Source organism: Microbacterium sp. Leaf203 (assembly GCF_001421275.1).
Classification (GTDB): Bacteria; Actinomycetota; Actinomycetes; order Actinomycetales; family Microbacteriaceae; genus Microbacterium; species Microbacterium testaceum_A.
On the sequence record NZ_LMKF01000031.1, the window covers coordinates 163,167 to 218,622 of the forward strand.

The 55,456-nt window shown below is 65.7% G+C and carries 61 protein-coding genes and 3 tRNA genes (2 of these 64 only partly in view); 54 read left to right on the forward strand and 10 right to left on the reverse strand.

What is annotated here, in order from left to right; all coding sequences use genetic code 11:
• From gltX to ASE56_RS13430, 5 genes are all read left to right on the forward strand, one after another.
• Positions 1-1,200, forward strand: the 3' portion of a protein-coding gene (gltX, locus tag ASE56_RS13410) for a glutamate--tRNA ligase (protein WP_056230665.1). The gene continues 309 nt to the left of window position 1, outside the view; only the last 1,200 of its 1,509 coding nucleotides appear in the window; its start codon lies off the left edge, out of view; the stop codon is at positions 1,198-1,200.
• A 237-nt stretch (positions 1,201-1,437) separates the two neighbouring features.
• A tRNA-Gln gene (locus ASE56_RS13415) sits at positions 1,438-1,509 on the forward strand.
• 107 nt (positions 1,510-1,616) lie between these two features.
• Positions 1,617-2,540 (forward strand): PHB depolymerase family esterase, encoded by a 924-nt coding sequence (locus ASE56_RS13420; protein WP_056230667.1) that lies wholly within the window; start codon positions 1,617-1,619, stop codon positions 2,538-2,540.
• 27 nt (positions 2,541-2,567) lie between these two features.
• The gene (locus ASE56_RS13425) at positions 2,568-2,750 is read left to right on the forward strand and encodes a hypothetical protein (RefSeq protein WP_056230670.1); all 183 of its coding nucleotides are present in this window, start codon (positions 2,568-2,570) and stop codon (positions 2,748-2,750) included.
• Between the two features lie 92 nt (positions 2,751-2,842).
• Positions 2,843-3,265, forward strand: a complete 423-nt coding sequence (locus ASE56_RS13430; protein WP_156371727.1) for a hypothetical protein — start codon at positions 2,843-2,845, stop codon at positions 3,263-3,265.
• Between the two features lie 18 nt (positions 3,266-3,283).
• Here the strand turns inward: ASE56_RS13430 and ASE56_RS13435 are convergent, their stop codons facing one another.
• The 3 genes from ASE56_RS13435 to ASE56_RS13445 are packed head-to-tail and all read right to left on the reverse strand — an operon-like array spanning position 3,284 to position 6,152.
• Entirely contained in the window at positions 3,284-4,057 is a 774-nt protein-coding gene (locus tag ASE56_RS13435; RefSeq protein ID WP_056230673.1) for an ABC transporter ATP-binding protein, read from the reverse strand.
• On the reverse strand, positions 4,054-5,052 hold the full coding sequence (locus ASE56_RS13440; RefSeq protein ID WP_235557023.1) for an iron ABC transporter permease: 999 nt from the start codon (positions 5,050-5,052) through the stop codon (positions 4,054-4,056). The genes ASE56_RS13435 and ASE56_RS13440 overlap by 4 nt, the downstream gene beginning before the upstream one ends.
• A 53-nt stretch (positions 5,053-5,105) precedes the next feature.
• Positions 5,106-6,152 carry an ABC transporter substrate-binding protein gene (locus tag ASE56_RS13445; protein ID WP_056230678.1) on the reverse strand — a complete coding sequence of 349 codons (1,047 nt, stop codon included), beginning with the start codon at positions 6,150-6,152 and terminating at the stop codon, positions 5,106-5,108.
• A 203-nt stretch (positions 6,153-6,355) separates the two neighbouring features.
• On the opposite strand from ASE56_RS13445, the gene ASE56_RS13450 reads away from it, so the two are divergent.
• The 4 genes from ASE56_RS13450 to ASE56_RS13465 are packed head-to-tail and all read left to right on the forward strand — an operon-like array spanning position 6,356 to position 10,479.
• Positions 6,356-7,141: a DeoR/GlpR family DNA-binding transcription regulator gene (locus ASE56_RS13450; protein WP_056230679.1), complete on the forward strand. Its 786-nt coding sequence runs from the start codon at positions 6,356-6,358 to the stop codon at positions 7,139-7,141.
• Positions 7,138-8,103 carry a 1-phosphofructokinase family hexose kinase gene (locus tag ASE56_RS13455; protein WP_056230681.1) on the forward strand — a complete coding sequence of 322 codons (966 nt, stop codon included), beginning with the start codon at positions 7,138-7,140 and terminating at the stop codon, positions 8,101-8,103. Before ASE56_RS13450 ends, ASE56_RS13455 begins: the two co-directional genes overlap by 4 nt.
• An 18-nt stretch (positions 8,104-8,121) precedes the next feature.
• Entirely contained in the window at positions 8,122-10,182 is a 2,061-nt protein-coding gene (locus tag ASE56_RS13460; RefSeq protein WP_056230683.1) for a fructose-specific PTS transporter subunit EIIC, read from the forward strand.
• 27 nt (positions 10,183-10,209) lie between these two features.
• Positions 10,210-10,479 carry an HPr family phosphocarrier protein gene (locus ASE56_RS13465; RefSeq protein WP_056230686.1) on the forward strand — a complete coding sequence of 90 codons (270 nt, stop codon included), beginning with the start codon at positions 10,210-10,212 and terminating at the stop codon, positions 10,477-10,479.
• Positions 10,480-10,647: 168 nt separating this feature from the next.
• Here ASE56_RS13465 and ASE56_RS13470 read toward each other — a convergent pair whose 3' ends face one another.
• Positions 10,648-11,286: an MBL fold metallo-hydrolase gene (locus ASE56_RS13470; protein WP_056230688.1), complete on the reverse strand. Its 639-nt coding sequence runs from the start codon at positions 11,284-11,286 to the stop codon at positions 10,648-10,650.
• 186 nt (positions 11,287-11,472) lie between these two features.
• Here ASE56_RS13470 and ASE56_RS13475 point away from each other — a divergent pair.
• The 9 genes from ASE56_RS13475 to ASE56_RS13515 all read left to right on the forward strand — a co-directional run bounded on the left by ASE56_RS13475 (position 11,473) and on the right by ASE56_RS13515 (position 19,743).
• A tRNA-Glu gene (locus ASE56_RS13475) sits at positions 11,473-11,545 on the forward strand.
• A 198-nt stretch (positions 11,546-11,743) separates the two neighbouring features.
• Positions 11,744-13,447, forward strand: a complete 1,704-nt coding sequence (locus ASE56_RS13480; protein ID WP_082450688.1) for a tyrosine-type recombinase/integrase — start codon at positions 11,744-11,746, stop codon at positions 13,445-13,447.
• A complete protein-coding gene (locus ASE56_RS16690; RefSeq protein WP_082450822.1) occupies positions 13,447-14,406 on the forward strand; it encodes a DUF4238 domain-containing protein in 960 nt (319 codons plus the stop codon). The genes ASE56_RS13480 and ASE56_RS16690 overlap by 1 nt, the downstream gene beginning before the upstream one ends.
• Entirely contained in the window at positions 14,399-15,445 is a 1,047-nt protein-coding gene (locus tag ASE56_RS13490; protein WP_200914201.1) for a DUF4238 domain-containing protein, read from the forward strand. Before ASE56_RS16690 ends, ASE56_RS13490 begins: the two co-directional genes overlap by 8 nt.
• A gap of 168 nt (positions 15,446-15,613) precedes the next feature.
• Entirely contained in the window at positions 15,614-16,180 is a 567-nt protein-coding gene (locus tag ASE56_RS13495) for a GIY-YIG nuclease family protein (RefSeq protein ID WP_156371728.1), read from the forward strand.
• Between the two features lie 36 nt (positions 16,181-16,216).
• Complete coding sequence (locus tag ASE56_RS13500; protein WP_056230695.1) at positions 16,217-17,662, forward strand: Eco57I restriction-modification methylase domain-containing protein; 1,446 nt, start codon at positions 16,217-16,219, stop codon at positions 17,660-17,662.
• On the forward strand, positions 17,659-18,594 hold the full coding sequence (locus tag ASE56_RS13505; protein ID WP_082450699.1) for a BsuBI/PstI family type II restriction endonuclease: 936 nt from the start codon (positions 17,659-17,661) through the stop codon (positions 18,592-18,594). The genes ASE56_RS13500 and ASE56_RS13505 overlap by 4 nt, the downstream gene beginning before the upstream one ends.
• Positions 18,595-18,704: 110 nt before the next feature.
• Positions 18,705-19,340 (forward strand): hypothetical protein, encoded by a 636-nt coding sequence (locus tag ASE56_RS17065; protein WP_162234519.1) that lies wholly within the window; start codon positions 18,705-18,707, stop codon positions 19,338-19,340.
• A 31-nt stretch (positions 19,341-19,371) separates the two neighbouring features.
• Positions 19,372-19,743 (forward strand): hypothetical protein, encoded by a 372-nt coding sequence (locus tag ASE56_RS13515; protein WP_056230702.1) that lies wholly within the window; start codon positions 19,372-19,374, stop codon positions 19,741-19,743.
• Here the strand turns inward: ASE56_RS13515 and ASE56_RS13520 are convergent, their stop codons facing one another.
• Both ASE56_RS13520 and ASE56_RS13525 read right to left on the reverse strand, forming a co-directional pair.
• A complete protein-coding gene (locus ASE56_RS13520; RefSeq protein ID WP_156371730.1) occupies positions 19,744-20,499 on the reverse strand; it encodes a hypothetical protein in 756 nt (251 codons plus the stop codon).
• Positions 20,496-21,185 carry a hypothetical protein gene (locus ASE56_RS13525; RefSeq protein ID WP_056230706.1) on the reverse strand — a complete coding sequence of 230 codons (690 nt, stop codon included), beginning with the start codon at positions 21,183-21,185 and terminating at the stop codon, positions 20,496-20,498. The genes ASE56_RS13520 and ASE56_RS13525 overlap by 4 nt, the downstream gene beginning before the upstream one ends.
• A gap of 184 nt (positions 21,186-21,369) precedes the next feature.
• Here ASE56_RS13525 and ASE56_RS13530 point away from each other — a divergent pair, with 184 nt between their 5' ends.
• The 4 genes from ASE56_RS13530 (at position 21,370) to ASE56_RS13545 (ending at position 24,192) form a co-directional block, all read left to right on the forward strand.
• A complete protein-coding gene (locus ASE56_RS13530) occupies positions 21,370-22,197 on the forward strand; it encodes a hypothetical protein (RefSeq protein ID WP_156371731.1) in 828 nt (275 codons plus the stop codon).
• A gap of 150 nt (positions 22,198-22,347) precedes the next feature.
• Positions 22,348-22,758 carry a hypothetical protein gene (locus ASE56_RS13535; protein ID WP_156371732.1) on the forward strand — a complete coding sequence of 137 codons (411 nt, stop codon included), beginning with the start codon at positions 22,348-22,350 and terminating at the stop codon, positions 22,756-22,758.
• Between the two features lie 172 nt (positions 22,759-22,930).
• Positions 22,931-23,983: a hypothetical protein gene (locus ASE56_RS13540; protein WP_056230714.1), complete on the forward strand. Its 1,053-nt coding sequence runs from the start codon at positions 22,931-22,933 to the stop codon at positions 23,981-23,983.
• Positions 23,983-24,192, forward strand: coding sequence for a hypothetical protein (locus tag ASE56_RS13545; protein ID WP_156371733.1), 210 nt, complete (start codon positions 23,983-23,985; stop codon positions 24,190-24,192). The genes ASE56_RS13540 and ASE56_RS13545 overlap by 1 nt, the downstream gene beginning before the upstream one ends.
• A 38-nt stretch (positions 24,193-24,230) precedes the next feature.
• Here ASE56_RS13545 and ASE56_RS13550 read toward each other — a convergent pair whose 3' ends face one another.
• A complete protein-coding gene (locus ASE56_RS13550; protein WP_156371734.1) occupies positions 24,231-24,689 on the reverse strand; it encodes a hypothetical protein in 459 nt (152 codons plus the stop codon).
• 233 nt (positions 24,690-24,922) lie between these two features.
• On the opposite strand from ASE56_RS13550, the gene ASE56_RS13555 reads away from it, so the two are divergent.
• The 5 genes from ASE56_RS13555 to ASE56_RS13575 are packed head-to-tail and all read left to right on the forward strand — an operon-like array spanning position 24,923 to position 27,310.
• The gene (locus ASE56_RS13555) at positions 24,923-25,540 is read left to right on the forward strand and encodes a recombinase family protein (RefSeq protein WP_056230720.1); all 618 of its coding nucleotides are present in this window, start codon (positions 24,923-24,925) and stop codon (positions 25,538-25,540) included.
• Positions 25,537-25,905, forward strand: coding sequence for a hypothetical protein (locus ASE56_RS13560; RefSeq protein ID WP_056230723.1), 369 nt, complete (start codon positions 25,537-25,539; stop codon positions 25,903-25,905). The genes ASE56_RS13555 and ASE56_RS13560 overlap by 4 nt, the downstream gene beginning before the upstream one ends.
• Complete coding sequence (locus ASE56_RS13565; protein WP_056230724.1) at positions 25,902-26,279, forward strand: hypothetical protein; 378 nt, start codon at positions 25,902-25,904, stop codon at positions 26,277-26,279. The genes ASE56_RS13560 and ASE56_RS13565 overlap by 4 nt, the downstream gene beginning before the upstream one ends.
• Entirely contained in the window at positions 26,280-26,732 is a 453-nt protein-coding gene (locus ASE56_RS13570; RefSeq protein ID WP_056230727.1) for a hypothetical protein, read from the forward strand. It abuts the gene before it with no gap.
• Positions 26,729-27,310, forward strand: coding sequence for a hypothetical protein (locus tag ASE56_RS13575; protein WP_056230729.1), 582 nt, complete (start codon positions 26,729-26,731; stop codon positions 27,308-27,310). The genes ASE56_RS13570 and ASE56_RS13575 overlap by 4 nt, the downstream gene beginning before the upstream one ends.
• A 99-nt stretch (positions 27,311-27,409) precedes the next feature.
• Here the strand turns inward: ASE56_RS13575 and ASE56_RS13580 are convergent, their stop codons facing one another.
• Positions 27,410-28,120, reverse strand: a complete 711-nt coding sequence (locus ASE56_RS13580) for a hypothetical protein (RefSeq protein WP_156371735.1) — start codon at positions 28,118-28,120, stop codon at positions 27,410-27,412.
• A 1,175-nt stretch (positions 28,121-29,295) separates the two neighbouring features.
• Positions 29,296-29,481, reverse strand: coding sequence for a hypothetical protein (locus ASE56_RS13585; RefSeq protein ID WP_056230733.1), 186 nt, complete (start codon positions 29,479-29,481; stop codon positions 29,296-29,298).
• 309 nt (positions 29,482-29,790) lie between these two features.
• Here ASE56_RS13585 and ASE56_RS18070 point away from each other — a divergent pair, with 309 nt between their 5' ends.
• From ASE56_RS18070 to ASE56_RS13685, 22 genes are all read left to right on the forward strand, one after another.
• Complete coding sequence (locus tag ASE56_RS18070; protein ID WP_082450702.1) at positions 29,791-30,024, forward strand: helix-turn-helix transcriptional regulator; 234 nt, start codon at positions 29,791-29,793, stop codon at positions 30,022-30,024.
• A gap of 99 nt (positions 30,025-30,123) precedes the next feature.
• Positions 30,124-30,732: a hypothetical protein gene (locus ASE56_RS13590; protein ID WP_056230735.1), complete on the forward strand. Its 609-nt coding sequence runs from the start codon at positions 30,124-30,126 to the stop codon at positions 30,730-30,732.
• Between the two features lie 246 nt (positions 30,733-30,978).
• Entirely contained in the window at positions 30,979-32,346 is a 1,368-nt protein-coding gene (locus tag ASE56_RS13595) for a hypothetical protein (RefSeq protein ID WP_056230738.1), read from the forward strand.
• Positions 32,343-33,470, forward strand: a complete 1,128-nt coding sequence (locus tag ASE56_RS13600; protein ID WP_056230740.1) for a hypothetical protein — start codon at positions 32,343-32,345, stop codon at positions 33,468-33,470. The genes ASE56_RS13595 and ASE56_RS13600 overlap by 4 nt, the downstream gene beginning before the upstream one ends.
• Positions 33,467-35,431 (forward strand): hypothetical protein, encoded by a 1,965-nt coding sequence (locus ASE56_RS13605; RefSeq protein WP_156371736.1) that lies wholly within the window; start codon positions 33,467-33,469, stop codon positions 35,429-35,431. Before ASE56_RS13600 ends, ASE56_RS13605 begins: the two co-directional genes overlap by 4 nt.
• Before the next feature lie 407 nt (positions 35,432-35,838).
• Positions 35,839-37,173: an RES domain-containing protein gene (locus ASE56_RS13610; RefSeq protein ID WP_056230745.1), complete on the forward strand. Its 1,335-nt coding sequence runs from the start codon at positions 35,839-35,841 to the stop codon at positions 37,171-37,173.
• Positions 37,174-37,371: 198 nt separating this feature from the next.
• The gene (locus ASE56_RS13615; protein ID WP_156371737.1) at positions 37,372-38,424 is read left to right on the forward strand and encodes a hypothetical protein; all 1,053 of its coding nucleotides are present in this window, start codon (positions 37,372-37,374) and stop codon (positions 38,422-38,424) included.
• Between the two features lie 62 nt (positions 38,425-38,486).
• A complete protein-coding gene (locus ASE56_RS13620; protein WP_056230750.1) occupies positions 38,487-38,771 on the forward strand; it encodes a hypothetical protein in 285 nt (94 codons plus the stop codon).
• Positions 38,772-38,797: 26 nt separating this feature from the next.
• A tRNA-Arg gene (locus ASE56_RS13625) sits at positions 38,798-38,869 on the forward strand.
• Between the two features lie 57 nt (positions 38,870-38,926).
• Positions 38,927-39,157: a DUF3039 domain-containing protein gene (locus tag ASE56_RS13630; RefSeq protein WP_056230753.1), complete on the forward strand. Its 231-nt coding sequence runs from the start codon at positions 38,927-38,929 to the stop codon at positions 39,155-39,157.
• Positions 39,158-39,881: 724 nt separating this feature from the next.
• Positions 39,882-41,309 carry a hypothetical protein gene (locus ASE56_RS13635; RefSeq protein ID WP_156371738.1) on the forward strand — a complete coding sequence of 476 codons (1,428 nt, stop codon included), beginning with the start codon at positions 39,882-39,884 and terminating at the stop codon, positions 41,307-41,309.
• The gene (locus tag ASE56_RS13640) at positions 41,309-41,791 is read left to right on the forward strand and encodes a hypothetical protein (RefSeq protein ID WP_056230759.1); all 483 of its coding nucleotides are present in this window, start codon (positions 41,309-41,311) and stop codon (positions 41,789-41,791) included. The genes ASE56_RS13635 and ASE56_RS13640 overlap by 1 nt, the downstream gene beginning before the upstream one ends.
• A gap of 72 nt (positions 41,792-41,863) precedes the next feature.
• Positions 41,864-44,569, forward strand: coding sequence for an FtsK/SpoIIIE domain-containing protein (locus ASE56_RS13645; RefSeq protein ID WP_156371739.1), 2,706 nt, complete (start codon positions 41,864-41,866; stop codon positions 44,567-44,569).
• Positions 44,570-44,763: 194 nt separating this feature from the next.
• Positions 44,764-45,270: a hypothetical protein gene (locus ASE56_RS13650; RefSeq protein ID WP_056230764.1), complete on the forward strand. Its 507-nt coding sequence runs from the start codon at positions 44,764-44,766 to the stop codon at positions 45,268-45,270.
• A 233-nt stretch (positions 45,271-45,503) separates the two neighbouring features.
• Positions 45,504-45,629: a hypothetical protein gene (locus ASE56_RS17840; protein ID WP_268768239.1), complete on the forward strand. Its 126-nt coding sequence runs from the start codon at positions 45,504-45,506 to the stop codon at positions 45,627-45,629.
• Positions 45,622-45,819, forward strand: a complete 198-nt coding sequence (locus tag ASE56_RS13655) for a hypothetical protein (protein ID WP_056230767.1) — start codon at positions 45,622-45,624, stop codon at positions 45,817-45,819. Before ASE56_RS17840 ends, ASE56_RS13655 begins: the two co-directional genes overlap by 8 nt.
• Positions 45,820-46,051: 232 nt before the next feature.
• Positions 46,052-46,312, forward strand: a complete 261-nt coding sequence (locus ASE56_RS13660; RefSeq protein ID WP_056230771.1) for a hypothetical protein — start codon at positions 46,052-46,054, stop codon at positions 46,310-46,312.
• 50 nt (positions 46,313-46,362) lie between these two features.
• Positions 46,363-46,908 (forward strand): hypothetical protein, encoded by a 546-nt coding sequence (locus tag ASE56_RS13665; protein ID WP_056230773.1) that lies wholly within the window; start codon positions 46,363-46,365, stop codon positions 46,906-46,908.
• A 78-nt stretch (positions 46,909-46,986) separates the two neighbouring features.
• The gene (locus ASE56_RS13670; protein ID WP_056230775.1) at positions 46,987-47,892 is read left to right on the forward strand and encodes a hypothetical protein; all 906 of its coding nucleotides are present in this window, start codon (positions 46,987-46,989) and stop codon (positions 47,890-47,892) included.
• 468 nt (positions 47,893-48,360) lie between these two features.
• Positions 48,361-48,633, forward strand: coding sequence for a hypothetical protein (locus tag ASE56_RS13675; protein WP_056230778.1), 273 nt, complete (start codon positions 48,361-48,363; stop codon positions 48,631-48,633).
• 299 nt (positions 48,634-48,932) lie between these two features.
• On the forward strand, positions 48,933-49,691 hold the full coding sequence (locus tag ASE56_RS13680; RefSeq protein WP_056230781.1) for a hypothetical protein: 759 nt from the start codon (positions 48,933-48,935) through the stop codon (positions 49,689-49,691).
• Positions 49,666-50,139, forward strand: coding sequence for a hypothetical protein (locus ASE56_RS13685; RefSeq protein ID WP_156371740.1), 474 nt, complete (start codon positions 49,666-49,668; stop codon positions 50,137-50,139). Before ASE56_RS13680 ends, ASE56_RS13685 begins: the two co-directional genes overlap by 26 nt.
• Before the next feature lies 1 nt (position 50,140).
• Here the strand turns inward: ASE56_RS13685 and ASE56_RS13690 are convergent, their stop codons facing one another.
• Positions 50,141-50,740 (reverse strand): hypothetical protein, encoded by a 600-nt coding sequence (locus ASE56_RS13690; protein WP_056230783.1) that lies wholly within the window; start codon positions 50,738-50,740, stop codon positions 50,141-50,143.
• Between the two features lie 236 nt (positions 50,741-50,976).
• Here ASE56_RS13690 and ASE56_RS13695 point away from each other — a divergent pair, with 236 nt between their 5' ends.
• The 5 genes from ASE56_RS13695 to ASE56_RS13710 all read left to right on the forward strand — a co-directional run.
• Entirely contained in the window at positions 50,977-52,911 is a 1,935-nt protein-coding gene (locus ASE56_RS13695; protein ID WP_056230785.1) for a hypothetical protein, read from the forward strand.
• A gap of 68 nt (positions 52,912-52,979) precedes the next feature.
• On the forward strand, positions 52,980-53,444 hold the full coding sequence (locus tag ASE56_RS13700; RefSeq protein WP_056230788.1) for a hypothetical protein: 465 nt from the start codon (positions 52,980-52,982) through the stop codon (positions 53,442-53,444).
• Positions 53,445-53,506: 62 nt separating this feature from the next.
• Complete coding sequence (locus ASE56_RS17070) at positions 53,507-54,088, forward strand: hypothetical protein (RefSeq protein WP_156371741.1); 582 nt, start codon at positions 53,507-53,509, stop codon at positions 54,086-54,088.
• Positions 54,085-55,008 carry a hypothetical protein gene (locus ASE56_RS13705; RefSeq protein WP_156371742.1) on the forward strand — a complete coding sequence of 308 codons (924 nt, stop codon included), beginning with the start codon at positions 54,085-54,087 and terminating at the stop codon, positions 55,006-55,008. Before ASE56_RS17070 ends, ASE56_RS13705 begins: the two co-directional genes overlap by 4 nt.
• 314 nt (positions 55,009-55,322) lie before the next feature.
• Positions 55,323-55,456, forward strand: partial view of a hypothetical protein gene (locus tag ASE56_RS13710; RefSeq protein ID WP_056230793.1) — the 5' portion only. Its footprint extends 148 nt past the window's final position; only the first 134 of its 282 coding nucleotides appear in the window; it begins with the start codon at positions 55,323-55,325; the stop codon falls past the right edge of the window.

The window sequence follows — 55,456 nt, forward strand, 5'->3', positions numbered from 1 at the left end:
TACCGCGAGGTGCTCGACAAGCTCATCGCCGCGGGGGCGGTGTACGAGAGCTACTCGACCGCCGAAGAGATCGACGCGCGCAACGAAGCCAACGGCCGCGCGAAACAGCTCGGCTACGACAACTTCGACCGCGACCTCACGGACGAGCAGAAGGCCGCCTTCCGCGCCGAGGGTCGCGAGCCCGCGTGGCGCGTGCGCGTGCCCGACGAGGACCTCACCTTCGTCGACCTCATCCGCGGCGAGGTCACCTTCCCGGCCGGGTCGTTCCCCGACTTCGTGATCGTGCGCGCGGGCGGCATCCCGCTCTACACGTTCGTGAACCCCGTCGACGACGCGCTCATGGGAATCACCCACGTCATCCGCGGCGAAGACCTCATGCCCTCGACCGCTCGTCAGCTCGCGCTGTACCGCGCGCTGCTCGACGCCGGCGTCACCGACTTCCTGCCGCGCTTCGGCCACATGCCGCTCGTGCTGGGCGAGACCGGCAACAAGAAGCTCTCCAAGCGCGACCCGCAGGCCGACCTGTTCCTGCAGCGCGAGAAGGGCTTCATCCACGAGGGCCTGCTCAACTACCTCTCGCTGCTCGGCTGGTCGCTCGCGAGCGACCGCGACGTGTTCTCGCTCGACGAGATGATCGCCGCCTTCGACATCGCCGACGTGAACCCGAACCCGGCGCGCTTCGACCAGAAGAAGGCCGAGGCCATCAACGGCGATCACATCCGCATGCTGGATGCCGATGACTTCGCGACCCGGATCGTCCCCTACCTCGCGGGGGCGGGCTTCATCGCGGAGCAGCCCAGCGAGGAGCACCGCGCGATCATCGCCCAGGCGGCTCCGCTCGTGCAGGAGCGCGTGCAGCTGCTGGGCGAGGTCCCCGGCATGCTCGGCTTCCTCTTCGTGTCCGAGGTCGACTACGCCGAGGATGCGCTCAAGGGTCTGCCCGCGAATGCGGCGGAGGTGCTCGCGGCATCCGTTCGTGCCCTCGAGGGTGTCGACGACTTCACTGCCGCCGCCGTGCAGGAGGCCCTGTCGACGGCCCTCGTCGAAGAGCTCGAGCTTAAGCCACGCGTCGCCTACGGCCCGCCGCGCGTCGCGCTGACCGGCCGCCGCATCTCGCCGCCGCTGTTCGAGTCGATGGAGCTGCTCGGCAAGGCCGAGTCGATCCGCCGCCTCGAGGCGCTGGTCTCGCACCTGGGCTGAGACGCCCCCCCCGATCCCCGTGGCCTTCCGGTCGCGGGGATCGCGCGTTCTCGAGCGCGCGGCGGCGCCCGACGCAGAGGATGCGACGCGGATCGGTGAGCGGACCTCCGTCGTCGGCGCGGCTGGCGACGAGTCACCCGGGACGCGCCCGGGACGCGCCGAGCGAGGCGCCGGTTTGGCGCAGGGCTCCGCGTCACGTAAGCTTGATCCTCGGCACGAGTTACGGCTCGAAGCCATTGGGGTATGGTGTAATTGGCAACACGGCGGTTTCTGGTTCCGTTGTTCTTGGTTCGAGTCCAGGTACCCCAGCTCTGTGAAAAGGCCCGGTGATCAGAAGATCCCGGGCCTTTCGCGTACCTCGCGCCGCGGCGGTGAGCGGCTCCGGGCCATCGAGGTGCGAACCGTAGGATGACCGGATGCGCCCCCGCGTCCCTTTTCTCGTGGTCGTCTCGCTCGTGGCCGTGCTGATGGCGGGCTGCAGCGCCTCGCCCGCGGCTCCGCGAGAGGCCAGCCCCACATCGACGTCGGCGTGCGCCGCGGCTTCGAGTCTCCCCTCGGGCGAGACGACACGGCTGTCGTTGACCGTCGCGGGCGAGGACCGCCTCTTCGACGTCCACGTGCCCGCCGGCCACGACGGCACCACACCGTCGCCGCTCATCCTGGGGTTCGCCGGGTATCGCGCGCCGGTCGGCGAACTCGAGCGCGAGGTCGGATTGAACGACAGCGGTGCGGTGGTCGTCTACCCTCAGCCCGCCAGTTCCGCCGTCGGCACGGGCTGGCAAGGAGCGCCGTACTCGTCCGGCGCCGATGACGTGGCCTTCACCACGGCGGTGCTCGACGACGTGGAGTCGCGTCTGTGCATCGACACCGCGCGCGTGTTCGCGGCGGGAATGTCCAATGGCGGAGGGTTCGTCTCGCTGCTCTCGTGCGCTCTGCCCGAGCGCATCGCCGCGTTCGCGGTGGTCTCGGGAGCCGTGTACCCCGCGACCAACCCACCGTGCCCGGATGCCCGGCCGGTCCCCGTCATCGAGTTCCACGGCACCGCGGACGACGTCATCCCCTACGACGGCGGCACCCGCCACGACGCCGGGGTCGTTCCGGTGACGCTGTGGCTGTCGCAGCTCGTGGCCCGCAACGGGTGCACCCCCGAGCCACGGTCGGAGACGGTCTCCACGGGGGTCGAGAAGCAGAGCTGGACGGGATGCCGGGACCATGGCGCCCTCGTGCACTACCGGATCGACGGGGGAGGGCACGTGTGGCCCGGCGCCCCGGGGTCGGGCGAACACGTTGACGCGACGACCCTGATCGAAACCTTCTTCACAGCTCACCCTCTGCCGTGAACGGCGGATCGGCGAGAGGATGGCTCCATGGGACTCTTCGTACAGCGACCCGAGGAACCGAGCGAGTGGGCCGGGCTCCCCGGCGAACCCGCGCGGCCGAAGACCCGGGCCGAACTCCTGCCCGACGATGAGCACCCCGCGGCCGTTCCCGGGCTGCTCGACCTCGGCGGTTCTTCGGTGACCTCGGTCGAGATCCCTCTCGGCGACTGAACCCGGCGCGCGCTCGGCGCGATCAAAGACTTCGCGGGTTAGCATCCGAGCGGGGACGCAGGATGTCTCCCTCCTCGCGGAAGAAGGTCCTCGTGAAGCGCTCCCTCGCTCTTCGGCTCGCCCTGGTCGTCACGGCCGGCGTCCTGCTCGCGGGCTGCGCGCCCGCGGCATCCGACACTCCCGTCGCGCCCGCGGCGGACGCTCCGAGTCCCGCCGCGTCGGTGGACGACCAGGCCTTCGCCCCCACGGTCGTCTCTCCCGAGGACCTCGACGGCAAGGACGCGACCGTGAAGATCGGCACCTCGCTCGTGCTCGCGGTCCCCGACGGCACCGAGGCCGAATGGACCGGGTCGACGGCCGACGTGGCGATCGCCGACTTCTCCCCGGGAGGGCCTTCCGAGGGTTCGGTGTTCCGCCCCGGCTTCCTGCCGCACGAGATCGGTCAGACGGCGGCCACCCTCACGGGCCCGGACGGCAAGACCCTCCGCTTCACCCTCTCCGTCATCGCCCCCTGAGAGGGTGGACGGAAGGGATCAGGATGCCAGCGGCCCGTCGAACAGGATCGTGGAGCGCCCGGTCTCGGCATCCGGGATCACTCTCGCCCTCACCTCGTACACCTCGGCGATGAGCGCCGGCGTGAGCACTTCGGCGGGGGCTCCCGCGGCGACGACGGCGCCCTCGCGCAAGACGAGCACGCTGTCGCAATAGGTCGCCGCGAGGTTGAGGTCGTGCAGGGCGATGATGCTCGTCACCGGCAGGGCAGCGACCAATGCCAGCACGTCGAGCTGGTGACGGATGTCGAGGTGGTTCGTCGGCTCGTCGAGCAGCAGCTCGCGGGGCTCCTGCGCCAGGGCGCGGGCGATCTGCGCACGCTGACGCTCTCCACCGGACAGGGTGTGCCAGAGGCGGTCGGCCTTGTCCGTCAGGGCGACCCGCTCGAGCGCCGCGGCGATCGCCTCCTCGTCGCCGCTGGTCGACCCGCCCCAGATCGGGCGGTGCGGAGTGCGACCGAGGCGCACGACATCGCGGACCATGATGTCGGCGTCGGTCTCGGCGTGCTGCGTGACCACCGCGACCGTGCGGGCGAGATCGCGGCGGCGCCACTGCGTCAGGGGCCGCTCGTCGAGCAGGACGTCGCCGGAGTCCGGCCGCGCCGCGCCCTGCAGCAGGCGCAGCAGTGAAGACTTGCCCGAGCCGTTGGGCCCGAGCAGACCCACGGTGGTCCCGGGGTCGGGATGCAGCGAGACGCCGTCGACGACGAGGGTTCCCCCGCGCGTCCAGCGCACCTCGCGGGTTTCGAGCGTCATGCGCGTCCCCTCCGTCGAACGAGCAGAGCGACGAAGACGGGGACGCCGACGATCGCCGTCCCGACCCCGACCGGCAGGGGCGTCGGAGCGAAGAGCGTGCGCGTCGCGGCATCCACCCACACCATGAACACGGCGCCGACGACCGCCGCGAGCGGGACCACGCGCACGTGACGCTGGCCGACCAGCAGGCGGACGGCGTGCGGCACGACGAGGCCGACGAAGCCGACCGCGCCGACGACGCTGACCAGGGCCGCGGTCATGAGGGCCGTCACGATGAGCAGCCCGATGCGGGTGCGGGCGACGGGGATGCCGAGCGAGGCGGCCACGTCGTCTCCGAACGTGAAGGCATCGAGGGCGCGTGCCGCGAACAGGCACACCGCACCGCCGACGACGACCACGACGGCGCACAGGGCGACCTTGTCCCAGCGCATGCCCTCGAGCGAGCCGAGGAGCCAGAACATCACGCCCCGCGTCTCGTCGCTGTCGGCGACCGCGAACACGACGAGAGAGGTCAGCGCCGAGAAGAACTGCGTGCTGGCGACACCGGCCAGGATGACGCCCGAGGTACCGCCCGAGGTGAAGCGCGACAGCAGCAGCACGAGACCGAACGCGACCAGTGCGCCGACGAAGGCTCCGCCCGACAGGCCGAGGACCCCGCCGCCGATCCCGAGCACGCCGATCACGACCGCGCCGGTCGACGCCCCCGACGACACGCCCAGCACGAACGGCTCAGCGAGCGGGTTGCGCAGCAGCGACTGCATGACGACCCCGCAGAGCGCGAGACCTGCCCCGGCGCAGGCGGCGACCAGGGCGCGGGGGAGACGCTCCTCCCACACGATGGCGTTCTTGGCGGCCTTGACCGGGATGTCGGCGAGACCGAGGTGGTTCAGCAGCACGTCGCGCACGTTCACCAGCGACACGTCGGCGGGGCCGAGCGTGACCGCGACACCCACCGAGATCACCAGGACGACGATGCCGGCGAGAGCGAGCAGGATGCCGAGTCCCGCGGAACCCCGACCGAGTCGAACCCGCGAGACGACGGGCGCGCTCAGAGCGTGCTCCCGTTCTCGTCCCACCAGGCGCGGATCTTGTCGAGCGCGTCGACGAAGCGGATCGAGGGGTTCAGTTCCGCGCCGTGAAGGGCGATGTACCGCTTCTCCTTGACGGCGGTCATGGTGCTGGTAAGCGGGTCGCTCTCGAGGAACGCGATCTTGTCGGCGAGCCGGTCGCCCGGGAAGCGGTCCCGCTGCAGGTCGCCCAGCACCAGCACGTCGGGGTCGGCCGAGACCATGCTCTCCCACCCGACCGCGGGCCAGTCGTCGGTCTGCCCGGCGAACACGTTGGTCATCTTGGTGGTGGATGCCAGGAGCGCGGCGTTCGAGAATCCGCCCGCGACGTAGGGGGTCTTGGTGTCGGCGAACCAGAAGGCGACGCTGTGGCCCTCGAAGTCGATGCCCTCGGTCGCGGCGGCGGCCCGCTGCTGCAGCGAGGAGATCAGCGCCTCGCCGCGATCCGAGACGTCGAAGACGCGGGCGAGGTCGCGGATCTCGCCGTACAGCGCGTCGATCGTCAGCGGGGTGGTCCGCTTTCCGCCCGCGTTGAAGCTCACGTCTCCGTCGCAGTCGGTGGGGGAGAGGTAGGAGGCGATACCGGTCTCGGCGAAGCGATCCCGCGTGGCGACGCCACCCTGGGCGAAGTGGCGGCCGAACGAGGCGGTGACGAAATCGGGATCGGTTCCGAGCACGGCCTCGTACGAGGGGGCGTTGTCGGACAAACGGGGAACGGCGGCGTTCGCCTCGGCGAGCGAGTCCAGGACAGGATCGGTCCAGGATGCCGTGCCGACCATGCGGTCCTGGAGCCCCAGCGACAGCAGGATCTCGGTGGAGTCCTGGTCGAGCGAGACCACGCGGCTGGGGGCCTGATCGACCGTGATCTCGCGCCCGCAGTTCTCCAGCGTCAGGGGGTAGACCGTGGCGCCCTCTCCGGCCGAGGTGGCGGAGGCTTCGGGAACGACCTCCGACGCTCCGCAGCCGGTCAGCGCGGCTGCGGCGGTCAGCAGGACGAGGGGGAAGGCGAGGGCGCGGGCGCGTGGCATCCGGGAACTCCGTAGGGATCGTGGAACGAGCGGCCCGACGGCGGACCACGGGTAAGGATAGCCTCACTTCCTACGCGGCCCCGTCGCGGTTCTTCGTTCGTGTGGCAGATCTTGCCGTCATTGGGTCGCTCTTCGCGTTCGCACTTCTGTTGCCGTGTGTGGTTTCGTGTTGTATCGTGTGGGAACCTTCGAAGGAGATTCCCGTGTACGCAATGGAGCGCCAGCAGCTCATCGAGCGCGAACTGCGCGACGTCGGACGCGTCAGCGTCGTCGACCTCGCCCGCCGCTTCGACGTCACGACGGAGACCGTCCGCCGCGACCTGGACCGCCTCGAGTCGCTCGGATCCCTGCGCCGCGTCCACGGCGGGGCGGTCGACATCGGTCGCGCCAGCACTGCTGAGTCCCCCCTCACCGAGCGCCGCGAGCGCCACCGCGACGCCAAGCGCGCGATCGCCACCGAAGCCGTGTCTCTGCTCGGACCCGACTTCCGCGGCTCGATCTTCGTCGACGCCGGCACGACCCCCGCCGAGGTCGCCTCGCTCCTTCCCGCCGCTCTCGGAGCGGGCATCGGCGGTGTCGAGGTGGTCACGCACTCCCTCGAAGCCGCACACCTGCTCGCCGGAGAGGAGCGTCTCTCGCTCACCACCATCGGCGGGCGCGTGCGCGGCGTCACCGCGGCCGCGGTCGGAGCGCACACCGTCCGCACGATCGGACAACTGCGTCCGGATATCGCGTTCGTCGGAACGAACGGTCTCAGCGCCGGCTTCGGACTCAGCACCCCCGACCCCGAAGAGGCCGCGGTCAAGGCGGCCATCATCCAGTCGGCCCGTCGCGTCGTCCTCCTCGCGGACGCGGCGAAGTTCGGCGAAGAGCTGCTCGTCCGCTTCGCCCGACTCGACGAGCTCGACGTGCTCGTGACCGACGCCGCCCCTCCCGCGGCCCTTTCCGAGGCCCTCGCGGCCGCCGACATCGAGGTGCGCGTCGCATGATCGTTACTCTGACCGCGAACCCGTCCGCCGACCGCGCCGTCGTCCTGTCCGAGGCCCTGCAGCCCGGCGAGGTGCAGCGCGCCCTGTCGTCGCGCGAAGACGCCGGAGGCAAGGGCGTGAACGTCGCCCGCGTCGTCTCGGCCGCGGGAGCCCCCGCGCGCGCCGTGGTGCCGGTCAACGCCCACGACCCCTACCGGATGCTCCTCGACGACACCGGCATCGCCCTCGACGTGATCGAGGTGGCCGGTCGGGCCCGGGCGAACCTGACGATCACCGACCCCGCGGGCGAGACGACCAAGCTCAACCTGCCGGGTGCCGAGCTCTCGGCAGCCGAAGCCGACGCCCTCGTCGCGGGCGTCGTCGCCGCGTCGCAGGGCGCGAGCTGGCTCGTCCTCGCCGGGTCGCTTCCCCCCGGAGTGCCGGTGTCGTTCTACGCCGACCTCATCGCCGCGGTGCGCGAGCGCTGGGGCGCCGCCGCCCCGCTCATCGCCGTCGACGCCTCCGGGCCGGCGCTCAGCGCCGTCGTCGCCACCGCCCGCCCCGACCTCATCAAGCCCAACCACGAGGAGCTCGCCGAACTCGTCGGCGAAGACCCCGCAGCCGACGACGACGTGCACGACGCGGCCTCGCGCCGCGCACGCACGCTGGTTCCGGGCCGCGTGGCATCCGCCCTCGTGACCCTCGGCGCCGACGGCGCCCTGCTCTTCACGGCCGAGGGAACCTGGCGCGGTCGCGCCCCCCGCATCCAGGTCGCCAGCACCGTCGGCGCGGGCGACAGTTCGCTTGCCGGCTACCTGCTCGCCGACCTCGAGGGCGCGACCGCGCCCGACCGTCTCGCGCGCAGCATCGCCTATGGAGCGGCCGCCGCCACTCTGCCCGGCACGCAGGCGCCGACCCCCGACGATCTGCCCGCGGGGCCGATCGCCGTCACCGAATTCCCCACCCCCATCGCAACATCCTGACCACGGAGGTCACTGACAATGTCCGACATCATCACTCCGGAGCTCGTCACTCTCGACGCGCCCCTGGGCACCGACAAGCAGTCGGTGATCCGTGCTCTCGCCGAGCGCGTCGTCGCGCAGGGCCGCGCGCGCAGTGCCCAAGAGCTGTTCGACGACGCGTGGGCGCGTGAGCAGAAGGACGAGACCGGCCTGCCCGGCGGCATCGGCATCCCGCACGCGCGCAGCGCCTCGGTCACCGAGCCCACCCTCGCCTTCGCGCGGCTCACGCCCGGCGTCGACTTCGGTGCCACCGACGGACCCGCCGACATCGTGTTCCTCATCGCGGCGCCCGAGGGTGCCGACGAGGCTCACCTCTCGGTGCTGTCACAGCTGGCCCGCAGCCTCATGAACAACGACTTCATGTCGGGCCTGCGTTCCGCGCAGACGCCCGCCGAGGCCGTGACGCTCATCACGGCTGCCATCACCCCGGCCGCCGCACCCGCGGCAGCCCCGGCGGCGGCCGCGCCCGCGGCCACGCGCGCCGAGGCCCGCACCGCCACCAAGACCAAGAAGATCGTCGCCGTCACCGCGTGCGCCACGGGCATCGCCCACACCTTCATGGCCGCCGACGCGCTCACCGCCGCCGGCGCCGAGACCGAGGGCGTCGAGCTCATCGTCGAACCGCAGGGCTCGAGCGGCTACAAGGCCCTTCCGCAGAGCGTGATCGACGACGCCGACGCCGTGATCTTCGCGGTCGACGTCGACGTGCGCGAGCCGCAGCGCTTCGCGGGGAAGCCCGTCGTCCGCGCGGGCGTCAAGCGCGGCATCGAGCAGCCGAAGCAGCTCATCGCCGAGGCCCTCGCCGCCAGCGAGAACCCGAACGCCGCTCGCGTGCAGGGCGGTGGCGCCGCGACATCCGCTTCGGACGCCCCCGTCGCGCAGCAGTCGGTGGGGCGCCGCATCCAGCGCTGGCTGCTGACGGGTGTCAGCTACATGATCCCGTTCGTCGCCGGTGGTGGTCTGCTCATCGCGCTCGGCTTCCTGCTCGGTGGCTACGAAGTCACCAAGAACGCCGCGAACGTCATCATCCAGAACTCGCTCTGGGACCTCCCGACCGAGAACATCACCTCGTCGTTCGGCCCGGTGGGTCAGTACCTCGGGTCGGTCGCCTTCATGATCGGCGCCACCTCGATGGGCTTCATCGTCGCCGTGCTCGCGGGCTTCATCGCCTACGCGATCGCCGACCGCCCCGGCATCGCGCCCGGCTTCGTCGCCGGTGCCGTCGCCGTACTCATGAACGCCGGCTTCATCGGCGGCATCATCGGTGGTCTGCTCGCGGGCTTCATCGCCTGGTGGCTCGGTCGTTTCGACGCGCCCCGCTGGCTCCGCGGTCTCATGCCCGTGGTCATCGTGCCGTTCCTCGGTTCGATCTTCGCCTCGGGGCTCATGATCCTGTTCCTCGGTCGCCCGATCGCGGCCCTCATGGCGGCGCTCACCGACGGTCTGACCTCGCTCGCCGCCAGCGGTGCCGGAGCCGTCGTGCTCGGCGTCATCCTCGGTCTGATGATGTGCTTCGACCTCGGTGGACCCGTCAACAAGGTGGCGTACGTCTTCGCCACCACGGGGCTCGCCGCTGCGACCCAGACGAACACCACCCCGTACCTGATCATGGCGGCCGTCATGGCCGCCGGCATGGTGCCCCCGCTCGCGATGGCCCTCGCCTCGACGCTGCTCGCCCGCAAGAAGTTCACCCCGGTCGAGCGCGAGAACGGCGCGGCCGCGTGGCTGCTCGGTGCGTCGTTCATCTCCGAGGGCGCGATCCCGTTCGCCGCGGCCGACCCGCTGCGCGTCATCCCCGCGTCGATGGTCGGTGGCGCTATCACGGGTGGTCTGAGCATGCTGCTCTCGGTGCAGTCGTTCGCACCTCACGGAGGCATCTTCGTCTTCTTCGCGATCAACCCCTTCTGGGGTTTCGCCCTCGCAATCGTGGCGGGTACCGTCGTGACTGCGCTGATCGTCGTCGCCCTCAAGGGCATCGGCCGCAGCACGCAGGACGCCGCCGTCACCGAGGCTGCTCCCGCAGCCACGGTCGCCGCGTAACACCCCGTCGAATCGGAAGGATTCACCATGGCAGAACGTCAGGCCACCATCGCGAGCGCCTCGGGCCTCCACGCCCGCCCCGCGAAGCTCTTCGTGCAGGCCGTGCAGGAGAAGAAGATCCCCGTCACGATCGCCGCCGAGGGCGGTGCCGACCTCAACGCCGGCAGCATCCTGTCGCTCATGGGCCTCGGCGCCGGTCACGGCACCGTCGTGACGCTGAAGGCCGAGGGTGAGGGTGCCGAGCAGGCGCTCGACGAGCTCGTCGCCCTTCTCGAGACCGATCTCGACGCGCAGTAAGCGCCTCTTCCCAGAACACCGGATGCCACGGCCCCAGGGCTCGTGGCATCCGGTGTTTTTGGCGTCAGGGGGTGCGGAACTCCTGAGAACTCGACAACCGATGCTGATCTCTCGGGTCTCCGCTCGCACGCTCGCCGCATTCTCAGGAGATGGGGCACGCTGCGGTCGTCACACCTCGACCGAGTCGCCCGGCTTGAGGTCGACGAACGAGCCGCCGTTCTGCTCGACGGCCCAGGTGAGGCGCGCGTCGCCCATCTGCTTGCCGGCGACCGACAGGGTCATGTCGTGCGTGGCGAAGACGCGCTCGGGCTTGACGTCGAGGACGTAGTCGATGACCTCGCCGATCTTCAGCCAGGGGGCGCCGACCGGTGCCGCGAGCAGGGCGATCTTCTTGTGCTTGGGCACCGCGTAGGAGTCGCCCGGGTAATACACCGCGTCGTTCACGAGGACGCCGACGTTGTCGACCACCGGAATGGAGGAGTGGATGACCGCGTGCTTCCCGCCGAAGAACTCGAGGTGGAAGGGGCCGAGGTCGAGAGTGTCGCCCGGGTGTACCACGGTGACCTCGAAGCCCGCGGCGGCCTCGCTCACGCCCTCGGGTCCGTAGATCGGCACGCCCGGGTGCGCCTTCTGCAGGCGTGTGAGGTGCTCTGGCGTCCAGTGATCCGCGTGCTCATGCGTGATCACGACCCCCGCGAGGTTCGTGAGGTCGTCCAGCGGCGAGGTGAAGCTGCCCGGATCGATCACGAGCGAGTGACCGGATTCGACGAGGACCAGGGCGGCGTGTTCGTGCTTCGTGAGGCGCATGTTCCGAGTCAACTCCCGACGGCGGGAGAGAGGCAAGCGCTGGCGCGAAGGGTGAACAGCGTCTAACGGCTCTTCCCTGAGCGCCCAACTCGCGGTACCGTGGCCGGACACGCCCGGGATTTCGACGGCTCGGCCTCGATTTTGCGTGCGCGTCAATCGTGATGCATACTTGAACGGTTGCGACGCGGCCCCATCGTATAGCGGCCTAGTACGCCGCCCTCTCACGGCGGTAACGCGGGTTCGAATCCCGCTGGGGTCACTCGGACGCAAGTCCAAGGACATAGCAACACAGAAAACCCCCGGATTTTCGGGGGTTTTCTGCATTTCGGAGCGGCTCACTGAGCAAGGTGCTGGGGTCGCCCGTATAGCGACTCGTATAGCGACTGGATTGGGGTCTGATAGGCGCGACGCCAGTCGCTATACGCGGGGGTCAAGACTCGGCCCTAGAATCGGCCGCATGGCTACTACTCGACCCAAGCGCCCCAACGGCGCAGGCGGAGAGTGGACTGAGCAAAAGCCGATTCGTCGTCTGAACTTAGGGACCGGCCGCTACGAGCCGACGGGCGAGGCAAGGACCATCTGGAAGGTCTCACGCACCGTCCCATGGACCGCGACCGATGAGCATGGCGTCACGCGCAACGGCGCGAAGAGCATCGTCGCTGAGGGCAGAGACCTCGCAACGGCCTACCGAAACCTCGACCGTCGCATCGCGGCGTTTCGTGAGCAGCAGAACCCGACCGCCCCGATGCGCGAGCAGAAGGTCACCCTCACCCTCGCCGACTACTTCTGGAACACATGGGTCGAGTCGAAGAGATTCAAGGCGTACAAGGGAAACTCCGCGCGTGGTCACCTCACCCGCATGCGCCTCCACGTCCTCCCGGAACTCGGCGATAAGCGCTTGGTGGATATCGACCGCGATGACATCCGCCGCCTCTTCGAGAAGACGTTGCCTGCGAAGACCATCGAGAAGGGGCGCCACAAGGGCCAGCACTACGGCGTTGAGCAGACTCGCGATATCTGGAAGACGCTCCACATCGTGCTCCAGGACGCCGTGTACGACCGCAGGACAGCTCGAAACCCGATGGAGGATGTGCGGGACACAGACAAGCCGAAGCGGGCCGCAGGCGGCGCTGAAATCGAAATCCCATCCGGCATCGTTGTCGCGCTCACGAAGACCCTGCGCAAGACGGAGTGGGAAGTCGAGCAGGTTCGATGGATGCTCGCCGTTCTTACCGGCATCCGCGGGGGAGAAGCGCTCGGCCTCACCTGGGACCGTGTGACCGGTGTTCTCGACGGTGATGACCGCCCGCCGCGCATCACCATCGCCCAGCAATACGACCGAATCGACATCCCACACGGCCCGGGATGTCGCCCGAACAAGGACGGCCAGTGGGCGTGCGGGGTACAGGCACGGTCCTGCCCCCACCACCTCGAACGGCCGACCGCGCGCTACGAAATCGTCCCGTGGACGAAGAGCGGGAAGTCGCGTGCGCTACCGCTAACACGTCGCATGCGAGAGCTGATGCGCGAGCAGGCCACCCGCCAGGCTCACTGGCGTGCGGAAAACCCCGCGGAGTGGGCCGCACAGAACGCCAAGCGTCCCGACCTCGCGCAGCTCGTGTTCACCGACACCCTCGGCCGTCCGTTCCGGCGCCAGGATGACGGCAAGCGCTGGCATGAGCTGCTGGATGCGGCCGGGTACCCAGACTTCGATGTGTCAGCACACAAGACCCGCCACATCGCGGTGACTGCGCTCGCGCTCGAAGGCGTGCCGCTGCCGGTGGTCGGTCAGATTGTCGGGCACGCCTCGGAGGAAATCACGCGCGTCTACACGCACGCGCGCTCGGAGGACGCGCTGAAGTACCTCGAAGCCATCGACGAGAAGTACGACGCGGAAGAGCGGGCGCAAGAAAACGCACGCCTCGTCGAGCAGATGACGTTGACGCCCGAGGAAATCAAGGAGCGGCGAGAGTCGCGACGCGCGAAGTACCGTGCGGACCTCGCGGCGTGGAAGAAGCGCAACTCCAACGGCATCGAGCATGACCTGTTCGCGGAGGGTGCCGACCCGAAGCCGCAAGACCCTGACGTACCGTCGGACCTCGGCGGGTTCCATCGTCACCCGCAGTTCGCGGGCGCCGACGAAGACCTGGCCGCGTTCTGATGGGTGATAGCAAGCACCACTGGGTACCTCAGTTCTATCTGAAGTCCTGGGCAGTGAACGGCCAGCTCTCGACCGTCGATTTGGCGACGGGGTCGCGGTATAAGAAGCCGGTGGTCAACGCCGCTATGGAGCTGGGTTTCTATGCGGTGCCGCAGCATCCAGACGACCCAGAAGTGTTCGAGAAGCTGTTCAGCAAACTTGAAGGGCAGGCCGCTGCCGTCCTAAAGGCCGTCGCGGACGGAGCATGGCCGCTCGATGGCGACGACCGTGAAGTGCTCGCGACGTTCGTCACCTTTCAGGCGTTGCGAGGTCCGGAACAACGACAGCTCATGCGTGACTTGCAGACTGACCGCGTTGCACGCGAGACCGCTGCCGTAGCCGAGATGGGAGCCGCGGCGTGGTTTCAGGACCGGTTCGGGCTGCCTATCGAAGAGGGTCAGGCACGTCGCGCGTGGGAGCGAGCGACAGGCCATGACGAGCCGCCCATCCGTATCGACGCGCAGTTTCATATCGAGCAGATAGCCCGGCTGGCTGAGAAGGCACTGCCGTACATCGCACTGCGCAGATGGAAGCTCATCCGATTCGACGAACCAGCGCTGCTCACATCGGATGTACCAGTGAGCCTGGATAACCCCGGTCGCGCACACGGACGGTCCGGCCTACTGACGGCCCGAACTCTGGCGTATCCGCTCAGCCGTCAGGCAGCACTCGTGCTCGGTGACTACGTCCCCGTTCGCGCAAAGGTGGAAGCAAATGCCATCGCTAGGGGTCGATTCGACTCTCTGGCTAACGGCTCGACGACCGACCAGGAGTGGATGAACGCGAGGACCGTGCACAGCGCGCGAACGGCGCTGTTTCATCACCCGGACGACGTCGCGCTCGTGCCGAACAGTGCAGCCGAACTTCGGAGCGACGCCGCCGTGAAGGTGCCCGCCGACGATGGGCGCATGGGTGAGTAACGTCCCCGCCAAACGCCACCACCACGTTCCGCAGTTCTACCTGCGGGGCTTCGCGCGGAACGAGCAGATAACCACGGTTAGGCTCCCCGGTGACCAGCGATACACGACAAGTGTCCGCAAGACAGCAGCGGAGAACGGGTTCTACTCTGTGCCCGGTCACGACGAAGGCCCGGACGTATTCGAGAAGTTGCTCAGCGGTGCCGAAGGGGAAGCGGCGGCGGTGTTCTCAAAGCTGGAAAGTGGAGTGTGGCCACTGGTCGTTGAGGACCGCGCGACGCTTGCCTCGTTCATCGCTCTTCAAGTGACGCGTGGACCTGAGCAGCGACGAAACATGCAACACATGCAAGCGCAGATAGCGCGGCTCGAAGTGGGTGCCGTCGGAAAGGCGGGCGTGAAGGGCTGGGCGAGGCGCAAGCTCGGCCTGGACCTTGACGACGCCGCGGCCGAGAAAGTTTGGGAGCAAGCCACCCGGGCAGAAGGCCCACCGATACGCGTGTCAGCGCTCGCCCACATCAGGCAGATGGGCGAGATGGTGAACGAACTGGTGCCGTACATCGCGGGGCGCCCGTGGATGCTCGTGGAGTTCGACAAGCGGTCACTCTTCACTTCGGACACACCCGTCGCGCTCGTGCCGCATCCAGAGACCGACGCGGACGATGATGAGGACTACTACGCCCCTCGGGGTGTCGGCTTCATGACTGCGTGGGGCATCACCTACCCGCTCACGCGCAAGCTCGGACTCATCATGAGCGACCCGATGGTGCTCCCTGACCATGTCGGTATCGAGCGGGTCGCCCGAGGCGAGTTGGATTATCGCCAGCCGGGGAACACGCAGATGGAGCGGTTCATCAACCTGAGCACGATGATGAGTGCTTCACTATCGCTGTTCCATCATCCGGATGACAGCCGATTCGTGCCTGACGAGCTTCCCGACCCGGACCCTGTCACCTTGCGGATGGACGGTGGGCCGCGTGAGTTCTCGGGCGAACCCTGGTTCAAGAAACAATCAGATGACGGTGACGCCGCAGGAGAGGCATAGCCACACGGCAACGCGAGGATGCGGCGCAAGCGGCTCTAGGCACTTCTCGCAGTGCGGTGTCGCCTCGCTAAGCGCATCGTTGCCGTTCATGCCGTTCATGCCGGTCACGGTAGCTCTCCGGCGTGAGACGACATTGGTGCTCTCCACAGGGCCGATACCGTGAACGTCATGGCCGACTACTCGTTCACCGCCGAGCGTCTTCTCAACCCGCGCGAACTCGTTCACCCCATCAACGTCGGGACCGCGCCGCCGTCGCCCGGCATCTACGCCTGGTGGTTCGCGCAGGGCGCCCTCGACGTGCCCGAAGCCGACTATCAGCGACTCGACGGATACGAGCTGCTGTACATCGGCATCTCACCCCGCAAACCGAGCGCCGCGGGCAACACGAGCAGCGGCAACATCAAGACGCGGCTCGATGCGCACGCAAACGGTGACGCCTCGCGTTCGACGCTCCGTCGCACCCTGGGCGTGCTACTCGCAGAACAGCTCGGCCTCACGCTCGGCGTCCACAAGACCCGCGAACACTACGGCGACGGTGAACGGCTCATCACCCGTTGGCTTCGCGACAACGCGAAAGTCGCCTGGGTGACCGACCCCCGGCCCTGGGAAGCAGAAGACGAGCTGCTGGAGCACGCAGTCCTCGCACTCAACATCGACGGACGGAGCGACGCGTTCGCGAAATCCATCTCGGACCGCCGCCGCGTCGCCCTCGCGGCGGCGCGCGCTGCCGGATAGGCGAGTTCTGTCAGTGCCCGTCGGTACGCTGGGAGCATGGACTTGCTTGACCGCGCTGAAGCGCGCCGTAAGACCTCGCTGGCAAGGCTGAAGCCCGACGAGCAGGCGGCCTTCGGCCAATACTTCACTCCATACCAGGCAGCTCGAATCATCGCCGACCTGCCGCGCATCCCGGATGGTCAGACCGTTCGCATTCTTGACCCCGGCGCCGGTAGCGGCATCCTCACCGCCGCCCTCGTCGAACGACTTCGCGACCGTCGCCCCGAGCTGCGAATCCACGTCACGGCGGTCGAAGTGGACCAGACGCTCCATGCTGCCCTTCGCGAGACGCTTACTGACATCGAGGCGCTCGGCAGCGTCTCTACCGAGCTGGTTGACGCCGACTTCCTGAGTTGGGCGCTGACAACCGACGAGCGGTTCGACTTGGTCATCCAGAACCCGCCGTACGCGAAGCTCCAGACCGGCAGCGCGCCGCAGAACATGCTTCGCGCGGCGGGCATCGACGTGCCGAACATCTACGCCGCGTTCCTGACCCTTGGGCTTCGCCTGCTTCACGCTGACGGGCAGCAGGTGGCCATCACGCCCCGGTCATGGATGAACGGCACGTACTACTCAGCGTTCCGTCGTGAGTTCGTTACTACCGCAGGTATCGACGGCATCCACACTTTCGAGAGCCGGTCAAAGGTGTTCGGCGACACAGGCGTGCTCCAAGAAGCCATCGTCGTGTCGGCCACGGTTTCCGCAAAGCCCGAGAACGTGGTCGTCCACACTTCGCACGACCATCGCGAAGATGCGACCTCGCGCACCGTGCCGTACGCCGATGTTGTGACTGCCGACTTCATTCACGTTCCGGCGACGGAGAAGGACGCGGAGGCCGTCGCGTGGATGACGGCGCACGCAACGCACACCCTCGCCGACCTCGGGCTGACGGTGTCCACTGGGCGAGTCGTGGACTTCCGGAGCCGCGACATGCTGCATCAGGAGAAGGTGGGTGGGGCTGTGCCGATGGTGAATGCCACGCACATCCGTGGGGGAGTGACCCGTCACCCCGTCGGCGCGAAGAAACCGGAATGGTTCCACACCGACCCCGCCGTCGCAGCCAAGTTGCTTGTTCCAGGCGGCGCATACGTCCTCATCAAGCGGTTCTCCGCGAAGGAAGAGCGGCGCCGAGTGGTCGCCGCGGTGTGGGAGTCTTCGGAGCCGGTCGCGTTCGACAACAAGCTCAACTACATCCACGACAGCGGGCACGGTCTCGATGAGCAGGTCGCGCGCGGACTTGCGGTCTATCTCAACTCCACCCGACTCGACGACTACTTCCGAGTGTTCTCGGGCCACACGCAGGTCAACGCGACAGACCTCCGGCAGATGCGGTTCCCGTCGCTCGCGCAGCTCCGTGACCTCGCGTCGGCCGACACGACCGACCAGGCGTGCATTGACGCGGCCACCGAATCCGTCCTCGCACCGGTCGGAGTCGCAGCGTGACCCGGCTCGCCGAAGCTCAGGCGCTGCTTCGAGCGCTCGGCTTCGACAAGCCTCGTTCTAACGAGCGCAGCGGGCGCACGCTGCTCGCACTCGCGCAGCTCGACGAGGACCGCCCGTGGAGCGCGACCCAGAATCCGATGCTCGGCCTGCGCGCCATCCTCGATTGGATGCGCGAGCACCTTGGGGAACCGATAGCGGAGAACTCTCGCGAGTCGGTCCGGCGCCAGACGCTGCACCAGTTCATTGATGCGGGCCTCGTCGTCTACAACGAAGACGACCCCGCGCGTGCGACCAACTCGTCGCTGAACAACTACAAGCTGACGGACGAAGCCGTCGGGGTGCTCCAGGCGTACGGCACGTCCGGATTCGATGCCGCCGTGACCGCGTACCTAGCAAAGGTGCCGGGGCTTATCGCGAAGTACAGCGCCGCGCGCGAGATGACGCGTATCCCGGTGACGCTTCCGGGTGGGAAGGAACTCACCATCGGTGCGGGCGGTCAGAACGTCCTCATCAAGCAGATGGTGGACGACTTTTGCGCGTACTTCGTCCCTGGCGGCGAGGTGCTTTACATCGGCGACGCCGACAGCAAACTCATGCACTTTGACGCGGACAAGCTCGCCGAGCTGGGTGTCACCGTGAACACTCACGGCAAGCTGCCTGACCTCGTCGTCCACCAGCCCGAAAAGAACTGGCTGTTTCTAATGGAGGCGGCGTCCTCGCACGGCCCGGTGGATGCGAAGCGCCATGGCGAGCTTGCCACGCTGTTCGCCGGGTCCACGGCAGGCCTCGTCTTCGTGTCCTGCTTCCCCGACCGCGCTACCATGCGTAAGTTCCTCGCTGACCTGGCTTGGGAGACCGAAGCATGGTGTGCGAGCGACCCGACGCACATGATTCACCTCAACGGCGAACGCTTTCTCGGGCCGTACGCGTGATGGTGGTTAGTGCGCCCGCGACCCCCGCTTCGGCTCGTAAGCGGGTATCCGTCTGGTACGGCGTAGTAGGGGTTGCGACGCTTCTCCTCGGCTTGTCGGTCGGCGCCTGGGTGGGCGCATGGTCGGCCTCCGGCCCGGATGGTCAGTTCGATGTCTCGACATTCGAAGCCTTCGGCACGTGGCTGGGGGCGTTGGGGGCACTAGGCGTTGCCGGTGTCGCAGGCTGGTACACGTACGCACGACACGTTGACGAAGCCCGTCAGGCTGAGGCGAAAGTCGCCGCTGCTGAGGCTGCGGCACGCCGAAAGGCTCGCACCCGCGCCCTGATGTGCGCGATTCGCACGCGTCCGCTGGGTAATCCTCAAATCGGATACTCTCGCATGCATTTCGCCTTCGAGAACAAGGTCAAAGACGTTGTCTTCCGACCTTCAATCAGACTCCCTGACGGAAGCACGCTCGACGGGGACGAGCAAGTGTGGCACGGCTATACCTGGGGCAAGGATGCGCCGCTCGAAGCGCTTGAACTCGACGCCAACTACCCAACCAAGGAGCTGGCCAGCGCAGCGTTCAAAGAGGCGGCGCGCGATAAGGTCACGTTCGAGTTCACCCTCCGCGGCTACCGGTTCGCGCGGCGTGGGAGCACAGTCAAGCTGCTGCACCCGGACGACGGTTCGGGGGAGGTCATCGACCCAGCCCTCGCGGAGCCGACCGCGGCCAACGCGCCCGAGCAGAAATCAGCGACCTAGCCCGTCTGACCCCACCAGTACCGTCCACCGAGTGACCATCGAAGCGCTGCGCATCCGTCCCCATTCCGACTCGTTCGACGCGGTGACGCTCGAACACAAGCCCGTGACAGATACGCACCTACAAGCGCTCTACGCCGCGCTCGACGTGCAGCTCGCCGATGTTATCCGGCTACCTGAGAAGACCGACATGCGGGTCAACGACCAACGGCGCATCGGCGGCAGCGGACCGAACCGCATCGCGACGAACATGCTGCGTGCGTGCGGCATCCACCTCGCTGACGAAGACGATGTCTGCGGCGCTGTACTGTTCGCCGGGACTGATGGAAACGGTGCGATGGCGAGCCTCACAGACCGCCAGCGCGCGGTCCTGGAAGATGCGCTTGCTCAGGCCGTGAGCATGTGACTACTTGACGCTGAAGTAGGCGACACTGGGCGCCGTGGCGAGGTCGCTTGGAACACCCTCACCGTTGAGGATGAACCCAGCGGTGACCACGATTACCGCGGTTGTTAGCCGATGCGCTTCGAGGTCATGGTCGATGCTCGGCGGGGTGCCTTCTCCCATGAGCGTGCCGTTCTCGGGGGCGTACATCCCGGCGAGGTACCCGGTGGCGTGCGCCCACGTGGAATCTTCGCGCCACAGCCGATAGACAACGCCCGTGTTCAGCTCCGTCCCCTGCACCGCAGCGGTCAGGTTCTTCGCCTGCTCGCGCAGCTTCGGGTCGGATGTGGGGTGATGCTCGAACTCGTCGAGGGAACCAAGGCCGACGAGGTAGTCGAGGTCCATGTCCCGCATGTGGGTATCCGTTGTGGATTCAGTGGCTCGCGAGTGAGCAAGCATCGTGTCCACCGCGGGGTCTCTTTGGTCCTGCGGCATGTTGCCGAGCCAGAGGAGACGGAGGGCCAGCTCCCAGAACGCGCGCCTGTTCGGCGCGGCGGCGTACCCGTGACCGTACGTAGCCAGGTTCGCAATGATGCGGCTCTGTTCGAACGCCGCCCGCATCCAGCCGACGACGAACTGGTTGACATGCGAAGGCGGAACCGCAGTGAGGTCCACGGCTAGAACCGCGTCGGCGGAGCGCCGAACGTAGTCGGCATTGATGATGTGAAGCGGGCGCTGACGCGCACGTCGGCGGTCGTTCTTTGAACGGCTACCGCTCATCGCACACCCAGGAATTCGTTCACGATGACCTTCGCGGCACCCTCGTCCACGCCCTCATCCACGAGCAGGTTGTAAACAAGCGTCACGATGAGGAACAACGCGTAGGTGTGCGACGACAGGTCGGGGTCCATGACGTGCGGAAACGGGTCGCCACCGTTCGCGGGCGCGTAGGCCGCAGCCATTGCGCCCGTCGCGTGTGTGTATTGAGTCTCCTCGCGCCACGCGGCGTACAACCCCACGCTGAGCGAATCGTTGCTTTTCGCCGCAGCTAGGAACACCCGGGCCTCGTTCTTCAAAGCTCCGCCCGCGGAGTCGAAGACCAACTCTTGATATGCCGACAAGTCACGGTCCGAGTTGAAGCCCATCTCGCGGAGATGCTCCTGGTTCTTCTCGGTTAGCTCGCGCTCATGGTCGAGCATCGCGTCGAGGGCACCAGCGCGGTCCTCCTGGCTCATTCCGAAGAGCCACTGGAGCCGCACCGCAATCTCCGCGAAGGACCGGCGGTTCGGTGCGGCAGCCGGAGCCATCCCACGCTTGGTGAGGGTAGCGATGACCTGACTCTGACTGAACGCCGCTCGCATCCAGCCGATGACGAACTGGGTGACCCGAGTGACCGGGATTGGTTCGAGGTCCGCTTCGAGAGCGCGCCTCGTCGCGGCTAGCGCGTAGTTCGCGTTGCGTGCCATCTCCGACTGCTCTCGCGGCGCCTGCTTCCGCCGATTCAACTTCCTTCGAGTCATGTCAACCACGCTAGCGGTGAGGTGTCTAGCCTTCGGCCGCTTGTTCCGGCGGGGTAGTCATCGGCAGAGGGCGCCACCCTAGAGTTGTCCGCAGATAGCTCGGTCGCTCAGACCGCGGGGTGGGGGACTGATGCACTACTTGGAAGATGACGCACAACCATACAAGCGTCTGTCCGGCGCGACCTGGGAGGGGCTACTTGCCAGTATTCGCCAGTCACCTTCCGGTTCGTCATTGGACGCTGACAATCTCGCAGTGGCGGCTGTCGCCGACCGCTACGAAGTTGTCGCGTTCGGTAGCGACGAGGCAGTCCTTGCGACCGATGCTCGAATCGTTAGCCGCTGCTTGGAGTCTTACCTCTGGCATGTGCGGGACAACTTGAACGCCATTCACCGTCTGCTCACGCACCCTGACACCCTGAACGAAGGACGCATCTACTACGGCATCGTCGGCGTTCATCACCGGGCGGTCATTGAGAGCAGTGCTCGCCTGCTCTGGCTTATCTCGGAGCCGACCCAGGTGGAACGTCTGACCCGGTACTGGCAGATGCTGGACAATGACGGTCGCATGACTGCCAAGCAGCCCATGGCGCTCGCGACCGCCACCGCCGACGTGACCTCCCTTCAGCGTTCCCGTCAGCCGGTAAAGAAGGCGGTAGCCGATAGCGGCGGTAGCGCTGTCGGAAAGAAGAATCCGACCGTCCGCGAAGTGGTACGGGGGAGCTTCGGCGATGACATGGTGGTGGTCTACGACAAACTCAGTCAGTTCGTGCATCACTCCGTGAACCAAGACGACATTCTCAGCGGCGCGCCGTTCGCTCGCGGTCTGAAGGGCGTCGGCGCAGACGACTACGACGCAATCCACCGCGATTTCGACCTACGAACGATTGTGTCGGTGACCAACACCTACGCGGCTCTCTCGGAGTACACCACAATCTCCCGAGAAGAAATCTTCGACTAGAGCTTGCGCTTTTTCGAAAGTATGTTATAATCGGCTACGCAACAGAACATCGAGGAACTTCAGCTCCCACATTTCGGGCCTTCGCCACGGCGAAGTGGAAATCAACGGTTCAGCCCGCACTGGACCGAAATGCTGAAGAAAGGCACCTCCATGTTCCACTACACCGTTGCCGTCGGACTGAACGACTCGGTTCCGACCATCGCTGATTGTCGCCCCGGCGAGCATCTGGCGAACGAGGCCGCGCGGGCCATCGACGCGGACATCGTCGAGTTCTCGTACCTCCCCGACGCTTCACACGAGCAGGTCGTCTGCGTCGTAGCTTCGAACTCGTACGGCTCGCCGTACCTCAACCCCTTGCTGACGGCTATCGTGTCGCGGTTGCGAGGCGAGTTCCATCCGGTATACGGGTCGGGGACTCTGCTGGCGAGCAGCGACGATTACATGATTCTGCCGCTCACTCCTGCTCAGGCACAGAGGATGGTCCACCTCTGTGATGACGTAGAGGTGCGCGAGTTGGCGGAGGCGCTCCAAGCGACGCGCTCCTCGTACGACCTCGTCTGACGATGTCCGCGAGGCGGGGCAGATGCGTCCCGCCTCGCGGCGTCACCCTTCTACTTCAACTCCTCGTCCGTTTCCTCATTGATAGGGCGGCCCGTACGCGGGTCGTGCGACGCAACCTCGGGTCACAGACCTTCACTGCCGGGGACTGCTCACAGGACACAAGGAGAAGAAGATGAGCAACGCCCACAACAACAGCGACGGCAGCCGCGAGGGAGAGTTCCTCTGGTACTACAGAGGTGCTCCCGAGCAGCTAGCCGCCCTCGACCATCGTCATCCGCACTCTCCAGGGGTGGACCGCGATGAGTACACCGCGCTGCGCCGATTCCACGAGCGGCGGGGCTTCTGGAACGCTGATGACCCGGCCTTCGATGGAGTTGACGGTCGCGGTTTCTCGCTCAGTGGCCATCACATACAGACTCAGGCCGACCGGGACGCGGATGGCTATAACTGGCGAGGCATCGACCGCGACGGTTACAACGAGCGTGGCTGGAGCCAGCGCGGCTTCGACCGGGACGGTACGCACCGTAACGGAACGCTACGTGACGACAACGGGCTGGATGCAGATGGCTACGCCGAAGATGGGTTCAACACGGACGACCGTACCGGGCGTACCGCGTTCCCGGCTCGTGACCGGCAAGGTTTTAATCTCCGCGGCTGGGACTCCGACGACCGCAACCGTCACGGTCAGTTCCAAGGGAGCGCGCGCGAGTCGATTTGGTGGGTCTCCCTGAAGACTCGTCCGCACTACCTGCCCGAGGGGTGGGAGAAGACCTGGCGGAGTGTGTTCCCTTACACGCGCCAGAACGTTCGCCCTGACGACATCTACATCGAGTGCACGTACGGCGCACGTGTGCCGGGAGGTGCGGTGACGGCGGGAACGAGTCATCTGTCGCTTCACTGGCGGGCGCGTGAGTGCTTCGTCCTTGGTCAGCGACTCGCCGACGACCGGAAGGCTGGCGCGGCAACTCCACATATGAACTCTCTCACCGCGCAGTGGATTGACGACCTGGAGGCGCTGCGCGGCGATGCGGTCCGGGAGATGCCTCGCGGTCTCGGGTTCGAGCGTGAGGACCGGCAGATGATGGCGCTCGCGCTCCGGGCCGGACTTGGCTACGCCGAGCCGACTCGGCGCGAACTCATCGAACTGGGCTACGACGAGGCAGTGCGCCACTACTCACCGACGCTGAAGTGGCGCAAGCGTTCAAGGCTTGGGAGCGCGGCCTGATGGCCCGCCCTAAGCCGTTGCCCAACCGCAGCGAGTTCGACTCCGACGAGGCGTTTGTCGATGCAATGCTCACGGCGATGCCCGCTCAAACACAGCAGTACGCGATTCGCAACCGCGCCTCAGCCGTCGCCCTGGCGGCCGAGGGGTGGAGCGCCGAAGTAGTGCATCTCGAACTGCTCTCGAACTTCGTGTTCGCTCTCACCGACTGAGAAGAAGTGCACCGGCAACGCCTGTTAGCCGGTGCACTTCAACCTCGCCGAACGGCCTTCAGTAACCGGAGAGCCAGCTCATCCATCCGGGTGCCGTCGCCCCACAGCGCTGCCGCGCGCTCGTCGGATACCGGCCAAGGCTCTTCGCCCACCTCGTCAAGGTGGGCGCGGGCCTTAGCCATTGTCGTGGCCGTTGCCTCAGACCATCGGTCCGGTCCTGAACCTGCGTAGAACGCCGCCACGGCCTCACCAAGGGTGCGGAACGGTGAAGGTGCGCTCTCGCGACGCCGCTGCTCCACCAGCTCCAGGAGCGCGGCTTCGGCCTCCTCGGGGGTATCGCCGAACTTCCGCAACGCACGCAGAGCGAGGGTGTTGGGGTCGCGCCACTGCGTCGTCGCCGCGAACGGCTTCGGAGGGGGAACAACCGACCACGCAGTCACCTCGCGAACACGGATGACGCCGTGCTCTCCAGGCTCGATGGCGGGACGCGGTGACACATGACGAGAGTATCGCCTCTTGTGGTGACATTTGACAATCTATGTGTCACCGCTATACATTGTCATTCGTCACCAAGCGCGGCAGAAGTTCAGTGAACATCTGGCGGAGGCGGTGACCGGGTTACGCCGCTGACATCTGGCGGTGAACGATTCGGCGCAGACATGGCGGCGCCGGGATGCCGTAGGAGAGCGGCGGAACCTATGACTTTTGCCGGGAGAAACGGGGTCGAAAAATGCGTCTGGGCTATTCGAGAGTCAGTACGGCACAGCAAGACCACGCCCGCCAGCTCGCCGCGCTTGAAGCCGCTGGGTGTGAAAAGGTCTTCACCGACAAGTGGACCGGTGACTCCGCCCTCCGGGGGCGGAGTGGCGGCTCCGAGCTGATGCAGCACGCCCGCGCTGGGGACCGCATCATTGTGACGGAACTTGCGCGCGCCGGGCGCCGCCCCGCTGCTCTCTTGACCTGGCTCGACCAACTCGCCGACGCGGGCGTCGAGTTCGAATCGCTCAGTGAGGGCATCGTCATTGTGCCGGGGGAGAGCAACCCTCTCGGGCGCCTTCTGGTCCACCTCCTCGCCGCTGTGGCGGAGTTGGAGCGGTCCGTGCTGCTCGCCAGGGCCGCAGCGGGCCGTGAGGAGGCGATGAAGAGGGGTGTTCGTTTCGGGCGCCCTGAGAAGCTCAGCCCTGCCGAGAAGGCGAAGCTCGTGCGTCTGTACAAGGCGTCGCTCGCCGACGGGATGACCGCCACAGCTTCCGCACGCGAGACGGGCAGAACCTTCTCCGTGTCAGAGAGAACGGTCTGGCGTGTGGTTCGGGAGGCTGAGCAGTCGAAGGGCGGTGTTGCAGCGTGAGAATCCTCATCGACTCAACCACCACCGTCTTCGACACACCTGTTCTTCACCTCGTCGCGGGTGCCGACGACGCGCGCCGCATCGCAGCCGAGGGTACTCCGGGCGCCTTTCGCATCGGCGTCGCTGCGCTCCAGCGGCTCTGGGCGCTCATGGAGCAGCACGAAGTCGTCATCTACGTTCCGTTCTCCAGTCTTCAGCGCGGAACCGCGCAGTACCTCCGCGACCAAGGAGCAACAGTCACCTGGCGCACCTGGCATGAGGAACGCCAGGAGGCCGATGTCGCTGTCGTCGCACAACGCGGCCTCGACCGCAGCGCCGACTTCGTGGCGCCACCGCATCTGCATGATTGGGAGGTGCCCTCATGACCGAGTACGCCATCACCATCGCCGCAGAGTGCATCGCCCTGCCACTGGATGAGCACACGGATTTGGCGACCATCGCGCAGGCGCTCGCGCACCGTGACCTGACCGCCGACTTCGCGCCCTTTGCGATGAGCGTCATGGCCCTCGACGGGCTGCTCATGCTGCGCGGCAACGTCGAGGCCATCGGCATCTACGTGCCCGAGGACCAGGCCGCACGATACGCCGACCTCGTGCCGGTCCTCGCCGGGTGGGGCTTCCACATGGTGCACCGCTACTCCGGGGTCGCTGTCGCGCCCGACTTCGCAGCGGTCATCTGCCCGCCGCTCCGATTCGCGCACGACATCGCCTGCCGCGCGCTCGACCTCGTGGGGGTGTGAGTGGGCCTCATCATCGTCGAATCCACCGTCATCGCGTACGCTGCTCAGCCGCGGCTTGCTGGATGGAAGCGCGGCCAGCTCCAGCGACTCGCGGAAGTCATCGTCCGCGAACACGACGGTCTGCTGGAAGCGGACGGCGCCGTCTACAGCGCGACCGCGCTCCAAGCGCTCGCCTACGCGCGCGCTGCGGGCGCACACGTCGCCGTCTACACGCCGCAGCATGAGGCCGGGGCGCGGCGGTTCTTCATGTACCAGGGCATCCCGCTCGTGCAGGAACCATGGAAGCGGTTCGTGGAGCGGAACTCAGGCGCCGCCTACCTCACCACCATCGCGTTAAAGCGGAGCACATCGCCCGACGTGCACCCCCGATTCACGCGCCTCACGCAGCTTGGGCTGACCCGGCTGCACGTCGCAGAAGCGCTTGACCTTCTTAACATTCGGAGGACTCGATGACCACCGTGCTCGCGCTGCACTCCCGTGCAATCTGGGCGCCCCACCCCGGCGGACCCTTCGATGTCGCTGAGCGCCTCATCCTGGAACAGACCGGCGGCTTCGTGCAGCTCGGCACCGGGACACACGTCGCCCTCGCTGACTGGGAGCGTCGGGTGGGCCGCGTCTACGGAGCGGTCGAACACGACCGCGTCATCATCTTCGGTCACGACGAGACAGACCACCTCGCGATGAGTCGTATGGGCGTCGTCGCGCACCAGCCGCTCCGCGCGATGGTTACCGACTACGACGCCGACGAGATGGCCAACGGTATTGCTCGGCTGGCCGAGAACGACGGTGACTACGACGAGCTGGTCATCGTCCTGCGCGCGCCGTACGGCGATGAGGTGCGGCGCGAGATGCGCCAGCGCCTTGACTGGCTGGTGCCTGCCGGTGCCACGGTCCGAGGCCATCTCGTCGATGAGCGCTTGGGCGCGCTCGAACGAGACTTTCTCGACCTGGCGGGTGCTGGTCCGCGGGAGGCGGGGGAGCTGCTCAGCATCCTGGAATGGCGCCCGCTCGACACCGACGACGCGCTGTGAACTTGGCACCGTGGATGGGCCAGACCGAGAACGTTCTTCTCGACTAAAGCGAGCGCGGGACGCCACTCAGCGAAGCTGCGCGCGCCGACGCAGTGTGGGTCACTCCAGCTCGTTTGCTTGGATGACCCACTCCGTCGTGCGAGCGCCGCGGGAAGCACCCGCCGCGTCCACCGTCTCGACAGAACCCACTGACGCGCGAAGGCGCGGTCCGATGTCGTCGTTGAACGCCATCGGCGTGATGAAGATTTCGGCGAGATTTTCGAATGGCACCACCTCGCGGAACGACGATTCGTCAACACCGACCGAGGTCGGGTCGATGACGATGCGCACCACACCGTTCTCGAACGTGACTGAGGTCACCGCCCGGGCGACCAGCACGTTCGCAGCGGCTCGTTCGTTCACGAAGCCCTGGAACGCGGCCAGAACCTCTTCGTTCGATGCAGGATTCACAGCGGGCACCTCTTCGGTCGGGGTTGGGGTGGGGGTGGCGGACGGGGTATCCATCGGCTCGCTCGGTTCAGCCGTCGTCGTCGGTTCGGCATCGACCGGCGAGCTGCGCTCGTTGATGACGCCGACCGTGATGATGGTTGCGAGAATCAGAACTAACGCGGTGCCGCCGATGATGATTAGCAATCGGCGGCTCTTGGGTGCGGGGCGCCGGAAGGTCAGTGTGGTCTGAACTCGACCCTGGTCCTGACTGACGAACTCCCAGCCGTCAGCTTCCACCTTCGTTCGGGTTCGAGCCTCCAGCCCGCGCACCGCGCGAACCGTTCTTGTCTCGTACCGCGGCTCGTTACCCGTGTCGCTCATGCTTCCCCCACATTCAGAACAGGGTCACGCTAGCGGACCGCCGACAACGTGTATGGCACCGCACCGGCCGATTTTGGGCAGAGTTCTCCTTAACTGATGGCGATAGGCGCGTTTTTGCGCGGTTCTCAGCGGCGCTGGTGCTTTGCTCTGCGCATCCGAATAGCGCGCTTCGCAGCACGGTCGGAGAGCAGAGGTAGCGTCTGGTTCAGAGCGTGAACCAGAGCAGCCAGCGACGCGAGGACCGCAGCGAGACCCTGAAAGTCCATCGCGACCTCCCGTCAGGAGATGCGCCAGCGGAGTGCTGGCGTGTGGCCACAGCCGAACGAGCTGCGGAGCTGGTGATGCCGCTTGGGCATAAAAAATGACCAGTCGCTTGACTGGTCGTGGGGGCGGGCTGACGAGCATGCCTGCTGGTGCCGGGTGGTGGTGCAAGTTCAGCAACCTGGCGCGAGGGGAGGAATGTAGGTCTGACGGAGACAGCGTGCTGTCCTCGGACGCACAGAAGCCCGGTCATCCGACCGGGCCTGGGTGCGACTATCGCGCAGCGTCAGCCTATCACTAAGGTGCGACACGCCGACGACGTGTCTGTCAGCGTGTCGTCACGAGCAAGTGGAGGTGAACCTTCGCATCTCGACGGGGCTGGTGATGGACCCCAGCGGCCAACCGCGTGAACGACGAGAGCTTGTTGGCGCGAGCGTCTCCAGGTGAACGCGATACGCCACAGTAGAAAATCTGATGGCTTTTAGCCTGCCGAGACGCACTCGCAGCCAGGCATCGCACACGGTACGCGAAAGCCCCGGCATCGCCGGGGCTGGACACACGAGTATCGCGCACCCCAACCTTAGCAGCGAAAGTAGTCCCGTGGTCGTGCTTTGCTCAGACGTTGCAGGGGTCGGTCTCGTTGCGTGGTGTCGCTTGCTATGGAGCTTCGTTGCCTCGGATGATGAAAGGTTGCGGAACGCGTAAACGGCGCAGACTTGGTGGTCTCGATGCGGTGCGTCGTCGTGCCGCGCGTGAACGGGAGCAGCGTCCGACCGGCGACAACCGCGGCGTCAGGCCATTGGCGCGGATTGGGCAACACGAACTTCACGCGCGGCGAGGCTGATGATGCGGCCCGGGATGCCCTCCCCGCGGCTCGGAACCAGCTAGGCGGCGAGCCGAGCAAGGATTCGGGTTCAGCAACCGCCGGTGAAGACAGCGGCAAATCCTTCCTCCGGGCTGTTCGCGTACGGGATAAACCCATACGGCCCCTCCGCCGTCTTCAGTAACGCACACATCTCAGCTCCGCCGTCGCCTTTAAGCAGGATGTCCGGGTTGTAGGGCGCGAAGACGCGGTCCGCCTCATCGGCCGTCACGGTCACGCCAGGATTCTCGCTGCTCTCCAGCCGGTACCCAGGTCCGACGTTCGCAACCAACTCGTCGTCCAGAGAGGGGTAGGACGGAGCCGTCGGGGCGACGCTCGGTGTCGAAGAAGTCACGGCAGATGATGCGGAGGCAGTGGCGGCTGAACCGTCGGCGCTTGTGGGCTGTGGCCCAGTGCAGCCGGATACAAGAAGAGCTGTGACAAACAGTGTGGGCAGGGCGATTGAGCGCGAGTTCACGAGCCGACCGTAGCAGAATCTGCTCTATAAGCCATGGCCTAAACATCCATCTCGTGGCGGTCTGGAGAGATGCCATGGACACCCGAGGAACAGCTTGCTTTCGCGACGCGGTTGCGCGAGCAGCGACGCGCGCGGGGCTTAACTCAGGAAGCCCTGGCTCACGACGCGGGCCTGAGCGTCAGGCGCGTGGCCCTCCTGGAGAGCGGTGCGTCAAATCCACGAACCTCTACCCTCTTCGCTATCGCGGACGTGCTCGGCATCGACGCTGCCGACCTCCTGAAGGCTCCACCGCAAGGCCGATGAGCCTGTCGCTCTCGCGGAGACATTGCTGTCACGCCGGTCTCGCCTTCGATGTGCACGAAGACTAAGGGCCGCGCGACTGCGGACCGCCTACAGGATGGCGTGGCACGGACCCTCCTCATCCTCGACGACGGCGCGCTTTTCGCCAGCACGCGGTTCGACCTCACTCCTCTCGACCGCTGGGAGCGAGCGGTCGTTGATGCGGCGGGCGGATGGGACGCGAGCGCGCCCATGCACCGCCGCGCCCTTGCCACTTGGCCCGAGCGGCTCATGGAGCTGCTCGCCGTCGTACGTCCCGATGTCATCGCCGTCACCACGCAACCCGCCCTCGCGCCACGCCGCGCTGCCGTGAGCGTGCTGGTCGCGCTGCCGAACCGGCCTGCGTTAAAAGCGCCGCTCCCCGTTGCCGACGGCGGCGCACGTGCACTTGCGTACGCAGTCGGTCAGGTGGTCGGTGGACCGTATGAACGGGTTGTCATCGTCACCGGCCAGCGGGGGAGCGATGACCTGGAAGTGCTGCGCTCAGAGGTCTCCTGGCGATGCTCGGTCGCGCCCATCATCGCGAATGCGGGCCGCCTCGGGCTGCTCAGCCTCGGCATCGAAGAAGTCGCTGCCGCCGTTGACCCGTCATTGCCTCAGAAACGGGCGCAGAACGCGCTGTGCGCTCTCCTCGCGTCCGAATCGGTGCCCAACGCGCAGTCGGCGTGGTAGGGGCGCTCAGGCGCTCAAAGAGGCGCTGAGCGAAGGTTCATTCGAACACCCTTACCACACGCTGAGCGGGCGCGCTCAGTCATTGTAGTATGCCCGTGCTAAAGTAGTCAGTGACAGGACGACTGATAATCGTCTCACCGCGAAGATGAGTTGTCAAGTCGAAAAGCAAGAAGCAAGACCGACCGGCCTTAGCAAGCCAGTCACCCACACCCCAACAGGCCAGCAGGCCAGAGAAGGAACGAACCAATGACAACCCTCACCACCCCATACGACCAGCGCATCGACCTCGCCGCAGCGACCGATGCCGAACTCCTCGACGAGTACGGCTTCAACAAGGCAATGAGGCGGATGCGCGGCATTGCAGCCGCACGCGGCATCGACGTAAACAGCCGGAACGACTCGTACCAGCGTGAAATCGAGCTGCAAATCTGGATGCGCTGCTACGCGCCAGCCTTCGCGGCTGCGATGAAGCACCGCGCCATCTTCTCGATTGACGACGCCGAAAACGCGGCCATCGCCGCAATGGCCCAAATCGTTGACGGCGCGCACCTCATGGACATCGCCGAGAGCTGTGAGAACGGCGCCAAGCTCGGTGACATCGCAGCCAACCTCGCGACGCAGAAGCTCGCACTCGATGAGGTGCACGACGGACTCACCATGTCGAACGCGGGCGGCAACCGTCACGCCGACACTCAGGCGATGACGGAGGAAGAAAAGAAGGCTGACCTCGCCCGTCGTCGCGTTCTCCACGCAGACCCGCAGGAGTACAGCTTCGAAACAGCCCACACCATCAGCGGAGGTGGTCTCCACTACGAAATCGACGTGGATGACGCGCTCGACCAGGCCGCTTTCGGCGCGACCACTCCTGTCGCTGCGCTCACACAGGTCATCAGTGCGCGAACCGGTCAGACGGAGGACGAGGTGCGCACGTGGCTTCACACGTTCGGCATCACGCCCGAGGTCGATGCGCACATCACCGCGCTTGCGCAGACCGACCACAACCGCGCCGCGCGCATCGCAAACGGCAACCGATTCCCGCAGGCCGACATCGCGGCAATCGAAGGCGTAAGCATCGCAACCGTCGAGCGCCGCCTCGCCAAGGTGCGCGATGCAGTGTGGACCGACAGCGAGCTGGTCGGCGTCCTGCGCACGGGCCTCTGGAGCCAGAAGAGCATCGACGCGTTCACGGGCACGGTTCGCGAGATTCTCGACAAGGAGGAAATCGAGAACCTCATTGCGGGGAAGCGCGAGGCAGCAGCTCGCGCAGCCGCCTCGGAGACCGAAGAGGCCGCAGTGTGGGGTGGCCTGCACGACGACACATTCATCGCTGACTGCATCCGCGAAAACATGGTGAGCTTCGTGAACTCCGGCGTACAGACCTCGCCGCTCCATTACGAGGTCAACGAGATGACGATTTCTGCCGCCATCGTGTCGGCGCTCACAACCCACGCGGGAGCGACCGGATTCACCCTGGACCGGGCAGCCGTCGAGAATATCCCCGAACAGTTCTTCATCGACTACATTGCCGACTACCTGTTCACAGGCTCGGCCGACGTGGACCTTGCGCTCGTAGCGACGGTCCGCGCCCAGGTCGCCGAGGCGGTCGCAGCGTGAACGGGCTGACGCTTCGCATCGACTGCGACCCGGTTGTCATCCCGGCCGCGGCGTACGAGTGGGATGTCCGCTACCGCCACCTCATCGCCCTCACCGTGCTGGACTGCGGCGACCACCTCGAAATCGTGGGTGAGCCGTACACGCCGCTGAAGGACGCCGAAGTGCGCTGGGACGAGTCCTGGCGGGAGGTGTTCGAGCACTCGCACAGCAATCTTGCGTGGGAGACCGGCATCACTCCGATGAAGGTCGGTGAAACCGCCCGAGTCGCAAGCACGCAGCGCGTTGAGACGCCGGCTCGTCTCGCGGGTCATGAGATGCACGTCGTCATGAGCGAAATGGTCGAAGAGACGGTCACCGCTCGTCATGCAGACGCCTGGCATCCGGGCGGGTACTTCGACGGTTTCTACGACCCGACCATCGAGCTACCGGATGCGCCGAAGCCGCACACCCCGGCATCCGTGACCGCACAGTACAAGCGCGGATTCGGTGAGACGCCATGGGATGTGCTCGACGACGCCATCGACCCCGGCGTGCTCGCAGAACTGGCGCTCGGCTGGAACCGCATCGAACACATCCTCACTGGGCCGACAGGCGGAGTCATGGGTGAGCATGAGGTGCTCGCCGTCGTCCGCGATGTCGTGCGATTCGAGGACGAGAGTGAGAAGAAGCGCCGCTCCCTCGTGAAGATGCTGGAGCCGATGACCGAGGGCGCTATTGAGTCGCTCGGCCGCGACGACTGGCGCCCGATGACCACGAGCGAACTCTTCGGGTTGCTGCTCGGAAACCGGAGCGTCGGTGCGAAGGTCGCGGCCCGCTTCAAGAGCGACCCAAGTGCTTTCGTGAAGTGGGTGCACGCCAACGCATCGGACCTCCGAGGCGCCGCGGACCGCCTCTTGGCGGAGCCTAGGAAGCCTCGACGCGCACCGGTTGCCAACAGCATTGTCTCGTTCACCACTTCGCCGGTGACGACCAGGTTCGACGCGCTGCCGCAGTTCCGCGGCGTCGCGTTCCACGGCGGGCACACGCTCGCCTCGCAAGCCCTCCTCGCCGCCAACGGCGGGGACATCCGCAAGACCCTCACTGAAATGCAGGAGGAAATCACCCAGACAGGAACCAACCGATGAGCACCGTACTCGACCGCATCGCGGCACCAGCCCCAACCACGCCAGCAGCGCCGTCCGGCAAGGTAGCAGTAATCACTGTCACGACCGAACTTGCCGAAGCCGCTGCGACCGGAACCGCGCTCCGCGCGGAGTTCATGCCGAACCTCATCGCCGTCATCGACGGTGAGCGCACGGGGCTGTACGCACGGCGCGAGCGTCAGCAGTACGACCCGACAACCGGCGACAGTGACACAATCATTGTGGAGGAACTCATCGTCCCGTGGGTTGCATGGGTATCGACCGTCGTGCAAAACGTCACGATTCAGGACGGGAACTTCGTCAAGCAGGACGACCCCAAGTTCGAGGTGACCATCGCCACCCCCGATGGGCGAGTCCTCCTTGTCAAAGACCTCCGGGCGACCGATGCGTACACGCCGACGAAGCTCCTCGACAAGGCGTTTGCGGGCTTGCCCGAGCCGGACGTCATGGCGAGCACAGCGGTCAAGAACATGCTGCGCACCCTCGGCCACGCGCAGCGGCAGACTCGACTGGTCACCACCAAGGGCGGCTGGGCGGACTATGAGGGGCGCGCGACCTTCATCGAACCGCTCGGAAGCGTTGACGCATCTGGCATTCACACGGAAATCACGTTCCCCATTACGTCTACGGACCGTATGGCTGGGGCGACGAGCACGGACCTCCCGGCCAACGTCGGTGACATCATCAGCGCGTGGTTCCGGCTCACCCCGGACCGACCGGACATCGCCCTCGCGATGCTCGCGCTCGTCGCAGCGTCGTGCCTGCGTCTTGACCGCCGTACGGGCGTCTGGCTCATCGCCCCTCCGAAGACCGGCAAATCTCTCTTCATCGGGGCGTGGCACGCGTGGTTCTCAAAGGCCAACCGCGGCGGGGCCTTCTCGCTCATCCTGGCGGGCAAGCAGTCCACCCCAGGCGGTATCGGTACTCGTCTTGCTCGCATCGGCGGCATCGTCACCGCTGATGACCTTCGCGTCACCGACGGGAACGCGTTCCAGAAGGCAGAGACCATCGGTCAGGCCGTGTACGCATCCCTAGACGAGTCCAAGCTCAACCCGGACGGTGGGGACCGCGAGTCGAAGTACGGTGCGACACAGGCATGCGTTGGCCTGACGACCGAGTCCCTACCCACAGGCAATGCGATGGAGGCGATTGCGTCCCGCGTCGTGACCGTCGAACTCCAGCCCGGCGATTTCGACCGCACAGCAGGCGGCGCCTATGACCAGTGGAAGCCACTCATGCCGGGCGCGAACGCCATCCGCGGCGCGTTCCTTCGCTGGCTCGCAGCGAAGGCTGACTCGCTCGGCGGTCTGGAGCAGTTCACGCAGTGGACTACTTCGTACGTCCAGGAGGAGTTCATGAACCTGGCCGACGAGGACGGCACTGTGAGCCGTGAAGCCGAAGTCGTATCCGTCCTGAAGGGGGGCTGGAATCTCCTGACTGAGTTCCTCGCGGAGAACGGCTACGACCTGGAAGCGCCGGAGGGGGCGTGGGAAACGCTGCTCGGCGAATCCGGCCGTCGCAGCCGTGAGGCGAACCCAGTCGTGGGCGTCCTGAACTGGATTCGGGAGAACATCGGCCGCAAGGGGCACTTCGTCGCCGCGGCGAACGAGGACCAGACACCGAAGAACGGCGCCCACCTCCTCGGGTGGAAGGACACTGCCGTCGGGAAGCAGGGCGTGGGGGAGCAATGGGGACTCATCAACGAGGAGCAGGGTCTCGTATTCATCCCCATGGGTGTGCTCACGGATGCCTCCGCTCGCTGGGACAACACGACCCGTCCGCTCGTCGCGTCGCAGGTGCGTAACGGCCTCGGGGCTATCCCCGAGGTGCTCTCCGGCAGTGCCGAGCGCGTGCCGATGGAGTACGCCCGCGCATTCGGGTGGGATGAGAGGTCGCGCAAGCGCGGCGCGGTCGTCTCCGTGGATTGGCTGCTGAACGGCTGACGCTTGCATCACTGCGGGAAAAGGGCTGGGACTTCGGTTCCAGCCCTTTTTGCTGCCGTGGACATTGTCCACCTGTCCACGGCCTGTCCACGGCCTGTCCACGACTTCGTGGACGGGGTTCGCTGGTCAGACCACATGCTCAAAAGCCGCGGAAACACGCGGAAGAATAGGCATTCTCTCTCTCTCTTCTTTACACGAGAAGAGAAATATCTATACCTGTCCACGCTCTAGCCAGATATATGGGCACTTCACCATAGGTAATCCATGCTTTTGTGTGTCTGTTCTTCTGGCAACGTGGACAGACCCGCCGAAGGGCTAGAACCCGCGTGATTTTGCGGATTTTTGGGCGCTTCGACGGTGGACAGGCGGGTGGACAGGGCCGTGGACAGCGCCGGTAGCATCGGCGTGTGGAGGAATCAGACTTCTATGGCATCGGGGGCATGTCCGAGACGGTCTGCCTCGACCACTTCACTGACGAGGTGCTTCGCAACGCTCTTGCCAGCGAAGCCCACAGCCTGAAGTGCTCGTTCTGCGGACGCGAGGGTGTCGAGGGTGACGCGCCGTTCGCGGTTGAGATGGACGAACTCGGGACGCTGGTCTGGGACGTGCTCACGTGGTCTTACGACTGGACGGATGACCCTGGCGACCCCTGGCGCGACTACGAAATCTACGACAACACGTACGTCATGTACGAAACGGTCGAAGAGGCCGTGGACTCCGCCTACTCCATGGAGATTGTCGAGTGTCTGATTCGGGCGACCGGCTCGACCGATGCATGGGTGCCGAGCGACAGTACCGACCCGTCAGCGCTCGGCTGGAGCGCCTACGCTGCAACGGTGCGAACAGAGAGTCGCTTCGTCGTCATCGGGGAGTCGAAGCGGCCAGGGTTCGAGGACGAACCGCCCGCTCGTATCGGGAAGTTCCTCGCTTCGCTTCTCGCCTACGTGGAGTCGGACCTCCTCATTGAGCTTCCCGCCGATTCCACTCTGTACCGCGGTCGCATGACCGACAATGCGCGCAGGCTTCTCGAAGAGAAGATACGCAAGGAGCCGAGCACGGAGCTAGGTTCCAGTCCTCCTTCGTTGGCGGGTAACAATCGTCTGTCCCCGCCGGGTATCAGCTTGTTTTACTCCTCGGACGACCTCCATGTCGCTGTCGCCGAGATAGCGCTCCACTCGGAGTACGACGAGGCCGTGGTCGGCGCTTTTAAGACGACGAAGGCGCTGCGCCTTCTCGACTTCACGCGTCCGTTGACGAAGCTGCCGAGCATCTTCGCTACAGACGATGAGAGTCGCCGACGCTGGATGTTCGCGCGGTTCAAGCAGCACTTCACCGACATGATTACGGCGCCTGTAGTTCTCGACGGCAGGGAGAACATCGACTACACGCCGACGCAGGTGGTGGCTGAGTGGCTCCGTTGGGTTCCGGAGCTGCGCATCGACGGCATCGCGTGGCCATCTCATCTCGCAGAGAAGACGAAGGCTGACACCAGCAGTGGTACCGACGCAGGGGCCGCGGCTTCGGAGACTCCAGGTCGGAACGTCGCGTTGTTCTTCGGGCATGGTCCTGACTTTCAGACGGACCCGCCGACTGCCACTGAGCTGGCTCGCCCAGGCAAGCGCACCCCGAGCCTCACGCTCTCGGCGAACGACATCACGCGGCATAAGGTCAGCCGCGCCGTGACGGTGATGGAACTCCCCGTGGAGGACGATGACCCGGACCCGATGTTCGTGGATTTCTGACGTGATGAGGGATTCCAGACCTAGAGATTCCCCATCTAAGACAGAAGGGGGTTGAGGCCGTCTGATTCTGACGCCTGACCCCATCACCTGAATCGCCCCGCGACGCCGGATAGCCGAGCACCTTGAATGCTGCTCGTACGGCACCGCACCCCTACGCAACTATCCGCGCCTCCGGCACGGGGAAGGGGGTGGCGAGCAATGTCACTTAACATCCAAATCACGTCCGGCGGCATCGCCGCCCCGGCTTGTGTGCTCAGCCCTGTAGCGCTCGATGAGCGGGGCATGCTCGCCGAAGCGGGATTCGACCCAGACATGCACATTATCGACGGCGCGGTCGCTACGACGGTAAACGCGCGCGGCTTCACCTACCGGTTCAAGGCGGTCCGAGTCGTCCACGACCTCCCGGCGCTTCATGCGACAGCCTCACGCCGCCGGAATGCGCCCTACAAGGTGCAGCCTGTCACTGGTCTCGGTGAAGTCGTCGTCTATGCGGACGCGCAGTGGGGTAAGACGGCCTCTGGGGGTGGTTCCCCTGAGACCATCGAACGCAGCGCCCGCGTCCGGGGTCACATCGTGCAGCGTCTGCGCCGCAAGGCACCAGCCGAGATTGCGCTCGTGGACCTCGGCGACGGCATCGAGTCCTTCAACAATGTCGCTTCTCAGGCCTTCACGAATGACCTCTCGCTGCCTCAGCAAATCGATGCCTACGCGACCGACGTGTTCCTGTGGGTGGAGGCGCTGGCGCGTATCGCTCCGGTCACTGTGACGGTCGTCCCGTCCAATCACAGCGCCTGGCGCGAGGGCAAGCAAACCCTCGGTCGGCCCGAGGATGACTTCGGCATCATGGTCCACCGGCTCGTGGAGCGACAGGCTCGCGCAGCACGTCTGGACGCCACCTGGGTCTACCCGCAGCCGTTCGATGAAACCGTGACCGTTACCGTCGTCGGGCACATCATCGGCGCAGCTCACGGGCACCAGGCGGCGCCGCAGGGCCTTGTGAAGTGGTGGACGGGCCAGACCTTCGGTCGGCAGGCCATCGCGGACGCTGAGGTATTGCTCACTGGGCACTACCACCACCTAGCGCTTCAGGCAGTGGGCGAGCGTCGCTGGTGGGTGCAGGCGCCAACGCTGGATGGCGGCTCGGATTGGTACCGCGCGAAGTCGGGTCTGGATACTCCACCCGGTGTCCTGACCTTCTCTGTGCGGCGCGACACCGGCTTCGATGTCGGGTCGCTCGACTTGCACAACTGACCCCGATGGCGGGCATGTGATTCGCTCCGTGCCCGCCGTCGTTCGACTAGGAGGGAGCCGCAATGAGCACACCTCCCGAGTTCCGCCTCACAATGCCGTCGGCAGCAACCGGAGCGTCACCGGAGGCGGTCTACGCGGCCGTGATACGCGCGTTTTCCGACGATGCGGCCTCGTACCTCATTGACCTCCATGTGGCCGTAGACGGCCATGTGGCGCGGGTCTCGGGTGTAGATGTTGCCGCGGGTATCGACGACCTGTTCGCTCCGCTCGCGCGCCTGCTTCTGGAGCTGGACGCGGACCTTGTGGATATCGACCTGCAAGTCATCACGCTCGCGCTTCGGGCGTGAGCACAGCCGTCTTCGGACGGCGCCACGGGCTAGTGGCACAGCGGAAGCGCACCGGTCTCCGGAACCGGCGGTCGCGGGTTCGAATCCCGCCTAGCCCACTGCCCTGCGCCGGGGCTTCGCCGGATGTCCCGGCACCAACGAGAAAGGACAACATCATGCTGCTCGAAGAGACCGTCGAAGAGACGACCACGACCATCACGGAGGACGGCGACCACGACCGCTTCGCTCACTACGTTCGCAAGGCCGACATCGAGCGTGCCACGTTCCACGACGAGGTCGTCTCTGCCATCTGCGGAAAGGCGTGGGTGGCGAAGGAGTCGCCGGAGAAGTACCCGGTCTGCCCGACGTGCAAGGAAATCTACGAAGGCCTACCTCAAGGGGACTGACCTTCGGCAGTCCCTCTGGCGAGGCGGCGTTAACGCTGTCAGGTTCGATTCCTGGTGCTGCACTTCTGCCCGTCTGACGTTGAGCATGCGTCGGCCGGGAAGTCGTCGAGTCCTTTCTGCTCGGCGCGCTCCGAGGTGTCGCGGGAGTGGGACACAGCGACAACAAGAAGCCCTCCGAAACGGGGACACGAGAACCGTTTCGGAGGGCTTCGACACGAGGGTGGGACGTACTGCTGTAGGCGGCGATTCCGGCGTCGGTGAGAGTGAAGATTCACGAAGTGAATCGGAGCGACCAGTGAGCATGTGAACGGGGGAGTTCCGGAAAGTGAGTTTCAGAGGGTCAAAGAGGTGTTCATAGAGAACATCGAGATGCCCTCGCATCGACCATCTCGCCCCGTGACTCCCCGCACAGTTTCGTCACCCACCAAGCACTCCATCTGGTGATGCGTAACGCTCACTAGTTGCCCGCGTTCTGACGCTCTGTGTGTCCACGTTTCTGACGTTCACGGCACCGCCGTTTCTGATGCTCGAACTCGCTGTAGCGGCGCAGCCGCGGAACGCGACTTCTACGACCTGTTCACGTCCCGCTGTTCATCCTGTCCCCGTCACGCTTCGCTGACCGTTGGGCATCCGTGGGTGGCAGGGATTCGTGAACCCCCAACTACTAGCCTTCCCCGAAATCACTGCCTCCGGCGTGATTTCGGTAGGCAGATGAGGATTCATGATGCCTACACCGGTATTCAACGCTGCGCACGACAAGGTCAAGAACCGCGACTCGTACATGTCCATGCTCGGCACCCTGCTCCCGCAGTGGGAGTCCGAGACGGACGCGTTGCGTACTTCGATTCGTGAGACTCCGGGCGTCCACCCGGAACTCGTGCGTCTCGCTAACGATGATGCTCGTTGGCTTCGTGCTGTTGCATCGTCCCGTTCTCATCGCGCCGCTCGTTCATCTCTTCCCGCGGCGGTCGCGATTGCGGAGAGCGCTGTGCGCATCATCCGACCCGCGACACAGGCGCAGCTCGACGCGCTCCCGCGTATCGATAAGGATGACCCTGAAGCCGGTCCGAACCTCGATGCTCTGCTGAAGTGTCGTCTCGTCTCCGCCTTCGTGTTGGAGCGTCAGCTCGAATACTTCGGCGTGCACGTGTTCCCGTACATCCACATGTCGAACGCGGGGCCGCTGTTCATGGTCGGTCGCGACACGATTCGCGAGTGGTTCCGGTGGGCGACGGACGCCCGGTTCCTGCACCAGTCGCAGGCGCCCGCACGACGCACTCCTGGCAAGTGGAATGTCCGCAAGCTCGACCAGCATGATGCACCGCTGACGCTCGCTGAGTCGTTGCTCGTGGAGGCATTGGTCGCTCACGACACGTCGCATCCGGCCGTCTTGCTTCTGCTGCACTCAACGCACGCCGCGTGGTCGCAGAAGAAGCGCTCTATGAAGGGCTTCGAGGACTGGTGGGCCGCGCTTCAGGTCGCGGCGGACCGCCCGACCGCGGAGGTGTTGAAGTCTGACGAGCGCCGAGCGGCGCGGCTCAACATCCGCACGCTCGCCGACATCGAGGCGCTTGTCACACCCGAGGGGCGCGCCCTGTACGACGAGCGTCAGGCGCAGCGCGCAGAGGAGCGCGAAGCCTCCAACGCATGGTTCGCCGGTATCGGCGAGAAGAACACAGATGCGTGGACCATCATCCGCGAGCGACTCGACTGGGCTGATTGCACCGAAGAGACGTTGCTGGACTGGACGAGCGAGGCTCTCAATCGACTGGCATCGGCGAACGAGCGTAACTGGGCTTCTGGTGACGGTCGCGGAGCGGACGCTCGGGCGGTCGCGGTCCGTGACTCGCTGACTTGGCGTATCCGGGAGAAGTTCAAGTTTGCCCCGGACCTCGCTGCCGCCCTCCACGCGCTGCGCGTGTCGGCTCTGACCCGCGCTGAGCGGAACATCCGCGACCGGCTCGGCTGGGGCACGGTGTCCGCGGACCAGCTCGTCGAGAAGGCACAGGAGACGGTTCTTCGCCTCGTGTCGGCGCCGGATGACCTGGCGGCAGATATCCGCCGCACACTCATCGACGCGATTCCGCGCCGGTATCCACACGACGCTTCCGCTGTGGCGGAGGCACTCATCATTCTGAAAGGAGCGGCCTGATGGACGCGACCACAACGAAGACCATGCCTCTCCCCGAGGCAGCCGACCTCATCGGCCGTGCACACTCCTCCGGGCGACGTGACGCTCAGTTCCGCGGCCAACTCATTGACCGACCGCGCCTGGATGACAGCGACCTCAACCTCGGCATCCCTGTCGAGGGCGGCGGAGTCGGGCGCCCATTCATCGTGTTCCGCAATGACCTCGCTGCCTTCCGCCGCCTCGTGTGGGTCGAGGTTCGGAGAGACCGTGATGTGCCGGAGCTGTCGGCTCCTGCATCAAAGCGGCGTCTGGGCCTGGCTATCTACGTGAATGGGTCGGTCTGGCTGGCACTGGGTGAGGTCGGCGCGCTTCGTGAGGTCGCGGCTGCGCGGCCTGACCTGTGCTCGGTCTACGAGACCGGTCTGGACAACCGCGTGGAGGTCATCGTCAAGGGCGATGAACGCGCGCTTCGTGAGGCGGTGAGTGAGGCATGGCGTCCCTGATTCTTGGGGGCGCCTGTCTCGCCCTCCTGCTTCCGATGTATCTGTTCGGCGTGATGAGAAAGGGGGAGCCTCGTGGCAACGACAACGAAGAGTGAAGACCAGCGCGTGATGAAGCTGCCGAAGGTTCCGGTCATCCGGAAGGTGTGGCTTCTCTCCGTGGACGCCTGCCGCGAGGCGTTCGGGAAGAACAGCACGAAGCGCGGCCGTGGGTGGGGCAAGCTATTGCTCGCTGCCGGTGCGTGGGTCGGTCTACTTGCCTGGGTCGCGCTCGTGCTCATCGCGACGTGCGTCTTCGGGTGGGTCATGGACCTCCCTCGCTTCTTCAAGGACGAGGACGACACTGACCTCCGCCGCAAGCTCGCAGTGTTCCGCTGGCTGAGCTTGGTGAACACCGTGCTGCTCATCGCGCTGCTGGCTTTCGTGTTCCCGGCAGCGTTCCCGCTCGCCATTCTGGTGCTGGGTGCCGCGGTGACGAACCGCGTGACCGCACAGGTGTGGAAGTCGAAGAAGAACCCGTTCGCGCCGAAGACCGGCTTCGTGAAGAAGGCGGGGGACCGCTACGCGGCATCCGTCATCGAGCGCGATGGTCAGATTGTCGGCTCTTGGTGGTGGCGTGCTGCCAGTGCGTCGCTGCTGGTGCCGATTGTCGCTTTCGCTATCGAGGGTCTGAAGGCTCCGGAGCTGGCGGCGTACGGCCTCATCGTGCCTGACGGCATCCGCGACATCGCGGTGTCCGTGGTCGCCGTGTTCGCGCTTGTGCTCGCTGTGCTCGGTGGGGTGTCCGCTGGTCGTCGCCTACGTGCTGAGTTCGGTCACGAAGTCGCGTTCAAGGACGCGCTGCGCGAGAAGCTGATTCTGGCTCTCGGTCAGGAGTCTGCTTCTGGCCAGAAGCAGTTCATGACGGCTGAGGAGCAGGGGTTGCTCCGCATTGAGCGCTCGAAGACTGAAGCAGGCGGGTGGGAAATCACCTTGCCGACTAGCCTGTGGCCGGTCCTGCGGGACCGGGATGCTCTGGAAGCATCTCTCCGCCGCGAGCTGGACACGGACAACCTACAGTTCATGCTGTCCGAGGTCTGGGAGGGCCACTTCGCCATCGGCCCGCTGGACGACGAGGAGCGTCGCATCCGTCGCAACCTTCGCGAGTCCGGTGGCCTCACCATGGACGACCCCGGTTTCGACGACCCGAACGGCATGGAGGAGCCGCTGCCCCGTGGCTTCACGGTGGACGAGCTGGAGGACTGGGACAAGACCGCTGCTATGGCGGCTACGTTCGCAGAGCTGGGTCTTCAGCTTGTCGGCTTCAACCGTGCTTCCAAGAAGTGCATCGTCGAGGTGGAGGCTACGGCCACGCCTCGTGCGCGTTGGAAGAAGCTGACGACGCCTACGGGAGCCTCTGAGCGCGCTATTCGGCAGGATGCTGAGATGCTGGCGCGGCGTGACCGTGCTGTTGTTCTCGACCTCGACCTCATCGAGCGCCGTGTTCTGCTCAGCCCAATGCTGCCTGCGGTAGCGGCCGAGCGCGAGACGATTGCGACGGAGCTGAAGGCGGACCTGATGAAGGTCCGTATCGCAGTGACGTGGAGTACCGAGGGTCGCGCGGAATCCATTGACGCAGAAACGCGCGCGGTTTCTCCGGACCCGGACGCTGCCCGTGAGACGTGGCGCAAGGTCATCAATGCGATTCACGGCGGCTCGAACGGCTGGCTGATTCACCCGGACCCCGTCCGTGCCGTCACGAAGCTGGTCTACGGCGAGCCTCGTAGTCTCCTCGACACCGTTCCTGGCGGGATGCTCCTACCTGAGCGCGCAGCCGAAGCCTGGGAGTGCGAGTGGCACTCTTGGCCCATCGGGCTAGACGCGACGGGACGCCCGCTCACCATCGACCTCCTCGCCGGGCCTCACATCGCCGCGGCGGGCGGTAGTGGTGCCGGAAAGAGCACCCTGGCGCGCCTTCTGATGACGCAGGCCATCCTTCATGGGTTCGAGGTCGTCGCAACCGACCCCGCGAAGCGTCTTGGAGGGCTGCTTCAGATGGTCGATTTCACGAAGGGCATGTACATCAGCTCCATCCAGCAGACGGCCGAAGTGCTGAAGCTGGTTTTCGCTGAGGTCACCCGACGTGTCGAGCTGACGGAGCAGTGCGGCGGCGAAGACTGGACGGACCTCCCCGCAGGAACAGTGCGTCCCTGGTTGGTATTCATCGACGAGTGGGCGAACAACATTGACCGTGACGGCAAGTTGGGTAGCACGGCAAAGGGCACGCAGGAGCAGGTGGAATGGGAGGAGAAGGAGCGGGCTATCGACGCCGTCATCTCCCTCACCGGCAAGATTGCAGCTCAGGCGCGGTCAGCAGGCATCCACCTCGTCATGATGTCGCAGACGGCGAGCACGAACATCATGCCGACAGGCATCCGTAACAACCTCGGAACGACTGTCCAGTTGAAGGGGAAGAAGCCTGTCCGTCAGGTTGACGCTGACATGCTGTTTCCTGGACAGGGGGCCGAGGCTCTCGCCGAGCTGAAGGAGCTTGCGGATGGCTACAAGGGTCTCGGTGTGGCGTTGGACGCCGAGGATGTGATGACCGGGTTCCGTGTCGGGCTTCTTAAACCTGACGAGGTCGAGGGCATCTTGGAAGCGCGTGGGGCGCGCAAGCCGGACCCGCTGATGCCGGGTTCGGCAATCAATCCTCGGCTCCGCACCGCCGTCGTCGATGAACCGCCGGCTCCTGCACCGCAGCCCGCGCCGTCCTCTTCACAGGATGACGACTGGCTGCTGTGACCGGCTCGGGGCGTCTCGAAATCTTCTGGTTTCGGGGCGCCCCGATGAGGGGTTTCAGACCTAGAGATTCCCCATCTTAGGTAGGAGAGGGAGAGAGCACATCCGGTTCGGGGAAGCACCTGCACACATCACACTGAAGCCCGGCTGACCGCGCATTGCTCTCACCCTCCTCCGACTACTTTCCGGAGGCACCCATGGCTGAATACGAACTCCCGAAGCGCCGCTGGGCGACCACGGTGACTGTCGCATTCGTCGCGCTCATCGCAGCGGCCATCGCGGCACTGTTCCTCTTCGCACCGAAGACTGAGGCACCGCCCGTCGCGGAGCCTGCTACAGCGGCCACGCAGCCGGTCGAACAGCTCGCTCCCGCCGAAACTACCCCGGCGCCCGCATCAACGCGGACGCCCACACCGACGCCCACGGCTACCGCGTCCACATCGGTTCCCGCACCGAAGTACAAGCGCGATGACCTCAACATCCTCGGGAAGTCCATCTGGGATGCGTTCGGCGAGGACGTGGCGCTCGTGAACGGCGGCATCCAGACCCCGGACGCGAACTTCAACACGAAAGTTTTCCGCCCGTTCGACCCGTCCGCAGCGCTCGGCGACGAGAAACCGCTGAACATCGAAGGCTCGAACTGGGTCGTTCGCGTCACCGAGACGGACGCGGAGAAGGGCACCATCTGGAGCGTCATCACGTGACGCCGCGATTCCCGGTTCGCATCCGCCAGGGGAACCCGCGCATCACTCGTCGCGCTGACGGCGTGGTGCAGGGCTACCACGTGGGGTCACCGGTCGCAGGTGACCCGGACGCGCGAGCCGCCTTCAACGCGCGACCGTTGCGGTCCCCGTTCGACTCGGTTCCCGCATCACCATCGGCACCAGACCTTGGAGGCGCCCGTTCGGCTTCTGTCGGATGGCGCCGGGCTGTCCACGTGACAGACGGCCTGTTCGTGCTCGAAGAGTGGAACGGCCGCTCGCTCGACTACCGCTCGGTGCCGCGCACCGCTGACTCTGAGGCTGCTCTGCGCAGCCTGCACCCGGAGGTGTTTGATGACTGATTTTTCCGAAACCACTGACTTGCCCGATGGTGCCGTCGAGATTCGAGGTCTGTCGCTCGATGAGATATGGGGAATAGCTCACCGCGAGACGTACATGCATGACGGCCGCGAGTTTGTGCCGATGCTGTCGTACCGCGAGGTTGGCTCGGTCGCGGAACCCGTTCTCTACCTGAGCCGAGATTTTGTCTGAGCCAACACGTATCCGCCGCTCTGATGGCGTCGTGCAGGGCTACCACGCAGGACCGCGCGTCACGTCGAACGCGGACGCTCGTGCCGCCTGCAATCCGCGGCCTCAGCGCTTCCTCCCGGTCGAACAGTGCCCGTCGTTTGCTGGCGCCGCTCGCGTCTACCGCGAGGGTCGAACCCTCGACTGGACGTGGAACCGCGACCTGGCAGCGGAGAGCGGCCTACCGTTGGAGCGTGTGGACGAGCTGGTGAAGCGTCACGTGCACCGCGAACTACTGGCGGAGCACGGCGACCCGCGCGAGACAGAAGCGTTCGCCGCTGCTGTCGAGGCGACGCGTAGCGCTGGTGCGGATACCGAGTATTGGGGTCACATCGAGACTGCCGCGATTCACGCGCGTCACGCCGTGGTCGTCGAGTTGCTTCGTGACCGCACTTCGCCGGGCCACGTGCTCGATGCTGCGGTCGATGAGGTGGTCTTCGACGCGGTGCGCGACTGAAGGCATCCCTGCACGACGGGGGTCAACGCCGACAGACAAGGAGAAACCACATGGCGAAGCAACGAGAGCTGAAGACCCGCAAGGACGGCGTCAGGCAGCACTACAACACCGGCACATCGGTAACCTCGAACGCAGACGCGCGGGCGGCCTTCAACCCGCGTCCCGCTAAGAAGGAGGAGCCGGTGGGATTCACCGACGAGCAGGTCGAGGCTATCGACCGAGTCGCGTATGACGACTACGACGCGGTGCAGGCTATCCAGCGGCCCCGCGACCACGGTGACGACTACGTCGCGATGTCCGCCACCGTCGAGTGGGTGGACGAGAAGCCTGTCATCACGCTGACGCGCAACGAGGTCGTAGCCGTTGGATACGAAGACACCGACTCCGTGCGTGAGTCCTGGGACTCTGCGCTGGAGAATGCGAAGCAGAACCATGAGTCCAGCGAGTTCGAGGACTTCGCTGAGGCGCGGGAGCGCATCGAGGCTGACCTTGAAGAGGCGGGTGTCGCGCGGTCCGACGTTCAGTTCCGCGAGGAGGACAGCGTGGAGTGGTACGACGCTCGCGGCTACTCGGACGACGAGGTAGACGAGTTCTAACTCGCCGCCAGAACGCCCCGCTGAGCACCTTGCTCGCGGGGCGTTCTGCATTCCACTGACTACTGAACGGAGACGCCAATGGTGAAGAACCGAGAGCTGAAGACCCGTACGGACGGCGTCAGGCAGCACTACAACACCGGCACATCGGTAACCTCGAACGCAGACGCGCGGGCGGCTTTCAACCCGCGGCCTGTGAAGGAGAAGCCGGTGCCGACCTACGACGAGCGTGGCTTCGACGAGAACGGCATCCACCGTCACACGGGAACGCTGTACGACTACTTCGACCGCGACGTAGAAGGTCGCAACGCGGATGGCATGGACCGTGACGGGTACGACCGTGACGGATATGACGACCGCGGTCTTGCCCGCGACGGCTACAGCCGTGAAGGTTTCGACCGGTACGGCTTCGGCAGAGATGGTCTCCACTTTGAAACGAGGAGCATCTACGACGAGCTTGGTTATGACCGCCGGGGCTACAACCGCCACGGCTACGACGACAATGGTCGCGATGTGGACGGTTTCGACCGCTACGGTCTCGACTCGTCTGGCTTTGGGCGAGATGGAATACATCACGCGACCGGCACCGAACGCGACGCTAACGGTTTCAATGCGGCGGGCGATGACCCCGAAGGATACGGTCGAAACGGCTTCAACTCGGATGGCATCCACCGCGTCTCCAGAACGGCCTACGACCCAAGCGGGTTCGACGTAGAAGGCCGCGATTGCGAGGGCTACTCGCGATTCGGCTTCGACGCAGCCGGTCACGACCGCGGCGGCTTCGACCCCTACGGGATGCATCGCGACACAGGTCGTGAGCGTGACCCCGAAGGATACGACCTCTGGGGCTTCGACTCCGAGAACCTCAACCGGTACGGGGCGCCTCGCGATTACGTCTGGGCGCTGAGCGGCACGGGCAAGTCGCCAGACCAAATCCGCGCCTTTTGGGAGCAAGGCGTCCCCGTCGAGTACGCCCTCGAACTCTGACCGCACCTATCGAACGCCCCGCTGAGCACCTTGCTCGCGGGCCGGTCGGCGTTCCTCCGGACCGCGGCATATCGCTGCCCGGACTTCCGGCAATCCGGCTCGACATCACGTCGTTTCACCGTATCGACGCCGAATTGACGGCGTGGGACGCGCTGTGCGCCCCGTTGAGCGCCTACCAGCGCTCTCGGCCACAGCTACCCCACCCTTCGCGCGTTCGGCCATCTGGCGAACTCGCCCGAAAACACGGGTGCCACATCTTGCTGGCATTTGCCGCTTGAACGGCGGCTAACAGACCGGCCGGACCCCGCCGCCTATGCAGCTTGCGGGGGTCCGGCCTTTTCTCTTTCGCGGGGTCATCCCGCAGTGGACGTATCGCTTCGTGAACATCCACGCGTAGTGAACCCATCCAGTTCACAAGCCCTGCATCGCGACCCTCGCGGTGCTCATCATCACGCCCTGGAGGTACTTATGAAGAAGTCCATCCGATTCTTCTTACAGTTCGGCTTCGGTGCAGCGTTCACGCTCGTGCTCACCATTGCGCTCGGCATTCGAGCTGAGTCTCACTATGCCGCAGGTGAAGTGTGGTCAGCGGTCGGCCTCACGGGCGCCGCACTCCTCTCTGCCATCTTGAACGCGTTGCACGTCTCCGCGCTTGCGGCCGGTGCCACCCACATTCTCGGCGATTACCTCGACGACATCGTCTACGAACGGGGGCTGGATGTCGAAGAGCCGCAGCCGTAATCCTCGTCCGATTTGCGCGTCGTCTCGCAAGGTCGCATACCGCGATGAGATTGCCGCGAAGCTCGCACTCGCGGGGGCGAGACGGAGGGACGGCTCACGTCGCTTGAAGCTCGAAGTGCGCGCCTACAAGTGCCCGAAGGGCAATCACTGGCACCTGACCAGTTCGCCTCGACGCGCTGAATCCTCGCCCCGCTGAGCATTTCGCTCGCAGTAGATGTACCGCTTCGCGAACATCCACGTGCAGTGAACCGTTCCGGTTCACAAGCAGGCGTTCCCATACCGCCCGAAAGGAGGGCACCATGTCGCTCGACATCATGAAAGCAAGGGCCATCGTCGCCCTCATCATCGGCGCCGGAGTTTGGGGACTCGTCGCGTTCCTCCAAGAACGCGCCGTCTTCGAACCGACGGTTTTCGTTATCCTCGCCGCGCTCTCGTTCGCCGTGCAGACGACGGGCCGGGGTCTCCCCATGCGTCTCCCACATCGTTTCGATGGCTCCGTCGCTGAGCTGCGAAAGAGCGTGGGGGAGCGGTGGTGGGTGTGGGTGCAGGCGGGTTCTGGTCTCTGGGTCGCGCTCCAGGCGCTCGCCTTCGGACTCATCTCGCTCGTCGCTCAGACGTTCCTCGTCGGACTGTTCGGCTCCACAGAGGTCGCGCAGTTCATCGGGACAGTCCTCGCGGTCGCCGCGTGCTCGTTCGCGCTGGGCCTGCTCATTCACCGTCTCCGTGAGGCCACCGGCATTGCCGGTCGGTTCGACGCGTTCAAGGCGCGGCTGAAGGCTGACATCGGTATCGACTCGCTCGCGAAGCACCTGCGAGAGTCGTCGAACTTCGCTCTGGAGATTTCCCCTAGCGCGATGTTCGTTTCGGCGTTGGCTCTCGGCTCACTCGCTCGTGCTGTCGGCGTGCAGCTCCTGAAGACGCTCGTCGTTGGTTGGTCGGCGTTTTTCTTCTCCTGGTGGTTCTTGCTGTTCCTCGGAGCGGGCATTCTCATCGCGGTCGTTGCGCCTGAACTCATCAAGCGTCTGAAGCCGTATGAGGCTCACCGTGTCTCAGAGTGAATCGACGCCGCGAAAAGTGCGCATCGGCCTCGTCCCGGTGCTCGTGGTCATCGCGGCCATCGTGGGCGTAGTCATCTGGTTCGCGCTGTCACAGAACTCGGCGCCGTCCGCAGAGCCTGCGCCCGCTGTTACGTCCGCGGCTCCGACTAAGCCGTCAACGCCGTCCACCTCGCAGACGCCGAGCGCATCGCCGACGGAGCGACCACCGCCGACGGCGGATGAGGCGTTGACGGCCGAGCTGGGCCGCGGGTACGAGCTGCGGGACGACCGCGACAACATCGTTCCACTGTGCGAGGCAACGCGTTTCGTCGCGGCGTACAACCCGTACGTCGGAGCGCCCCAGCCAGGCAACTCGTTCACGCTCCGCACGACTGATGGGCCTATCCACGTCACCCCGTACTCGAATGACGTAGACGGCTACCGCGGGGTCATCTCCGCGAGTTGCTGAATCAGTCGGGCCAGATGACGGCGAAATCGTTCGGGTTGGGTTGCGCCGCTAACCATTCGTTGAGGTTCTGGACAACCTGCTCTCGGTTGCGGAACACCCCATCAGGCTTCGGTCCGGAGCCGTTGTAGAAGTAGTTCGTCGTCCGCGTTTCGTCGTCCGGAGTGAGATATCCGTCGAGACGGACGACCATAATGGTCCGCTTGCCGGTGTTGTAGGCGACGCGGCCCATGAGTGACGTGCGGTCGCGAAGCATCTCATTACCGCCCTCGTCTGCGACGTACGTGTTCGCGTACTCCGCGCCCTGACGGTTCACATCCGCCTGCACGACATCGGGTAGCGGTGCGGTCTTGTCGATAACGACATTCGTTCCATCGGGCATGGCGTAGGCGCGGAACTGCCCTTGCGAGTCGCGATTAATGTCCGCCGCTTGCTGCGAATCGACGACGGCCCCAACGGTGGGGCTGGTGGGCGTCGGCGTCGGTGTCGCGGATGCGCCTGGTGCGAACGCCTGCGGCGCCGCTTCCACCGAGCAGGCCGTCAACGTCAGCGATAGCGCGATGAGGCTGACGCCGACCGGCGCGAGGTGTGATTGCTTCTTCACGCGTTCACCGTATCGGCACCGGCCCGCGAGTTCGTCACCGAGTAGTCGGCGACTACGGCTGCCAGCGTGCAGCGCACGCTTCAAGAAGAACACGACCTCGGTCGGTGCCGTGGATTCGACCCCGCGGGCGCCACGACCCCAGCGCAGTGCCAACGCTACGAGGCGTACCTCGCGCGCATCACATGTACTTCCTCCGGCTCGACCGACGAGACGGAGCATCCAGCAAAGGAAACAGTATGAAGAACAAGACCCTCCTGAGCTGCGGCGCGACCGTCGCAGCATTCGCCCTCCTCCTGACGCCAGTTGGCAGCGCTCTCGCGGCTGACGAGGTGACCACCGAACCAACCGCAACCGTCGCCGTCGAAGAGACTCTGGTCCCCGACCTGACGGTCAACGCGGAGGAAACCGAAGCGCCCACCAGCGACGAAGCGCAGGCCTCTGACGAGTCCGTGCCCGCGGCGCAGGCGCCTGAGCCTGTCGTCGCAGCAGACGCCGCTCCGGCCGCTGAGGCTCCCGCCCTGACGCCGGGAGACACCGTGGACGGCATGACGTTCATCGGCAGTGGCACGGCGCAGACATCGCCCGGAGCGCCCCTGACCGTGTTCCAGAAGTTCATGCCCGAGGTGCAGAGCGCATACATCTCCGGTGTCGCGACGCCGGAGGGCAACGCCGCGCCGGACGAGGTGGAACTCGACCTCCGTTCGCTCGTTGGCCGCACCGTCGAGTCGCCGAACGGTTCGTGGCAGGTTCTCCCGCTTCGTGTGGTCGAAGGCCCGACGGGCGGCTTCCTCGACCGCATCGACTGGTCGGAGTTCGCGTTCGATGTCACCGCGCTCCCGCGCACCGGCATCGCGTCCACCACCACTGCCGCCGACGGCAAGGTCCGCCTCGTGCCCTTCGACGCGAACAGCACGTATGGAGTCACGGTGACCCTGCGGCACATCGCGACCGGTGTCACGAGCGCTCCCGTCACCATCACTGGCAACTCGGGTATGGACGGTGCTTCGGAGTTCGCGTGGGTCGGCAACGCGCCGGAAGCCACCTACGACGGCGGCATCCCCATGTGGAGCGCAGCCGACAAGGCGGAGTGGCGCAGCGGTCACTATCTCACGTGGGCTGACCCTCGCGAGGCCATCGCGCCGACCGGTGAGCGCACTGTCGCATCGTCCGCACCGCGCATGGTCTCTGGCGAAGCGCCGCTCGGAACACCCGCGGGCTTCGGCCTCACGGACTACGGCAACGGTGCACAGACCGAGACGCCGAGCTTCCGCATCGGCGCTCTGTCCGGTGAGCCGACGAAGACAGTGTCCATCGACCTGGCGGACCTCGGCGATGTCGTCGCTGTCGCGCTCCCGAGCGCGGAGAACGGCACGCTGGTGCTTCCGGCGACCGGTGGCCTGTGGTCGAAGGACCAGCAGTTCATCGGCATCGACTACAACGCACCCTCGGGCCTCACCGTCTCGGTCAGCGGCACGGTTGTGACGTTCGACTTCGGGTCGGCGGAGTGGATGAATGCTGCTGGCATCAGCGGTGTTCCTGTGCTCCTGGCGGATGGCACACGGGCTACCGCTGAGGTCCGCACCGAGTCCCTTCCACGCGACATTGCTGGAGGCGTCGTCGAACGCCGCATCCCGGTCTCGACCGCTCTTTTCATCTCTGACGAGGAGATGCTCGCAGCGAGCCGTTTGACGGGTCTCAGCCCGTCGATGGCCGAGGTGCAGGCAGCCGAGCTGCCAGAAGGCGTTACACGCGTCGCCAATGGCTTCGAGTACCAGGGTTCCGCAGAGCCGAGAGAGCTGAGCTTCGGCTTCACCGTCGCCGAGACGGTGGAGACCGGGTACGGCCCGGTACGTCCTGACGCTGCGGCGCCCGGCGAGGTTCGCATCGCTGTCGTGGCGGGGGAGACCCCGGTGACGCCGGACCCGGAGCCGACCCCTGGACAGGAGACCCCTGCGGTGGTCGCTCCTCCGACGGCCTCGGTGCCGACCGCGCCCGCGAAGCAGGATGTGCACTTCCAGACCGGTGACTCCGGTCCGCTGGTCGCCTCTCAGAACGTGGCCCAGACGGGAATCGACCCCGCTCTGCTCACGCTCGGCGCTGCCGGAGGTCTCGGCATCCTCGGCCTCGTCGCGCTCTCCGCAGCCATACTCCGTCGTCGCGCCGAAGGCTGACTCGTAGACGGCTCGCTCTGACATCAGGGTGAGCCGCCTACATCCCTAGACACGAGATTGGACACCCCATGAAGAACTCCCTGAAGCTCACCGTCGTCGGAGCTGTCACCGCTCTCGCAGCGGTCCTGTTCACCGGCGCCGCGGCGTCCGCGACCACGCCTCAACCAGCCGCAGTGCGAACTGCCGTCGTCAACGGCGGTCAAACGGTCGCGCTGCCACCGCTCACGGCTGGCGTGCAGCCGAACGCTGCCGCACGCTCCGCCGTCACCGTCAAGACTTCGTCCGCTGCCGTCAACAGCCCGTCGTCCCTTCAGCACCGCTGTTACCCGGCGGGCCGGTTCCTGTCCGGCGCCGAGGCGGCGTCGTGGCTCGGTACGTCTACCGCTGGTGACTCGCCGTGGCCCACCGACAACAGCAACCGTGTCTGGGCCGCGAACGGCGGCTGGGTCGGCGGGAACATGCAGTGGACGATGGTGAACCCTGGCGGCGACGACATGCGACGCATCTACGTCTACTTCCGTTCGTCCTGCTGACCACTTCGAAGAAGCCCACTGCTCCTGTCGCAGTGGGCTTCTTCGCGTTCCGGAGGTGACCCGTGTTCAACCGCACACTCCTGCTCACAGCGGGACTGCTCCTCTCCGCTGCGGCATTGTGTGCCGTAGCGACCGACGTGCAGACGCCCGCGTCTCAGCCCTCACCGACCGCTTCGACCGCAACGATGACGCCGCCTTCCGTCGTCACGACAGAGGTGCCGGATGTTGAGACCTCAGAGTCGCCGGATGCGCCGCCGACCCACGTCATCGCGGACATCCAAGAGCTGACTGTGGGCGACGACCTCGTCATCGACCCTCCCGACTTCGAGCATGTCTTCCGTGTCCACGGCCTCCCGGACGGCCCCATCTGGCTGGCTGCTCATGCACGTTCGCTCGGACGTGGAACGGCACCGGGGAATGTGTTCCTGACGTTCCAGGTCGGCGACCGCATCGAGGCGTTGGGAACCTCATGGCGCGTCACCGAACGGTGGTCGGCGCTGAAGGGTGACGCGGGCGCACAAGGCCCGTACAGCGACCCACAGGCCTATTCGGGCCGTCTCATCCTCGTGAGTTGCCTACCCCGTGAAGGTGGAGCGGCCACCTCAAACACCTGGCTCGTTGCTGAGCCGATTGGAGAAGAATGACGAAGTCACGATACGGCGGGGCGCCCCGTCAGCAGCGTGTGTGGAGCGCGGCGCATCGGCGTCACGTTCACCGCCGAGTAGGCACGAGCGCGCTGCCGGTGACAAGGGATGCGGAGGCGCGCGCGCGTCTTTATCCGCGTCCCGGAACGCCGCTTCCGGATACGCGCGCCTGGTGGGAGAAGCTGCGCGACCGGTTCATCGATTGGCGCGACAGCCGTGAAGAGGCTCGCGATGAGGCCGAGGCTGACGCTGCATTCCGGGCGTCCATCGAGAGGCTGGAAGAAGGAACGCCGCCGCAGGACAAGCGGACGCCAGAAGAACTCGACGAGCTGCGCTCGGCCATCGAGCGGTTCACCGGGGAGATACCGGAGCATCTGCCGCGGATGACGGCTGCGGAGTGGGTGGACCGCTACCAGGACGGCGTGGGTATCGCGCTCCGCACCGCTCGTCGCATCAGCGAGGGTCGCGACCCCGTGACCGGTATCGACCCTGTGACCGGTCTCGATGACTTCGACATGAACGCGGAGCAGCGAGCTGACCTTCAGCGCCGCTACGAGTCGGGCCAGGTGAAGTTCCAGGCACTGCCGAAGTCGAAAGCCACCGGTAAGCGCTGGCTGGAGGACGGCGTCACCGCTGTCGGCACGTGGCGGGACTCGAACCTTCGGGTGGACCCGCGCTCTCGCTTCCACGTGAACCCAGCGGAGTGGCACCTGACTCCGCTCGGCTACATGAACGTGAACGGTACGCCGTTCGGCTCGAACGGTCTCTCGTACGACCAGGAGACGCCGGAGCAGTATTCGATTCGGATGGAGCATCTGCGGTCCGAGGAAGCTCTGGCCGATGCGGATGACCAGGCTCGTCGCGAGGCTGAGATTGCCCGGCTTTTCGGGTCGGAGCAGTTCCGGTTCAAGTACGACTGACGGTGACCCCGGCAGGAGCGATAGTTCCGCCCCTGCCGGGGTCACCGCGATGGACGGGCGCCTTGTGAAGCCATGCGCCTTACTGCACATGCCGGTTCGTTCAGCGCCGCCTACATGAGGGTGAGCGCGCTCGCTCACCTTAGAACGTATGTGCTGTTATCATATAGGTAAGGGGAAGTCAAGTAACGAAGATTTCTTCGACAACTGCATACTGACAAAAACGAAGAGCCGGACCTTCCGGCCCGGCTCTTCAAAGCAAGAAACAAGAACCCGGAGTTAGCAGCTCCGGCCCAATCCCGAAGGAGAGGAACGCCATGTTCGTCCACCATTCTACCACCGCTCAGTTCCGCAAGGCGGCACTGATTGCATTCGCCGCGAGCGGCGCGTGCTTCCTCGCCTGGCTCATCCTCGCGACGACCATCGGAGCGACAGCAGCTCCGCTCATCGC

Coding starts and splice junctions, on each gene's coding strand:
- ASE56_RS13705 (WP_156371742.1), top strand. CDS start 54,085: ATGACGAAGTCACGATACGGCGGGGCGCCCCGTCAGCAGCGTGTGTGG.
- ASE56_RS13525 (WP_056230706.1), bottom strand. CDS start 21,185: ATGGCACGCAACGCGAACTACGCGCTAGCCGCGACGAGGCGCGCTCTC.
- ASE56_RS13565 (WP_056230724.1), top strand. CDS start 25,902: ATGACCGAGTACGCCATCACCATCGCCGCAGAGTGCATCGCCCTGCCA.
- ASE56_RS13635 (WP_156371738.1), top strand. CDS start 39,882: ATGCCTACACCGGTATTCAACGCTGCGCACGACAAGGTCAAGAACCGC.
- ASE56_RS13655 (WP_056230767.1), top strand. CDS start 45,622: ATGACTGATTTTTCCGAAACCACTGACTTGCCCGATGGTGCCGTCGAG.
- ASE56_RS13435 (WP_056230673.1), bottom strand. CDS start 4,057: ATGACGCTCGAAACCCGCGAGGTGCGCTGGACGCGCGGGGGAACCCTC.
- ASE56_RS13495 (WP_156371728.1), top strand. CDS start 15,614: ATGGCCGACTACTCGTTCACCGCCGAGCGTCTTCTCAACCCGCGCGAA.
- ASE56_RS13465 (WP_056230686.1), top strand. CDS start 10,210: ATGGCAGAACGTCAGGCCACCATCGCGAGCGCCTCGGGCCTCCACGCC.
- ASE56_RS13555 (WP_056230720.1), top strand. CDS start 24,923: ATGCGTCTGGGCTATTCGAGAGTCAGTACGGCACAGCAAGACCACGCC.
- ASE56_RS13695 (WP_056230785.1), top strand. CDS start 50,977: ATGAAGAACAAGACCCTCCTGAGCTGCGGCGCGACCGTCGCAGCATTC.
- ASE56_RS16690 (WP_082450822.1), top strand. CDS start 13,447: ATGGGTGATAGCAAGCACCACTGGGTACCTCAGTTCTATCTGAAGTCC.
- ASE56_RS13605 (WP_156371736.1), top strand. CDS start 33,467: ATGAGCACCGTACTCGACCGCATCGCGGCACCAGCCCCAACCACGCCA.
- ASE56_RS13545 (WP_156371733.1), top strand. CDS start 23,983: ATGGCCCGCCCTAAGCCGTTGCCCAACCGCAGCGAGTTCGACTCCGAC.
- ASE56_RS13535 (WP_156371732.1), top strand. CDS start 22,348: ATGTTCCACTACACCGTTGCCGTCGGACTGAACGACTCGGTTCCGACC.
- ASE56_RS13700 (WP_056230788.1), top strand. CDS start 52,980: ATGAAGAACTCCCTGAAGCTCACCGTCGTCGGAGCTGTCACCGCTCTC.
- ASE56_RS13665 (WP_056230773.1), top strand. CDS start 46,363: ATGGCGAAGCAACGAGAGCTGAAGACCCGCAAGGACGGCGTCAGGCAG.
- ASE56_RS13500 (WP_056230695.1), top strand. CDS start 16,217: ATGGACTTGCTTGACCGCGCTGAAGCGCGCCGTAAGACCTCGCTGGCA.
- ASE56_RS13420 (WP_056230667.1), top strand. CDS start 1,617: ATGCGCCCCCGCGTCCCTTTTCTCGTGGTCGTCTCGCTCGTGGCCGTG.
- ASE56_RS13530 (WP_156371731.1), top strand. CDS start 21,370: ATGCACTACTTGGAAGATGACGCACAACCATACAAGCGTCTGTCCGGC.
- ASE56_RS13445 (WP_056230678.1), bottom strand. CDS start 6,152: ATGCCACGCGCCCGCGCCCTCGCCTTCCCCCTCGTCCTGCTGACCGCC.
- ASE56_RS13680 (WP_056230781.1), top strand. CDS start 48,933: ATGTCGCTCGACATCATGAAAGCAAGGGCCATCGTCGCCCTCATCATC.
- ASE56_RS13575 (WP_056230729.1), top strand. CDS start 26,729: ATGACCACCGTGCTCGCGCTGCACTCCCGTGCAATCTGGGCGCCCCAC.
- ASE56_RS13425 (WP_056230670.1), top strand. CDS start 2,568: ATGGGACTCTTCGTACAGCGACCCGAGGAACCGAGCGAGTGGGCCGGG.
- ASE56_RS13675 (WP_056230778.1), top strand. CDS start 48,361: ATGAAGAAGTCCATCCGATTCTTCTTACAGTTCGGCTTCGGTGCAGCG.
- ASE56_RS13650 (WP_056230764.1), top strand. CDS start 44,764: ATGGCTGAATACGAACTCCCGAAGCGCCGCTGGGCGACCACGGTGACT.
- ASE56_RS13640 (WP_056230759.1), top strand. CDS start 41,309: ATGGACGCGACCACAACGAAGACCATGCCTCTCCCCGAGGCAGCCGAC.
- ASE56_RS13460 (WP_056230683.1), top strand. CDS start 8,122: ATGTCCGACATCATCACTCCGGAGCTCGTCACTCTCGACGCGCCCCTG.
- ASE56_RS13520 (WP_156371730.1), bottom strand. CDS start 20,499: ATGAGCGGTAGCCGTTCAAAGAACGACCGCCGACGTGCGCGTCAGCGC.
- ASE56_RS13580 (WP_156371735.1), bottom strand. CDS start 28,120: ATGAGCGACACGGGTAACGAGCCGCGGTACGAGACAAGAACGGTTCGC.
- ASE56_RS13480 (WP_082450688.1), top strand. CDS start 11,744: ATGGCTACTACTCGACCCAAGCGCCCCAACGGCGCAGGCGGAGAGTGG.
- ASE56_RS13455 (WP_056230681.1), top strand. CDS start 7,138: ATGATCGTTACTCTGACCGCGAACCCGTCCGCCGACCGCGCCGTCGTC.
- ASE56_RS13595 (WP_056230738.1), top strand. CDS start 30,979: ATGACAACCCTCACCACCCCATACGACCAGCGCATCGACCTCGCCGCA.
- ASE56_RS13685 (WP_156371740.1), top strand. CDS start 49,666: ATGAGGCTCACCGTGTCTCAGAGTGAATCGACGCCGCGAAAAGTGCGC.
- ASE56_RS13615 (WP_156371737.1), top strand. CDS start 37,372: ATGTCACTTAACATCCAAATCACGTCCGGCGGCATCGCCGCCCCGGCT.
- ASE56_RS13470 (WP_056230688.1), bottom strand. CDS start 11,286: ATGCGCCTCACGAAGCACGAACACGCCGCCCTGGTCCTCGTCGAATCC.
- ASE56_RS13670 (WP_056230775.1), top strand. CDS start 46,987: ATGGTGAAGAACCGAGAGCTGAAGACCCGTACGGACGGCGTCAGGCAG.
- ASE56_RS18070 (WP_082450702.1), top strand. CDS start 29,791: ATGCCATGGACACCCGAGGAACAGCTTGCTTTCGCGACGCGGTTGCGC.
- ASE56_RS13620 (WP_056230750.1), top strand. CDS start 38,487: ATGAGCACACCTCCCGAGTTCCGCCTCACAATGCCGTCGGCAGCAACC.
- ASE56_RS13630 (WP_056230753.1), top strand. CDS start 38,927: ATGCTGCTCGAAGAGACCGTCGAAGAGACGACCACGACCATCACGGAG.
- ASE56_RS13540 (WP_056230714.1), top strand. CDS start 22,931: ATGAGCAACGCCCACAACAACAGCGACGGCAGCCGCGAGGGAGAGTTC.